Below are 57671 nucleotides of genomic sequence, written 5' to 3'. Positions count from 1 at the left end.
CATTGGCAAGGACTTGACCTTTGAACTTAACGGCAAAAAGTATTCTGCTGTGGGCTACGACATAAACGAAAAGGGCAATCTAATAGTTGACACAGGAGAAGAAAAAATAACTCTTTCTAGCGGAGAAGTTTCTGTAAAGGGAAACTTTTATAAGTAGGTCCTAACTTTTAAAGTCTTTAGACTTATAGTATAATTAAGAGAAGTTAGGAGACGAGATGAAGAGACCTTTAAGTAATAAGATAGATGAAGTAAAAAATAAAATATCCTTTGGGATGCCAGGTCACAAGGGAAAAGAATTTTTTGACTTGGATATAAAAAGAGACTTGACAGAAATTTATGGAACAGACAACTTGCTCAATCCATCGGGAGTCATTGAGGACCTCCACAAAGAAATTAGTAAGGTCTTTGGCTCAAAGGAATCTTTTATTACAAGTAATGGGTCAACGGGAGCTCTTCACATTGCAATGTCAATGGCAACTAGACCTGGGGATGAGGTTTTGATCCAAAGAAACACTCACAAGTCTATTTACAATGGTCTTCTACTTAATGACTTAGACCCAATTTATTTGAATACAATTTACGACAAAAATCGTGCCATGTATTTTGGCATTGACTTAGATGAACTTAGAGAAAAAATAGAGGCTAACAATATTGCCGCCTGCGTCTTGGTTTCTCCAAACTATTTTGGCGGAATTTTGAGACTAAGGGAGATAATTGAAATCTTGCACGAGAAGAATATTCCAGTAATTGTTGATGAGGCCCACGGTGCCCACCTTTATTTTTCAGACTTAAAAAAATTTTCTGCCCTTGATGCAGGTGCAGACCTTGTAATAAATTCAACCCACAAGATGATTCCATCTCTTACCCAAGCTGCCCTTATCCACAGGGGGACAGACAGGTTCACTCACCAGGACCTCTTGAAGTATGTAAATATTTATAACACTACTTCACCATCCTACTTGGTCATGCTTTCAATTGAAGCAGGACTAGACTATATGGATAGGGAAGGAAGAAGTGAATTAGTAAAGAGATGTAAAGAAATAGAAAATCTTAAAGAAGCAATAGGGTATGACCTAGACCTAAGTCATGAGTCTATTATTGCCAAGGACCCCATGAAGTTTTTATTTAGGATACCTGGTATGACAGGAGAAGAAGTTGTCGAGGACTTTATTTTAAATAAGGACATAAGGCTTGAGATGGGAGACCTTTACTATGCCCTTGGAATTATTTCTCCAATTAATACAAGTAAGGAATTAGAGAGCCTTAAAGAAGCAATTTTATCCTATGAAGCTGGGGCTTACAAAAAAATTATCCCACAAGATTTTCCTATCCCAGAGAAGAAGCTTTTACCAAGAGAGGCCTTCTTAAGCCCTGGAGAGAGAATTTCATATAAGGATGCAAAAGGCAGAATCTCCAAAGAAATTATTGGGGCCTACCCACCAGGAGTCCCCTTGGTGTCCTTTGGAGAAGTAATAAGTGAAGAAATAATTAATAAAATAGATAAATTTTTAGAAGAAGGAATAGAAGTCATTGGACTTTTAGAAGACGAGATTGAGGTAGTTAAATGAGCGCTTTTATAACATTTGAGGGTCCAGACGGATCTGGCAAGTCTACAATTTGCAACCTAGTGTATGATGAACTTATAAAAAATAATATAAAAACTATAAAGACTAGGGAGCCAGGTGGAACTAGGATTTCAGAAAAAATTAGGGACATAATCTTGGATAAGGACTTAAAGGAAATGGACATGAGGACAGAAGCCTTACTTTATTCTGCTTCAAGAGCCCAACATACTTATGAAAAAATTATTCCTGCCCTAGAGGAAGGGGTTACTGTCCTTTGCGAAAGATATGTCCTATCATCTCTTGCCTACCAAGGCCATGCAAGAGGACAAAAGTTAGAAGACATTAAGGCAATAAATGATTTTGCAACTGGTGGCAAAAAGCCAGACATTGTCTTTATATTTAGGACTAACAATTCTACTTTGACAAGGAAGGACCAAGCGTGCTACGACAGGTTAGAATGTGAGGGAGATGACTTCCACAAGAAGGTAAGGGACTACTACAATAGTTTAGAAAAAGAAGAAAATTATTATTTTATAGACGTAAATCAGACTATAGAAGAAGTCTTCGGTGACTGTATGAAGATTCTTAAAGAAAGGAAGATTTTGTGAAACTTGTAATCGCAATTGTCCAAGATGAGGACAGCGAAAATCTAATAAGAAGCCTCAATGAAAATAATTTTAAGGTTACTAAAATTAGTTCCACTGGTGGATTTTTAAAGGCTGGAAATGTCACTATCCTTTCAGGTATAGAAGATGAAGAGCTTGACAAGTTTATGGGCATCCTTGAAGAAAACTCTAAGACAAGAGAAGTAAAGAGGACTATCCAACCAGTAAACATTCCTGGTCAAGCAATGATCCCAGTACCAATCACAGTTAAGGTTGGGGGAGCAACAATTTTTGTAACTGATGTAGTGGATTTCAAAAGGTTTTAGGTGATAATATGAAAATGATGATTGCAATAGTGCAAGAAAAATATACTGATGCACTTATAGATAGATTTTTAGATGAAGATATTTATGTAACAAGACTTTCTTCAACTGGGGGATTTTTTAAAGCTGGCAACACAACCCTTCTATTAGGTTGCAAGGAAAGTGAAATCGACAAGATTTATGAAATCTTTAAAGAAGAAACAGAAGCTGAAGATGTCCACATGGAAGAAGGGGACTTCAAGGTTTCTGGTGCTACAATTTTTGTAGTTGATTTGGAAGAATCAAAGAGAATTTAATGTTTTTAGAAAATAAATCCGTAATAAATAGCCTAGAGGGAGACCTCATCAACAAGTCCTATAGCCATGCCTATCTCTTTTCTGGCAGCAAGGGCATAGGTAAATTTTCTCATGCCAAAAATTTTTCCAGGGCAATACTAAGGGATGCCCCTGAAGGGATAAGATTTTTTAGTGGGATTGATGACTTTGAAGATGCAGACCTCTTTGTGGTGCAAAAAAAAGATGCAATAAAAAAACAAGATATAGAAGAAATAATCGAAAACTCATTTTCAAAACCCTTTTCTGGAAGCCACAAGATTGTCATTATTGATGACTTTGATAAGGTTACAGCTGAGGGACAGAATGCCCTTTTAAAAACTTTGGAAGAGCCCATGGACTACTTGATTTTAATTTTAATATCAAGCAATATGAGAAATATTCTTCCAACAATTATTTCAAGATGTAGGATTTTAAAATTTAAAGACCTGACCCAAGATAGGCTCGAAGAATTTTTGCTTTCAAGGGGGCTTTCTCCTAAGAATGCCAAACTCTTCTCTAGGCTTTCCAAGGGAGACGTGAGTCTTGCCATAAAATATTCTGAAAATCCTGAACTCCTCTCAAAGAGAGAAGATATAATAAATATGACTGACAGGATAATTAGAAAGACAGAATTTGTCTTTGATGAAATGAAGTTTTTTAAGGACAAGAAAGATGACTTCAATGACATTTTAAACTTTATGATAATTTGGTATCTGGACTTAGTTTATATGAAAACTGGCAGAGAAGACTTAGTAGTAAACCTAGACAAGTTAGACCTCTTGAAGCTCCAAGACCTTTCAATTGATAGGGCAATCCATTCTTATGATGCACTTATAAATGCCTTGGGACGCAAGGAAAAAAATGTGAATTTTGATTTAAATATAGAGAAGCTTTTAATAGATTTAGGGGGAGTTAGATGATAGAAATAGCTGGAGTAAGGTTCAAGAGAACCGGAAAAATCTATTACTTCGATCCCATTGATATAGATTTAAAAATTGGAGATTATGTAATTGTTGAAACTGTGAGGGGCCTTGAGTTTGGAGCAGTTGAACTTTTAAAAGAAGTGGAAGAGGAAAGCATAAAGGGAGAGCTTAAACCTGTACTTCGCCTTGCAAGTGATGAAGACAAGAATATCAATGTGGAAAATAGAAATAAGGCTAAGGAAGCGATAATAATATGCGACCAAAAGGTGGAAGAGCATGGACTTGATATGAAATTAATTTCTTGCGAATACACCTTTGACAGGTCAAAATTATTGTTTTACTTCACAGCTGATGGGAGGGTTGACTTTAGGGACCTTGTAAGGGACCTTGCGGCAATCTTTAAGACTAGAATAGAGCTTAGACAAATTGGAGTCCGTGATGAAGCTAAATTTGTTGGAGGGCTTGGATGTTGTGGCAGACCAACTTGCTGTTCAACTTTTTTAAGTGAGTTCTCGCCAGTTTCAATTAAGATGGCAAAGGACCAAAACTTAAGTCTCAACCCAACAAAAATTTCTGGAATTTGTGGCAGGCTTATGTGCTGCTTAAAATATGAACAAGATGGCTACGAGTGTATTAACAAGAGGATGCCAAGACTTGGAGAAATTGTAAAGACGGAAAGAGGAAAGGGTACAGTTGTATCAACTTACACAATACAAGAACTTGTAAAGGTTATGTTTGAAGTTGATGAAGAGAAGGAAACTGTCTATATGGAACTTTCCGAAGTCAAGAGGACACGTGAGTTTAATAAGTCCTTTATAGATGGATCAAAATCACTTAATGTTGAAGAGTACGACGAAAGAGAATTAGTAGAATTAGAGAGGGATTAGGGATAGGATAAGGTCTTATCCCCTTTGATATGAAAATAAATAATTTTTTAGTTAAATTATCCAATAAAATAAATAGTTTTTTTAAGAGACATTTTGGCAGGGCCAATGGCTTTGCCCTTATAATGGTGGCAATAATATCTTTGTTTTCAGCCACCTTTTTTTATTACTATATATCCGATTTTAATATTCCAAAGAGCTTGGCATTCTTAGGTCTATCAGTCCTATTTTATTTTGCCTATTTTGTTGTTTGGAAACTTTTAAAGATTGGCTTCTTACTTATAAAGAGGGTGAGGGCAAAGAACCTTGCCATCTACACCATACTCCTTTGGGGCTTGAAGTATTTTTATGACGAGTGTCTTTACTATGTGGACATAGATTATTTTGAAATAATTTTTATTGTCCTAGCCTTTATTGTTCTTGTGACTTTCTCAAAGTCCTTAATTTCCTTTACAAGGAACAAGAAAAAGTTGGCACTTTTATTTTTACTACCAAGTGGAATAATTTTGGGCGCTGCAATTTATTTTATGGTCTTTCCAGGTTTTGATTCTGGAGAAATTTATAAGTTTGATGGAGAAAAAAATAAAATTGCAGGCAAAAGTGAAAGGTATAAGGTTGAAGTCATTGATTATGAGGCCCAGCCAGTAGACCTAAGGGACTTTGTATCCTATTCGGGTAATACAAAAAAGATTAGGGACAAGTTCTTTGGAAAGGGGCTTAACAAGACAGAAGTCAAGGGAAGAATCTATGCACCCAAGGACTTAAAGAAGGCTCCAGTTTTATTTGTTGTACATGGCAACCACAGACTCACAACAAAAAACTATCTTGGCTATGACTACCTAGGTCATTACCTAGCCAAGAGGGGGATAGCCATGGTCTCTGTGGACATGAATATGCTAAATGGATTTATGAGCTTTGGACTCGGGAATGAAAATGATGCAAGGGCAGTCCTCCTACTTGAAAATATGGAAAATATTTTTAAGAGGAATAGGGTCAAGGACAGCGTCCTTTACAATAGGTTTGACAAGGACAATATTGCCCTAATGGGTCACTCAAGAGGTGGCGAGGCAGCAGCAATTGCTTACAACTTTAACGAACTCAAACTTCACCCAGACAATGGCAAGCTAACTCACAAGTATGACTTTGATATCAAGGGGATAATTACAGTTGCACCAACCTACAACCAATATCAACCAGGTGGAAAGGATTTAATTTTAAAAGATGTAGATTATTTTACCATTGGTGGAACAAATGATGCTGACGTAGATGGTTTCGAAGGTATGCTCCTCTATGACAATGTAGTTTTTTCTGGTGAAAAGGACAAGTTCAAGGCTGGACTTTATGTTGGCTATGCCAACCATGGCAACTTCAATAAACTTTGGGGAGACTTTGACTCTGACCCAGGCGAGGGATTTTTCTTAAACAGGAAGGAACTATTAGATGGTGAGAAACAAAGAGAAATTCTTTCAGCTTACACCTTAAACTTCTTGGAAAATGTCTTTGGCAAAACCTACAACAGAGAAATCTTTAAGGAAGGACCTTATAATTATAGGGACCTTCCAGAGACAAATTACTACACTCGATATATGGATTCGGATTTCATAAAGTTAGCAGACTTTGAAGAGGACTACGACATCACTACAACATCTTTCCCTGGTGGAATCATAAACTTTTCTAACTTGGCAAAAATTTATGAAGACAGTCACGAATATGGAGAAAAAAATTCAAAGACGACAGGGGTTTTTATTGATGCCAATAAAAATTCAAATTACGCTTTAAGGTTCACAGAAAAAATTCCAAGTGGCAGATTTTTACAATTTGATATGGAAAATTTAAACTTTGAAGATATTGGAGGAGATATTGACTTAGAAATCCAAGACACTTGGGGGAATACTTCGACCCTAAGCCTTAGTGATTATAAAAAGCTTATACCAATGACAAAATCTCACCTCTATAAAGCTGATTATCTTGAAGATGATTACTATAAGAGGTTTGTACCTCAAACCCTTATAATCCCACTAAGAGACTTTAAAAACAAAAACAACAATTTGAATTTAGATGAGATAAACAAGATTGAGTTTAAATTCAAGGATAATATAAAAGGTTCTATAGATAATCTAGGGATTTTAAAATAAATTGTTTAGAAATATATTTGTGGGGTAACATAAATTTAAAAGCAATAAGCTTATAAAGAAAATAAAAAACTGGGAGGTTTTTGATTATGGAAAGCAAATTAATAAAAGGACTAATTGACCAATACAATTTTGAAGTAGAATCAGGATATATTTATTATTCTATGGCAAACTATGTTAAAGATAAGGGCATGGACGGTTTCGCTCACTTCTTTGACAAACAAGCTGAAGAAGAACTTGAACACGCTGAAAAATTAAGACAATTTTTATTTGCAATTGATGTAAGACCTGATCTTGAAGGTATTAATAAACCAGAAACTGAATTTGGTACATTTACAGAAACATTCAAGACTGCATTAGAACACGAAAAAGAAGTTACAAAGAGAATTAACAATCTTTACGATCTTTCAGTAAAGGAAAATGACCACAGAGTTACTTCACTTCTACAATGGTATGTTGACGAACAAGTTGAAGAAGAAGATCACTTCAGAGGACTTATCGAAAGACTTGAAAGAATTAACGAAAGCTGGTCTGGACTTTATATCTTCGATGCAGAACTTGGAAGAAGATAATTTAAAATTTATTTTTGGAGATACCCTTAAGGGGTATCTTTTTTTATATTAAATTTTAAAAGCTCTTGACTTGGTCACAAGGGACAGGCTTATCCTATACTCGGAGGTGGACTATGAAAAGAAATGAAGTAGAAAAAATTACTGGGCTCACAAGAAAGGCGATTTTATATTACGAGGATAAGGGACTCATAAGACCCCACAAGGGAGAAAATAATTACAGGACTTACTCCCAAGATGATGCAGATAGGCTTTTGCAAATTTCCATTTACAGGAAGTTAGGTCTTAGTATTTCTGAAATAAAAAATATTTTATCTTCTAAGGAAAAAGAATTTGGAAGTATTTTAAGAGACCGTCAATATAAACTTGAACTTGAAGAGAGCAAGAAGGAATTGTTGGAAAAATTAATTAAATCTCAGGACTTTGAAGAAATTTCTAAAGAACTTGAAAATTTAGAAAAGGAAGAGAGCCTTTATGAAAGGCTGTCAAGAATTTTTCCTGGATACTTTGGTCACATCTTCTTTATGTCCTACAAGTCCTTCTTGGGTGACAAGCTAGGCAAAGATCAAGAACCTGCCTTCCACGAACTCGTAAAAATTTTGGACTCTCTAGAAGAAATTAACTTTACAGAAGATGAGAAGGCATATATTGAAAAGCTAACTAGTGACTTTGACTTAGAAACTTTAGAAGTAGTCAATCAAGAAAAAATCCAAGCTGTATATAATTATGATGACTGGATGGAGGCCAACAAAGAAAAGGTCCAAGCCTATGAAGCTTTTAAGGAGAGTGAGGACTACAAGTCTAGCCAAGTCAAAAAAATTGCTGACAAGCTCCGAGCTTATATGGTGGATAATAATTATTATGACTTGGTCATCCCTTTAATGAGGAAGATTTCCCCTTCCTATGATGATTATTATAATAAACTTTTGGAAGCCAACGAAAAATTTTTAAGTGAGAGAAATAAATAATTAAAGAAATGATGAATTGCAAATAATATTGCGACACCTAAATTAAACTAAGTTCATGTAAAAATAATTCAAATGGAGTTTGATAATTTAGACATTTCCTAGGTCTGCTGTTAAGCTCCATTAAATTTTTAATAAGATCTTCTTCAGATATCTCTGCTAAATCTGTCTTTTTAGGATAATATTCTCTCAATAGACCATTTGAATTTTCATTACTTCCTCTTTGCCATGCTGAATATGGGTCAGCAAAGTAAAAGTCTATCCCAAGCTTTTCAACTTCATCATAGCAAGCAAATTCTTTTCCTCTATCTGATGTAAAACTTTTTAAGGCTTCTTTTGGAAGTGATTTAACAAGTTTATTGATTGCTTCAAACATTGAATCTTTGTTTCTATCTTTCATTGGTAATGCTATATAAAACCTTGTTTTTCTTTCAACAAATGTTGCTAAGCACCCTTTGCTTTTTCCTCTAGAAGACACAACTGTATCAAGTTCCCAGTCTTGTGCCCCTTGGGTATGTCCGAAGGAAACCCTATACTTTATGTTTTTTGGTCTTTTTCTTATAGATGTACCTATGTTAAATTTTCCTCTTGTTTCTTTGCTTTTTCTAGACTTACCTTTTCTTCTTAATCTTGAAATATCAAAATCTATTACTCCAGAATAAATCCAGTTATATATTGTTTTAAAGCTTAATATTCCTTTATAAAGGCAACCTACAATTTGCTCAGGTGACCATTTAGAATTAAGCTTTTCTTTGATATTTTCTAATATTTCATAAGTTACTTTAGTTTTTCTTCCTTTTAATGATGATTTAGATTCTTTATCTCTTTCTGCTAGGTCAGCTTCGTATTCAGTATCACATCTTTTAAGCTCTCTAGCTATTGTGGAATGATGACATCCTAAAATTTTCGCTATTCTTCTAGAAGAATAGCCCTCTTTGTACGCTTTAGCATGAATAAACCACCAGCTATGCTGGTGGTAGGAAAATAAGCTTTAGCTTCAAGCAAAAAACCTCCCGTGATAAACTATTAATGTTACTGGCAGTAGCATAAATAGAAAAGGGAGGTATCCTAAAATGGATAAAAATAGTTTATCACATACATCCTGGAATTGTAAGTATCATGTAGTATTTGCTCCAAAATACAGAAGGCAAGTAATATATGGAAGATTAAAACAAGATATAGGAAAAATATTAAGGGATTTATGTGATAGAAAAGGAATAAATATAATAGAAGCGGAATGTTGTCCAGACCACATTCATATGCTGTTGGAAATCCCACCAAAATACAGCATATCTCAAACAATGGGATATTTAAAAGGTAAAAGTAGTCTAATAATATTTGATAGGCATGCGAATTTAAAATACAAATATGGGAATAGACACTTTTGGTGTAGAGGATATTATGTAGACACAGCAGGAAAGAATGCGAAAAAGATACAATAATATATAAAAAATCAATTAAAAGAAGATTACATGGCAGATCAAATAAGCATTAAAGAATTTGTAGACCCGTTTACGGGTGAGCAAGTAAACAAAAGCAAAAAATAAGGTGCTTTAGCACCAGATGTGAAAATTGGTGCACGAGAAAGAAAGTTCAAAGCATGGAATGCTGCCGGTAACAGCCCCTTATAGGGGCAAAACAAACCACCGGCTTAGCCGGTGGTTATGATTGTTTAATACCTCTATCTTATTTCTTTCGTTTATTGTAAGATGTTTATAGCTCATATTAACCTCCGTGTGTGTTTTTGTCGTTATTAACATTTTACACGAAGTTAGTATGAGTTTTTATTTTTTATTTGTGTCGCATTTAATTTTACAACTTATTAAATAAAAAATTTTATTAATTAAGAATTTGAAATCCTGTTTCATAAAAATGAAATGGGATTTTTTTATAAAAATTTAAATTAATAGCAAATAAAATTTTTAGCTTTTTACTTGAATTCTAGAGCAAAGGAGGGAATATAAGGCCACAAAGATAAGGTTAACTATAAAAAATATATAGTTGACAAATAAAAAGTAAAATGTTAACTTATTTAAAGTAATTTATTTACTAATAAAATTTTTGGAGGTTAATGTGAAAAATTTAAAAGCGAGAGACCTAGTGATGTGTTCACTTTTTGTTGCACTTATTATTGTGGGAACTTTTATTAAGGTGCCCATACCAGTTTTGCCCTTTACCCTACAACTTTTATTTACCATGTTGGCAGGGCTTTTGTTGGGACCAGAACTTGGTGCTACAGCAGTTGTTGTTTACATAGTCTTAGGCCTTATGGGTCTACCAGTATTTACTGAGGGCGGCGGCCTTGCCTATATATTTAAGCCAAGCTTTGGTTACATAATAGGCTTTGCAGTTGGTGCTTATGTCACAGGAAAGATTGCAAACAAGGATAAGAAACCTGATATGAAGAGACTTCTTAAGGCAAATTTTGCTGGTCTTGCCATAGTTTATAGCTTTGGCATGATTTATTACTATTTAATCAGCAATTTTTATCTTGCATCACCAATTGGAGTTAAGGCAATTATAATTTATTGCTTCTTACTTGCAATCCCAGGAGACATTGTTTTGTGCTTCTTAGGAGCCTTCCTTGGCAAGAGATTAATTCCAATTATAAATAAGTCTTATAATTAAAGGAGAAGAAATGAGTAAGAATATTTTTGTAACAGGAACGGGAACTGAAATAGGAAAGACCTATGTGGCAGGACTTCTTGTTAAGAAGCTTCACGAGGCAGGAGAAAAATCTGCCTACTATAAGGCTGCTATGAGTGGCAACGAAAGAGACCAAGAGGGCAAGCTCATACCAGGCGATGCAAAGTTTGTAAAAGACTTTGGATCTATTGACCAGCCTCTTGAAGAAATGTGTCCCTATGTTTATGAGAAGGCCTACTCTCCTCACTTGGCAGCACAAATCGAGGGCAATCCAGTAGACCTTGACAAGGTAGTGGAAAAATTTAGGGGCTTAGAGAAAAAGTACGACTACATTACTCTTGAAGGGTCTGGCGGGATTCTTTGCCCATTAAGGTTTGATGATGAAGAAATTTATTTAGAGGACTTTGTAAAGAAGGCAAAGCTTTCTTCTATTATTGTTGCCGATGCAGGTCTTGGAACTATAAACAATCTTGTCTTGACAGCCTTTTATATGAAGGAAAAGGGAATGAAGGTCAAGGGAATAATTTTTAACAACTTTATCCCTGGAGATGTGCTGCAAGAGGACAACATAAAAATGTGCGAGCACATGTCAGGCCTCAAAGTTCTAGCCTGTGTAAAGAAGGGCGACAAGGACTTGGATATAGATATTGATAAACTAAGAGAGATTTATGAATAGGAGCTACTATATAAAATGATTTGGTATCCATACGAACAGTTAAAGACTATGAAGCCACCCTATAAGATTGTAGATGCTAAGGGGGTTTACCTTTATACTGAGGACAAGAAAATGATTGACTCAGTTTCATCTTGGTGGTCTACAATCTATGGCTACAAAAATGAAAAGATAAATGAAGCCCTTATAGGGCAAGTGAAGAAGTTTTCTCATGTAATGTTGGGAGGATTAACACACGAGCCAGTAGAAAGACTCTCCAACCAATTAAAGGACTTCTTGCCAGGGGACTTGGACTATCCCTTCTTCTCTGATTCAGGATCTGTGGCAGTGGAAGTTGCCCTAAAGATGGCTCTTCAATACTATATGAACAAGGGAGAAAGTGGCAGGACCATGATACTTGCCTTGACTCATGCCTACCATGGAGATACCTTCAAGACTATGGAAGTTGGCGACGATGAAGACTACCATTTTGTCCTAGAAGCCTATGGCAAGAGCAAGTATGTGGTAAATATTCCAACAGAAATTGATGCCCTTGAAGATGCCTTTGAAAAATATGGGGACAAGTTAAACTCCTTTATAGTTGAACCACTTTTACAAGGGGCTGGCGGAATGAGGATGTATGACCTTTCTTTCTTAGAAAGAGCAAGGGAACTTTGCGATAAGCATAATGTCCTACTTATCTTTGACGAAGTCGCAACAGGCTTTGGAAGGACTGGCAACAGGTTTGTGGCAGACTTAGTCCTACCAGACATAATATGCTTGGGAAAGGCCCTTACAGGTGGTTACCTGGGCCATGCAGCTACAGTTGCAAGCAAGAAGGTCTTCGATGCCTTTTACGATGATGACCCAAGACATGCCCTTATGCATGGACCAACCTTCATGGGAAATCCCCTAGCCTGCACAGTGGCATCAAAGTGTCTTGAAATCTTCCAAGAAGAGGACTTTATGAGCAAGGTAAAGAGGATTGAAGAAGTTGAAAGAGAAGAGATGGAAGGCTTCACTCATGACAAGATTGAAGAAGTTAGGATCATGGGAGCTTGCGTCTGCATTGAAGTAAAGGATGGCAAGGACATAGAAGGCTTCCAAGAGTTCGCCTATGAAAGAGGAGTCTTTGCAAGGCCCTTTGTGAAATACATTTACTCAATGGTTCCCTATGTAATTAAGGAAGAGGAACTAAGAAAAGTAATGAGAACTATGAAAGAATGGTTTGAAAATAAATAAAATTTTGCCCTGAGCTTCAGGGCTTTTTCTTTTGGAGAAATTTAAGCTATAATTTACTTATAACAATTGGAAAGGAATAAAGATGATAAGGGCAATATTATTTGACAAGGATGGAACCCTCCTCCAGTTTACTGAAGGCTGGGTTGATTCCATTGTAGGATTTTTAGAAAATAAAATTTTAGATGACAAGAAGAAGAGAAAACTTTTCAAAGAAATTGGCATAAGGGAAGATGGCGGAGTAGAAGAAAATTCAATTTTATCTTCAGAAACTGCTATGGACCTGGCGATAATTTTTTCAAAGTATCTTGATGAAGACTTAGATGAAATCTATAAAGATCTAGACAACCACCTCTTGAATTATCTAAAGGCAAATAATAAATTCATAAGGGAAACCTGCGACTTAAGGAGTCTTTTTGAATCCTTAAGAGAGAGGGGGATCATCATAGGGATTTTTACATCAGATAATTATAGGCAGGTCAAGTATTCTATGGAATACTTGGGTCTTGATGTCTTTATAGATTTCTATGCAGCTGCAGATATTTATAAGAAGAAGCCCAACAAGGAGAGTCTTGAAGTTTTTAAAAAGAAGTATTCGCTAGAAGACAAGGAAATAATAATTGTTGGGGACTCAAGGGTTGATATGGTATTTGGTGAAGGCACCCTAAAGGTTGGGGTCCTTTGTGGTACTGGGTCAAGGGAAATGCTTGCCAAGTACACAGACAATATAATAGATGAGCCAAGCCAAGTCTTGAAATTTTTATAAGCTATAAGATATTTCTGCTATTGAAAACTTAAACAAAAAAGCCCGATGAATTTGGGCAAAAAAATAAGGGCTCCACGAGCCCTTTTATAATATTTAAATTTATTAAATAATTATTATTCTTCTTTTCCTTCAGTTTCAGAAACAGTAGGAACTTCTGCAGAAGCTTCTTCTGCGCCTTCAGCTGGTTCTTTTTCTTCTGTTGGTTCAACAAGAGTAGCAACAGCTTCATCAGCTTCAAGGTGTTCAATCTTGATGTTTTCGTTACCGAAAATGTCAAGGTCAGCAATAGTTTTAGTTTCACCAATTTGCATTTCAACAACATTTACAATAGCTTCTGATGGAAGATACTTTGGAAGACAAGTAACAGTAACTTCGTTTAGTACTTGAATTAATGAAGATGGTTGAACCTTAACTTCATCTCTACCTTCAAGAACGATAGGTACTTCAACAGAAATTTCTGTGTTCATGTCGATTTCATATAGGTCAAAGTGAACCATAGCATTTTTAATGTGGTGCATTTGAACTTCTTTGAAAAGAACAGAAGTATTTTCGCCATCAATTTCGACATCAAAAATGTTTGAATAACCTTCTTGTTCATAAGCCTTTAAAAGATCTTTTTCAAGGCCACTTACCATTCTTGCTTCCTTACCCTTTGAGTAAAGAACTCCTGGGACTTCACCATTAGCTCTTAGTTTATCAACCTTGTTTTTACCCTTAGCATCTCTTTTGTTTAAAACTAATTTCATATATACCTCCAAAAATTATTTTATAATACCTGAACCAAGACAAACATCGCCTTGATAAAAAACACACACTTGACCAGGTGTGACACCCTTAAGTGGTTTTTTCAGTTTAACAACATATTTATCATTTTGTTTTTCCAATGTGGCAGCCTGATCACTGGCCCTGTATCTTATTTTAACAGATAAATCCACTGGAAGAGAAGGATTTTCTGTAATCCAGAAAATATCTTCAACTTCAAACTCATCCCTATAAAGAACGGGGTTGTTAATCCCTTGAGCCACAATTAAAAGATTGTTTTTTAAATCCTTATCAGCAACAAAGAAGGGTTCTCCACTTCCAATGCCACCAATACCAATCCCACGCCTTTGACCAATGGTGTAGTGCATAAGACCGGAATGCTCTCCCAATACCTTGCCCTTTTCGTCCACAATTTTACCAGGCTTAGTAAATAGGAATTGATCTAAAAACTCATTGAAATCTCTTTCACCAATGAAACAGATTCCAGTAGAATCCTTCTTAGAAGCAGTTGAGAGTTCATATTTTTCTGCGATGCGCCTTACTTCATCCTTAGTTAAATCACCAACAGGGAAGAGAGTTTTTTCAAGTGCTTCCGACTTAACTCTTGATAAAAAGTAGGACTGGTCCTTATTATTATCTAAACCCTTTAAGAGGTAAGTCTTGCCATCGACTTTTTTAGTCCTAGCATAGTGACCCATAGCAATATAATCAGCATCAAAATCCATTGCGTAGTCAAGGAAGGCCTTGAATTTAATTTCAGTATTGCACATAACATCTGGATTTGGAGTTCTGCCTTTTTTATATTCACTTAGAAAATAAGAAAAAACCCTATCTCTATATTCTTTTTCAAAGTTGACAGTAAAATATTTAATGCCAAGTTGAGAGCATACAGAGACAACATCTATATAATCTTCTCGAGCAGTGCACATGCCATCATCTTCTGCCCAGTTCCTCATAAAGACAGCTGTAACATCATAGCCAGCCTCTTTTAAGAGAATTGCAGAAACAGATGAATCCACACCGCCACTCATTCCAAGAATGACTTTTTTCTTTTCTTGCATCAATACCTCCAATCCACTCAATAACAATACATAATTATACAATAGTTGCTTGGAAAAATCCACCTTTATTTAAGAAAATACAAGTTTGTAAGACATTTGAAGAGAAAATAAAAAATTTTTATTTCGAAAATTAGTCCATAAAAATTCTTGTCCTTTTTTAAAAATTTTATAAAAAATATTTTGAAGAAAAATTAAAAATAATAGAGAAATTTTATTGACAAAATTTTTTCTATGGAGTAAAATTATAGATTTATTTGACAGACATAGCTTTTTAATGTATAATTAATTAATATTAAAGCTCTGGAAGGAATGGGTGTCGAATGAATCAAATGCAAATTATCAAGAGAGAACTTGAGAACCACATAGGAAAGAAAGTTATTGTGAGAGCCAACAAGGGCAGAAAAAAAATCGTAACAAGGAAGGGAATCCTAAAGGCAACTTACCCAAGTCTTTTTGTACTTGAGGTTTTTAATGGAGAAGAATTAGTAACTGCAAGCTACACTTATTCAGACGTATTGACATCGACAGTTCAAGTTACAGTTTTAGATGAAGAAGTTGCTTATAAAGATGCAAAAATGATATCATAAAATCTTTTATATATTTAGATTTGTGGCAGGTGTTAAGGCACCTGTTTTTAGTACCATAAATAGTGTAAGAAAGGAAGTAATTCCTATCTTGCACTATTTTTGTATAATGAAGAAGTAGTATGACGAGGCTGTTTTAGGGTTTAAACATCCGCCATAAAAACTGTCAACTACCTTTTCATTATTCATATTCGGTTAAGCAGGTTGGGCAAAGCGCCCGTGTCACAAGCTAAAATGAGTGTAATGGTGCAGGTAGAAACTACAAAATAAAAAGAAAGAAGGAAAAAATATGATATCTGTAGGAATAGACATATCAAAAGAGAAAATAACAGTTTGTGCATTAGAACAAGGAAGCAAAATAATTTGGAAACCCTTCGATGTTTCTCTAAACAAAACAGAAATAGAAAAATTAATAGAGAAACTAGAAAAATTAAAAGAAGAAATAAAAATAACAATGGAAGCAACAGGAAAATATCATCTACCAATACTTTATGAATTAAAAGATAGAGGCTACTTTGTAACAGTAATAAATCCATTAAAAATGAAACAATTCTGTAGAGCATTAAACTTTAGGAAAGCAAAAAATGACAAGATAGATGCAAAACAAATAGCAGAATATGGACTAATGTATTGGAAAGAATTAGAAGAATACAAAATAGATAAAGAGAACTACAGAGTCCTAAAAGAATTAAACAGAAACTACCAACATTATATGAATCTAAGAATCAATCAAATGAACTACATAGATCAAACAATACATCAAACATTTCCAGGAATAAAAAAACTAATACCACATAATTCAGGAGACTTTTCAAAAGACAAACTATTAGACTTTCTAGAAAAATGGTGGCATAAAGACCTAATAATAGAAAACACAGAAGAAGAATTTGTAGAAGAATACAAAACTTGGGCAAAAGAAAAGAGATACCATCCAAATGTAAACAAAGCAAAAGCCATTTACAAAATAGCAGAAGATAGTATCTCAACACAACCTTCCCATAACTCAAAAATAGAAACGAATATCAGAGAAGGAATAAACCTGATAAAACAAATAAATCAGATTCTAAAAAATATTTTATCACAAATGATAGAAATATCCGAGCCCCTAGAAGAATATCAAGAAGCAAAAAAATTTTCAGGCATATCAGAAAAATTAGCAGTACAAATAGTAGCAGAACTTGGAGACCTAAGAAAATTTAAAAATAAAAAAAGCCTAATATCCTTCATAGGAATAGACGCACCACCATACGAATCAGGAAACTTTAAAGCAGATCAAAGAAAAATAAGCAAAAGAGGAAATGCAATACTAAGAAAAGTAGGCTATCAAGCCATGAAATGTATGATGAGTTCGAAAAATCCAGAAAACGAAATATATAATTACATGATAAAAAAAGAAAAAGAAGGAAAAGCCAAAAAAGTTTGTAAATTTGCAGGATTAAACAAATTCTTAAGAATCTACTATGCAAGAGTTATGGAATCAAAAGCCCAGAAACAAGAATTAAAAGTAGCATAAGATTTAGAATAACACTAAAAAGCAAGCCGATTGATTACACTCGGTTTGTTTGCCATGCGCTAATTTAATTACTCAAACAATCAAATAACCTGAAATTAATTTCAGGTTAAGCTTGACTTTTGTTAGCAGGTTTTTATTACAGAAATTTATTTTATCCTAGCTAATCCTTACGAAGCTTATAATTTATTTTTATTAACTCATAAGACCCTATGAAGTCATAAATTTTAATGAGTTTATATTTTTTTATTAAGTTATAAAAACTTGTGAGCCCATAAGTTTTTATAAGTTAGTGAGCTTTTATTAACTTGTATAAAATTAGAAAATTAAAAAAAGAAATGACAGAGTAGATTTTTGAAGTTTTTATTTGGATTGAGAGTATAAAAATTTGCTTTAATGAAATAAGATGCAAGTAGAAGTTGCCAAAGTAAACTAAAGATTTTTTATTATATAGAAGTGTGTAAGAAGTGAATTAAAAATTAAAAAATTGTAATAAAAAAGCCACCCCTAAGGGTGGCAAAAATTTTATAAATTATTCACTTGCATAGTTATCGAAGTAACCTTGGATAAAGATGACTGGAGTACCCTTGTCACCTGATCCACTTGTAAGGTCACAAAGACTTCCAAGTAAGTCAGTGATTCTTCTAGGAGTAGTTCCAAGTGTTTCGTCTTTTCCAACAAGGTCTTTTTGCTTGTGAGAAATTTTTTCTTTCATTGCAGCAGTTGCGTGTTCAGTGTCCATATCCTTTAAGTCAGTGTCTGCAATGTATTTGATTTTAAGTTCGCTTGGTTGACCAGCAAGTCCATCAGTGTGGGCAGGTGATACAACTGGGTCTGCAAGTTCCCAAATTTTTCCAACTGGATCCTTGAAGGCACCGTCGCCATAAATCATAACTTCTACTTGCTTATTGTATTTTTCAATTAGTTTCTTTTGAACTTCTTTTACAAAAGTTTCTCCATTTCTTGGGAATAGCTTTAATCTAGTGTCAGATGCAAAGTTTGATCCAAGTAGACCAAATTCTTGATTGTAGCCACTTCCATTAATGGATTCATTTAATATATCGTCAAGACCAAGAACAACTTTTGCTCCTTCGTCTTTTAAAAGTCTCTTTATTGAAAATCTTGTGTGAGTTGATCCAATAAGAACTTCATCTGTGTAATTTAGAATAGTCTTAGGATCATTTGAGAAGTGAATGTCGCAGTTGCCACCACAAATTTCCTTATAAAGAGTTACATAATCAATACCTGTAAATTCGTGTTTAACTTCTTCACCAAAGATTCTTCTGTAATCTTTTTCTTCTAAGACATCTGTGAATGGGTTGATCTTCGCTTCATAAAGAAGGCTTGGATCCATTAGTGAATTTCCAACTTCATCAGATGGGTAGGAGAAAAGAAAATGTATTTTCTTTCCTGACTTTGCAATACCCCTTAGGATTGTTGAAAATCTGTTACGGCTAAGAATTGGGAATACTATTCCAATTTCCTTGTCGAACTTTTTGTTAATGTCTTCTGCTATGTCATCAATAGTAACATAGTTGTTTTGTGCTCTTGCAACTAAAGATTCTGTTACTGCAACAATATCCTTGTCTCTCACAGAAATATTTTCTGATTCAAGAGCCTTTCCTAGGGAATCAACGACAATATCGACTAGATTGTCTCCACTTTTTACAATAGGTGTACGGATTCCACGTACTACTGTACCAATGTATCTTTGCATAATTCCTCCTACATTTAAATAAACTACTTTTTTACTTCAAAATTATACACGATGGATAATAAAATGTAAAATATTTTTTTAAAAAATTTCAAAAAAATTTTTAAAGACTTTAAAAATATTATTATTTCAAGGCTTTGTTGGGGAAATTAATAAATTCACTGTACATCTGTAACCACTTTGTAATATAATTGATTAAGATTATAGAAAGGTGTTTTTATGATAAAATTTGAAAATATTTATAAGGAATACAACAATGGTGTCGCTGCACTATCAAATGTAAATATTGAAGTGCCACGTGGCGATTTTGTTTTCTTAGTTGGGCCATCAGGTGCAGGGAAGTCTACTATGATAAAACTTCTTATAAGAGAAGAAAAAGCTAATCGTGGAAAAATTTTTATTGGCGATGATGAAATAACTAAAATTTCAAAATATATGATTCCTAAACTTAGGAGAAATATTTCTGTTGTCTTCCAAGACTTTAGACTTTTAGAAAAGAAAACTGTTTTTGAGAATGTGGCCTTTGCCCTAGAAATTCTTGGAGAGTCAAAAAAAGAAATAAATAAAAAAGTTGAGTACGCTCTTGACCTTGTTAACTTAAGCGACAAGGTAAAGAATTATCCTTCTGAGCTATCTGGTGGAGAGTCACAAAGGGTTGCCATTGCAAGAGCAATTGTAAATGATGCTCGCTATTTAGTTTGTGATGAGCCAACAGGTAATCTTGATGAGTCAACTGCTTGGGATATTATGACTGCCTTAAAAAATATTAATGATGCAGGGAAAACTATTATAATGGCTACTCACGCAGTTAATATTGTAGACAAGTTTAATAAAAGGGTAGTGACCCTAGACCATGGTGCTATTGTTTCTGATATAAGGGAAGGAGGTTACTATGAAGGTAATAAGACAGTTCTCTAATCTTGTTAGAGAAGCCTTCTCAAGTTTGTGGAGAAATAAGACTATGTCCTTTACTTCTGTAATTTCCATTACAGCAATGCTTACACTTTTTGGTGTAGTTATGCTTATGATTTTGAATTTAAATGGACTGGTATTTCAAACTGGAGAAAAGTTAGACAAGGTTGTATTCTTCTTAAAGGACGATGCAAAGCCTAAGGATGTAAATGCTTTTATTGACAAGCTCGATGAAAATAAAAAGGTAAAAAAGGTTGCCTATGTTTCTAAGGAAGAAGCCCTAGAGGAATTCAAAGAAGGTTTTGGAGAAGACTCTTCAATCCTAGATAATATTCCTGGTGGGAACCCTCTACCAGCTTCTATAACTGTTGAGATGAAGGAGCTTTCCTATGGAAAGGAAATTGAAGACAAGTATAAGGACCTTCCAATTGTTGAAGACCACAACTATTACTATGACTTTGTAACTCAAATGATGAAAATCCAAAATGGAGTTAAGTATGTGGGAGCAGCAATTGTTCTAATCCTAGTTTTGATTTCTGTTTTAATTATTCACAACACAATTAAGATTGCTATTTCAAACAAGGAAAAGGAAATAAACATAATGAAGTATGTTGGGGCAACTAATACTTATATAAGGGGACCCTTCTTAATAAATGGAATTATTTTTGGAATTCTCGGTTCAGCCATATCAGGTTTCTTGACACTGAGACTTTATGGAATAATTTTTGAGAGGTTAAACCCACAACTCCATGATATTACAGGTGTAGATATGATAAGAGCTGCATCTGTTAGGATGGACTTATATATTGTATTTTTATGCATAGGTGTTGGAATTGGATTTTTTGGATCCTTATTCTCTACTAAAAAGTATTTAGATGTGTAGGTGAAAGAATGTATAGTAAGAAAAAGATTCTTGCAATTTGCCTGGCTGCTATAATGGCTACACCAAGTGCAAGTTTTGCCAAGAGCTCTAAGACTCTAACTATTGAAAAAAATAAAAAAATTGAACAAAAAAGAAAAATCAATTCAAAAATGAAGGAGCAAAAGACTAATATTTCTAACACAGAAACAGAAAAGGACTCCATTTCTGATGAGATTGAAACTTTAGATGCCAAGATTCTGGAGAAGTCTAACAAGATTCAATCACTTGAAAAAGAAATTAATAAACTCAACCAAGATATAGCTGAAAATCAAAAAAAAATGCAAGAGGCTCAGGCAAATCTTGAAGCAAATACGAAATCCCTAAGATCAAGATTAAGGGAAATGTATAAGAGAGGCAATATCACTTATATTGAAGTTTTGTTAAACTCTAAAGACATCGAAGAGTTACTTAGGAATAACGAAATTATTTCTTCTATAGCAAGAGCTGACAGAGAACTTATTGAGTTTATAAAGACTCAAATCGACACTATAAAAAACACTGAAGAAAGATTAAAAGTAGATAGAGAAAAACTTTCTGTTAGCAAGGCTGCTGTTGAATCTGAAAGACAAGGATATCAAGATGCAGTTAATGCAAAGAATGAGTATATGAAGGTTCTTGAAAAAAATATTGATGCCTATAAGCTAGAATATGAAAAGGCTCAATCAGATTGGCAAAATCTAGATCTAGAAATTTTAAAACTTCAAAAGGAAATTGAAGTTCAAAAGAAAAGGGAAAATGAGGCAAAGGCAAGAGCTCAAAGGGCTTCATCTAATAGGACAAATAGGGTTAACAGCAACATAAGTGTTGCATCAAGACCAAGAGATGGACAAGCATACACTTGGCCGGTGCCAGGTCATTACTCAATATCTTCACCTTTTGGTTACAGAAAGCATCCAATTCTCGGCTATTCTAAATTCCACTCAGGTATAGACATACCGGCACCAAGTGGAACGCCAATAGTTGCAGCTAAGTCAGGTACAGTAATTTTATCAAGACTTATGAGTGGCTATGGAAATGTAATAATGATAGACCATGGTGACACAGTAACAGTTTACGCTCACTGTTCTGCACTTAACAAGTCAGTAGGAGATTCTGTATCAGCAGGAGATGTTGTGGCCTTTATTGGTACAACAGGTTTATCAACAGGACCACATCTTCACTTTGAGGTTAGGGTTAATGGAACACCAGTAAATCCATTGGGATATGTATAATGAAAAAAAATAAATTTTTAAAAGTGGCAGCAGTTGTTATCTTAATTTTGACAACTGCTGTTGTTACTAGAATATACACAGTAAAAAGTATTTTAGCTACAAATGAAAATTTTGGAAAGGTAGTTTTACTTGAAAAGTATTTAAAGGAAAACTACCTCTACAATAAGGACATAAAAGAAGAAAATCTTGAGGCTGGAATTTTAAAGGGGCTAGTCGCAGGACTTGAAGATCCTTATTCACAATATCTCACAAAAGATGAGATGAAAAAATTGTCAGAGCAAACCACAGGCAAGTTCCAAGGCATTGGAGTTATAATTTCTCCTGCAGAAGATGGAACTGTAACAGTAGTTTCTCCTATAAAGGGTTCACCAGCTGATAGGGCTGGCATAGAGTCCGGCGACAAGATTTTAAAAATCAATGGCAAGGACTTCTCTGCAGACAAAATTGATCAGGCATCAAAGGAGATGCGTGGTGAGGTAGGTACAAGTGTCAAGATTTTAATTTTAAAGAAGAAAAATCTAAAGACAGAAGAAGTTGAGATCAAAAGAGAAGAGATAAAAATCGACTCTGTATTAAAAAATAAAATTGGAGACTATGGCTACATTGGTATAACAATGTTTGACGAAGAGACAGGTAAGGACTTCAAAAAAGTTTTAAGAGAACTCACTGATGAAGGCGTCAAGGGAATAGTCCTAGACATGAGGGGAAACCCTGGTGGAGTTGTGGACTCAGCCTATGAAATTGGAGATGCAATTCTTCCAAAGACAAACTTCGTAACCTTGAAGAACAACAAGGGAGAAGTCATAGAAGACTACAAAACTGACGACAAGTACAACGACATCAAGATGGTAGTCCTTGTTAACGAAGGGTCAGCTTCGGCATCAGAAATTTTGGCAGGAGCAATAAGCGACCTTCATAGGGCAAAAATTGTTGGTAAGAAAACCTATGGCAAGGGAGTAGTACAAAATGTAATAGCCTTGCCAGAAGGAGATGGATTAAAACTTACAACCTCAGAATACTTCACACCAAGTGGCGACTCAATAAATAAATTAGGAATAAAACCAGACGTAGAAGTAAACCTTCCAGAAAATGTTAAGGGAATTGGAGTAGACTATCTCAAAACAGATACACAACTTCAAAAGGCCCTAGAGATATTGAAGGAAAAATAAAATTTAAGAAGGATTAAAGCAGCCAGAGAAAGGCTGCTTTTTTCGTGAAAATTATTTTAAAAAGGGTTTTATAATTTTTATTTTCTGATAAAGTTTTTATTTTTAAATTAGTTTTTGTAAAGCAGAGCTTTACGAATCAATATTGGAGGGGCTTAGGGGCATCGTGAGGCCCCTTGCCCCTCCAAACCACCCCCTTCACCCCACGTACGTTGAGTCCAAAAAAATCGGTCATGCTAAATTTTCAAAACTCATTCGCTTCGCGAATTCAAACAGTTGAAAATTTTTAACGCATAACCGATTTTTTTGCTCATTAGATGCACTTGATTAGCTCGCGGCTTATGGGATAAGTTGTAATTCTTTATGAAGTGATTACATCTTATAACCTTGTAACTAATTATGAAGTTGTTGTTTCTTATGAAGTCATAGAAAATGATAACTTCACAAATAAATGTAAACTCATAAAAAGTTAAAGCTTAATAATTTTTGATTAGGCTTTATTTTTTTGTAACTTTATATGCAGTTGTGAGCTTGGCAATAGTGCCCAACTTGTTGAAGGCTTATGAGTTTGTAAAGTTTGCCAATAAATCGCAAGCTAATAAGGCAGTAAGCAAAAATTTCGGAGACGTTAAAAAATTTCAATGTTTGAGCGATGCGAGTTGACATGACCTAACCCAATTTGCGTAGCAAATTGATGGTAGGTCAGTTCGCAAATTGGAGCTTGCGACAATTTGTGTTCTACTGCAAAAAAAAGATGTCTGCCGCTCGGGGTTGGTGACAAAGGCCCCTGCCAGGTCGTTGAAGGTGTTGGGGGGGGGGTGGCCCGGAGGGGGATGCCACACAGGCACAGGCAAGGGCGAACGAATAAGCCACTCGTGCCCGAATGGGTATAAGTCCCCTCCAAGAGAAGAATTAAAACTTTAGGTTTTAGAAAAAATTAGTTAAAGATAAAATTTTTTAAAGAAATGTAAAAGCTTTAGCTTTTAAAGACATTTTTAAAACTTTTTCTTTTCCCCTCTTTCAATGTTATAATTGACTTAGTATTTAATTGAGGTGTTCTATGTTATTTGATATAAATGAAAATTTGGGAGATTTTTTCTACTATGAGCCTATGAAGAACCACACTTCTTTTTGTGTTGGCGGTCCTGCTAAGCTTCTCATTAAGCCTAATGATGAAGTGGCTCTTGTGGAAATTTTAAAATCTATTAAAAAAAATAATTACAAATATTATATTCTTGGCAACTGCACTAACATCATTGTAAGGGACAAGGGTTTTGACGGTATTATCATCAAGCTTAAAAACAAGTTAAATGATGTTAAAAAAGTTTCTGATAAGGAAATTTATGCAGGAACTGGTGCAAGTATGAAAAAAATCAGCGAGTTTGCCATGGAAAATTCCCTTACAGGTCTTGAGTTTGCTCACGGTATTCCAGGCTCTCTTGGTGGTGCCATTGTTATGAATGCTGGTGCCTATGACGGAGAGATTAAAAATGTTGTAAAGAGCGTGAGACTTCTTGATGAAGATTTAAAGGTTATTGAAGTTCCTGGTGATGAGATGAACTTTTCTTACAGGCATTCTCTTGTCCAAGAGAGGGACTTAATTGTCCTTGGTGCGACCTTCTCTCTTGAAGATGGAGATAAGAATGAAATAAGAGAAAAGTATGAGGACTTTGACCAAAGAAGGGCTGACAAGCAACCTCTTGATATGCCTTCTGCTGGTTCGACTTTTAAGAGACCTACAGGTTATTTTGCTGGGAAATTAATTGATGATTCTGGCCTAAGAGGCTTTACCCACAAGGGGGCTGGCATTAGCGAAAAGCACTGTGGCTTCGTTGTAAATAAGAATAAGGCTACAGCCCAAGATGTACTTGAAACTATTGAAATAGTTCAAAAAGTTGTTCATGATAAGTTTGGCGTGACTTTGGAGAGAGAAGTTAAAATTATTGGTGACTAAGTGTCTTTAAGTTGGTGATTAAATGGAAATTATAATTATTACTGGAATGAGTGGATCGGGCAAGTCCTATGCTCTTGATGTCTTTGAGGACCTTGGCTACTATGCCATGGATAATCTTGCACCAGCCCTTTTGCCAAAGTTTTGCAACATTGCCCTTGATGCAAAGAGCAAGAATTTTGAAAAGGTAGCTGCTGTTGTAGATATGAGGAGTGGTGAACTCTTCAACGATTTTTATTCTGCCTACGAAGAGTTAAAGGGAATGAATTTAAAAATCAGGCTCTTGTTTCTCTATGCTGATATGGAAACTATTATTGCAAGATACAAGGAACTTAGAAGACCCCACCCTATGAATAGGTCCATTGTTGATGGTTATAATTTTGAAGAAGCAACTCTTTCGAAGATCAAGGAGAGTGCTGACTTTGTAATTGACACTTCAGGACTTTCTACAAAAAATTTGAGGAAGCAACTTATGGCCTTTGTTTCTTATGACGAGAAGGACAATTTTGCCATTGAGGTCACAAGTTTTGGTTTTAAATCTGGCATTTTAAAGGACGCTGACCTTGTCTTTGACGTGAGGTTTTTGCCAAATCCTTTTTATATAAAAGAGCTTAAAGATTTAAATGGAAATACTGAAGAAGTTAAGGACTTTGTTATGAAGTGGGATGTCACAAGAGAATTTATAGATAAGACCATAGACCTCTTGAAGTTTTTGATTCCCAACTATATGGCAGAGCAAAAGAGGGTTCTTACAATTGGGATAGGTTGCACTGGAGGCTTTCACAGGTCTGTTGCCATAGCTGAAGAGATAGGCAGGATCCTCAAGGAAGAGTACAAGTCCACCTATGTAACCCACAGGGATATGGAGAAAAATTTATGGAAAAAAAGATAGCAGTCCTAGGTGGAGGTACAGGCATCTCCACTATTTTGCGTGGACTAAAAGATTTTACTACAAATATTTCTGCTGTTGTCTCTATGTCTGATGATGGTGGGGGAAGTGGAATCTTAAGAGAGGAACTAAATATCCTTCCACCAGGAGATGTGAGAAGGTGCCTCATTGCTCTTTCCAACACTGACAAGACCATGAGGGACTTGTTGAGCTACAGGTTTAAGTCAGGATCCTTAAAAGACCAAAATGTGGGCAATATTTTAATTGCAGCACTCACTGATATTTTTGGGTCCTTTGACAAGGCTCTTCTTGAAATGTCTAGTGTATTTAACGTAACAGGCAAGGTGATACCGGTGACTCTTGATGAAACTCATCTTGTTGCAGAGTTCGAGTCCAAGGATAAGGTTGTGGGAGAGTCCTACATTCCCAAAATGTGCTACAGGCTAAACACAAAAATCAAAAAGATGTCTATGATTCCCCGCTATCCAAGTGCGAATGAAGATGCTCTTGAAGCAATTTTATCATCTGATATCGTTATAATTGGACCGGGATCACTTTACACTTCTATTATCCCGAATTTTTTAGTTGGAGGAATCAATGAAGCTCTAAGAGATACAAATGCCAGGGTTATTTATATTGCCAATGCCATGACCCAAAAGGGAGAAACAAAAAATTATTCCTTGAAGGACCACTTCGAGGCAATTTTAAAACACTCTAGCTACGAATTTATTGATGAAGTCATAGCCAATGACCTTAGGGCAACAGATGAAATTTATCAATACTACTACAACAAGGACGAATCAAGTCCAATCTTTGCCACAGAAGAAGATAAAAAATATTTTAAGGAAAAAAATGTCAAGCTCACAGAGGGCGAGTTCATAGAAATTAAGGACGGCTTTATAAGGCATGACGGCGACAAGATAGGGACCAGCATTTTTAGAAGTCCTTTCTTGTAAAAAAAATTTAAAGATGTTATTATTTATTTGTTATAAAGGAGGATACAATGAGGAAATATAGAAAGACAGAACATATAGAAAATTTTCTTCGCTCAACTTATGTTGGCGACCCACTTTTTTCTGATATCTTTTTGTACAATGACTCTCTCCCAGAGATAAATTATGATGAAATTGATACAAGTCTTAATTTTTTAGATAAGAAAGTAAAATTTCCATTGATGATAAATGCCATGACTGGTGGCTCAAGTCTTTCAGAGGAAATAAATAGATCTCTTGCAAATGTGGCAGTGGAGTACGACCTTCCTATGGCTGTGGGATCACAAACTATTGCCCTAGAAGACGAAGACTCAAGAAAGTCCTTTGAAATTGTAAGGGAAATAATAAAAGATGGAATTGTAATCTCAAACCTATCTGGATTTGCTAGTACTGAAGATGCAAAGTTAGCGGTTGAACTCTTAAGGGCAGATGCAATTCAAATCCACTTAAACCCAGCCCAAGAACTTGTACAAGTCGAAGGGGAGAGAAACTTTCGTGGAATTTTAAATAACATAGAAAAAATTGTAAAGACTTCTGAAGTCCCTGTAATCGTAAAAGAAGTTGGCTTTGGAATGTCACAAAAAACTGTAAAGAAGCTTCACGATGTTGGAGTTAAGTATGTAGATATATCTGGTTACGGTGGCTCAAACTTTTTCGAAATTGAAAACCTAAGAGAACCCAATGCAGATATCTCAGATTTATTTTCTTGGGGAATTCCAACAGCCTTAAGTTTAATTGAAGCAAAGAAACTTGCCTACGATGATATGTTTTTAATAGCATCAGGTGGAATAAAAACTTCTGTGGATCTAATAAAGAGCCTTTGCCTTGGAGCAGATATGACAGCAATTAGTGGCGAAATTCTTTCATACATTATTCGTGGTGGATACGAATACACCTTAAGATACATTGACGGACTAATGGAAAAGACAAAGGCACTTATGATGTTAAATGGAGTAAGAAATATTTCTGAACTTCAAAAAGTTGACTACAAGGTGACTGGAAAGCTAAGAGAATTGTTGGAGGACTAAATGAAATTTATAAAAAAAGAAGAATTTAAAGATTCAAATTGGTCTGCAGGTGTTACAACAGAAGTTTTCATCTATCCAGAAGGAGCAAGTGTTGGCGAAAAGAACTTTGACTTTAGAATTTCAACAGCAACTTGCAAGGACAAGGAATCAGTTTACACACCTTACACAGGTTTTTACAGATACATCACACCAATTGACAATGTAATGGATATTGAAAGTGATGGAAATAAATTTAAATTAAATCCCTTTGAAGTTTTATTTTTTGACGGAGACCACTCCACAAAATCATCAGGCGATGTTAGAGACTTCAACCTAATTTATAAGAAGGGACAAGAAGCCAAGATGTTCTCCTTAAATATAAATAATTTTGACTTTAAGGCAGACAAGAGGGCAGTGATTTTTAATTACGATTCAGAATTAAGGGTCCAAGGCAAAGTCTTTGAAAAATTCTCAGCCATCTACCTAGAAGAAGAGAAAATAAAAATAGAAGGTCAAGGGAAAATAATAATTTGTGAATTTTAAAATTTTATAAAAAAAGAAACTGTGAGCCAATCACAGTTTTTTAGTACCATAAATAGTGTAAGAAAGGAAGTAATTCCTATCTTGCACTATTTTTGTATAATGAAGAAGTAGTATGACGAGGCTGTTTTAGGGTTTAAACATCCGCCATAAAAACTGTCAACTACCTTTTCATTATTCATATTCGGTTAAGCAGGTTGGGCAAAGCGCCCGTGTCACAAGCTAAAATGAGTGTAATGGTGCAGGTAGAAACTACAAAATAAAAAGAAAGAAGGAAAAAATATGATATCTGTAGGAATAGACATATCAAAAGAGAAAATAACAGTTTGTGCATTAGAACAAGGAAGCAAAATAATTTGGAAACCCTTCGATGTTTCTCTAAACAAAACAGAAATAGAAAAATTAATAGAGAAACTAGAAAAATTAAAAGAAGAAATAAAAATAACAATGGAAGCAACAGGAAAATATCATCTACCAATACTTTATGAATTAAAAGATAGAGGCTACTTTGTAACAGTAATAAATCCATTAAAAATGAAACAATTCTGTAGAGCATTAAACTTTAGGAAAGCAAAAAATGACAAGATAGATGCAAAACAAATAGCAGAATATGGACTAATGTATTGGAAAGAATTAGAAGAATACAAAATAGATAAAGAGAACTACAGAGTCCTAAAAGAATTAAACAGAAACTACCAACATTATATGAATCTAAGAATCAATCAAATGAACTACATAGATCAAACAATACATCAAACATTTCCAGGAATAAAAAAACTAATACCACATAATTCAGGAGACTTTTCAAAAGACAAACTATTAGACTTTCTAGAAAAATGGTGGCATAAAGACCTAATAATAGAAAACACAGAAGAAGAATTTGTAGAAGAATACAAAACTTGGGCAAAAGAAAAGAGATACCATCCAAATGTAAACAAAGCAAAAGCCATTTACAAAATAGCAGAAGATAGTATCTCAACACAACCTTCCCATAACTCAAAAATAGAAACGAATATCAGAGAAGGAATAAACCTGATAAAACAAATAAATCAGATTCTAAAAAATATTTTATCACAAATGATAGAAATATCCGAGCCCCTAGAAGAATATCAAGAAGCAAAAAAATTTTCAGGCATATCAGAAAAATTAGCAGTACAAATAGTAGCAGAACTTGGAGACCTAAGAAAATTTAAAAATAAAAAAAGCCTAATATCCTTCATAGGAATAGACGCACCACCATACGAATCAGGAAACTTTAAAGCAGATCAAAGAAAAATAAGCAAAAGAGGAAATGCAATACTAAGAAAAGTAGGCTATCAAGCCATGAAATGTATGATGAGTTCGAAAAATCCAGAAAACGAAATATATAATTACATGATAAAAAAAGAAAAAGAAGGAAAAGCCAAAAAAGTTTGTAAATTTGCAGGATTAAACAAATTCTTAAGAATCTACTATGCAAGAGTTATGGAATCAAAAGCCCAGAAACAAGAATTAAAAGTAGCATAAGATTTAGAATAACACTAAAAAGCAAGCCGATTGATTACACTCGGTTTGTTTGCCATGCGCTAATTTAATTACTCAAACAATCAAATAACCTGAAATTAATTTCAGGTTAAGCTTGACTTTTGTTAGCAGGTTTTAATGCAAATTTTTATTTAGTTTCTCACTAGTAAGTGGTCGCCTACGAGGGCAGTCTTAAAGGTCTTATAAAAGTCTTCATCGAGATAGGTTTCGTATGCCTTGTCATGGAGCTTTTGGCAAATATCTTTCGTAATTTCATATTTTAGTCCAAAGCCAAGAGCTGCTAGAAAGTCCTCTTCATTTAATCCTCTTCCAGCCTTTAACCCTTCTTCAAGATTTTCTAATTCTCTAAACTTTTTGTTGCCTAGATCTGTCATCTTGGAGAAGGATTTGATTAGGTAGACGTAAAAGAAAAGTGAGAGGACTATGCTTGCGATTCCAAAAAATCTTTCGTTGTAAACTGTCACAATCCCTACAAAAAATAAAATTGAATAAACTACAAAGGCTATAAAAATCTTAAATGTATTTTTTTCTCTTGTGTAGAGTTTCTTCTTCATCATTTCATCTTCTAGGAAGTAGATAAAGTCGTTGAACTTCTTGTTGTAGTTATCTGCTTCAGTCCTTCTCAACTTATCCATTTGTCTTGTGGAAATTGAAGATCCACCCTCAAGGGAAAAGAGAGTTTCAAAAAGTTTTTTCTCTCCAAGGCTAAGTCCTGACTCTTTTAAGTTCTTTAATATATATTCAACTTTTTCTTCTCCTCGCTTGTTCTTATAAATATTTTTTTCAATCTCAATATTCCCATGAGCCTTGGCTCTTAGGATCATAGCGATGATGGGGTTGTAGATAAAGTTTGGGCCCTTGTAGAGGTAGGCCTTTTCATAATAATTTAAATCCACATCTTTATCGGTCTCATATGTTTTTTTCTTATTGAGAAGGTAAAACATAAAGAAGGATAGGATAATAATCAAGACATTTATAATAAAAAAGTATGTAGTTGAAAAGTTCATTTTTAATTCCATTTAATCACCTATCTCTATTATATACAAAAATATATTTTTGGGTATAATAAGAATTGGAGGGATAGAATGTACGATATTATAATAATTGGTGGAGGTCCAGCAGGTTTAACTGCAGGTCTTTATGCAGCAAGAAGTAAAAAGAAAACTTTAATCATAGAAAAGGGCATTGAAGGCGGTCAAATCGCCGAAACAACTCAAGTGGAAAACTATCCAGGCATTGATTCCATAGATGGTGTTGAACTTGGCAAGAGAATGGCAAACCAAGCTAAGAAGTTTGGTGCAGAAATCATCATGGACCAAGTTGAAGATATGGAACTTGATGGAGAAGTGAAAAAAATCAAGGGCTATGTTGACTCTTATGAAGCTAAGGCAGTTATCATTGCAACTGGTGCATCTCCAAGAGAGATTGGTGCACCTGGAGAAAAGGAATACAAGGGACGTGGCGTAAGCTATTGTTCAACTTGTGACGCAGCTTTCTATGAAGATGAAGTTGTCTATGTAGTTGGTGGCGGCGACTCTGCTGTTCAAGAAGCACTTTTCATCACAAACTTTGCAAAGAAGGTTTACATCATCCACAGAAGAGATGAGCTTAGGGCTTCAAAGGTTCTTCAAGAGCAAGCCTTTAACAACGACAAAATTGATTTTATCTGGAACACAACTGTTAAGGAAATAAAGGGCGATAAGATTGTAAATGAAATGATTCTTAAAGATACAAAAACAGGTGAAGAGAGATCAATTAAGTCTGACGAACCTTTTGGAATTTTTGTCTTCATTGGTTATATCCCAAGTACAGAAATGTTCAAGGGCAAGGTAGAATTAACAGATGATGGCTACATTAAGACTGATGATGAAATGAGGACTAATGTACCAGGGGTTTTTGCAGCTGGAGACATTAGGAAGAAGACTGTTCGTCAAGTTGTAAACGCAGCAGGCGATGGTGCAGTTGCAGCTATGAATGCTCAAAAATATATTGACGAAGCTGAAGGAAATCTTTACGAAGGTTTTAAAGAAAATTAAAAATTGTTATGCAATAAAAAAGCATTGGTTGAGTTCAGAGTTCAATCAATGCTTTTATTTTTATGAAATTTTATTTTCTTGAATCCAGTCAACCTTTATTGTGTAGCCAATAATTAATATGACCCCAATAAGCCAGGAGATTGGGTAAAGTCTGTAGACATTTTCTATAGTGTGATAATGTGGGATGACAAACTTCGCTGCCATTATCCTAAATAAACAAAGTGACAACAAAAGAATTATCATTGGTGGAATAGTTTTTCCAGTTCCCCTCACTGTACCTGCAAGTGAGTGCAAGATGGCAAGCAAGAAGTAGAAGGGACATAAGAATCTACTTGCAAGGACTCCGGCCTCGATTACTCTTGCATCCTTGGTGAAGAGACCAATTAGTTTTGGCGAAAAATGGAAAAGGAGACTGCCACTTATGAGAGTATAAAGGACCGTCATTATGAGAGTGGTCCACATGCCCTTCTTGATCCTTTCCATTTGTCCTGCCCCATAATTTTGACCGACAAAAGTTGTAATTGCCATGCTAAGACTTAATACAGGCAAGATGTTAAAGCCGTCGATTTTTATAAAGGCACCAAAACCTGCCATGGGTAGGGCACCAAAGACATTGACAGAGGACTGCATAATCACGTTGGAAAGAGAAATAACTGTGTTTTGAATAGCAGTTGGGATTCCAACTTTTAAAATCCTAAGAGCCATGTCCTTGTGAATTTTTAATTTTGAAAGACGGACCTTGTAAATTTCTGGCACCCTAATTAAAAATATGAGGGCAAGTAGGGCTGAAAGGGCCTGACTAATATTTGTTGCAATAGCGGCCCCTTCAACTCCAAGTCCGAAGCTTTTAATAAATAAAAAGTCCAAGATAACATTAGTAGCAGAAGCAATGCCAAGATACAAGAGGGACCTCTTTGAATTTCCCACAGCATTTAAGATGCCTGCTTCCATATTGTAAATAATATTAAAGACAAGACCAAAGGAAAAAATTCTAAGATAAGTAATGGACTCTTCCATAACTTCTGCTGGTGTATCCATTTGCTTCAAGAGCCAAGGAGCGAATGCATATCCCATAAGAGAAATTAAAAGTCCAAGAAGAAGAGCTATGGAAAGAGAAGTGTGGACGGCAAGTTTCATTTCCTTTTGATTGGCTCCACCCATAGATTGAGAAACTAAAATTCCACAACCCACAGCAATCCCTTGACTAAAAGAAATCAAGAGATTAATAAGAGGAGTGCTTGACCCAACTGCTGCCAAGGCATACCTTCCGAGGTAATTGCCAACGATCATAGAGTCGATGGTGTTGTAGGTTTGTTGGAGAATATTTCCAAGAATTAAGGGAAGGGAGAAGAACAAGATTGTCTTCCAAATAGATCCCGAAGTCATTAAATTTTTTTCAACATTTGATATTGATTTGTTTTTCAATTTTATATCATCCCAAATAAATTTCTTTGTAGTTATAAGTTTATTAATAAGTAATATTGTACTTTAAATAGAGAGAAATTACAAAATTGGATTAAAGGGAATAAAAGAATTATACTTTTATAAGTAATATTTATAATCAAAATATAAAATATTTGCTTATGAAGAAAAATAAAATTTTTATCAATTGTGTCAAAATTTTTACACTTGATATATTAACTGTAAGTATTATAATAGATTGTGAACTTTTTAACTAAGATGGGATTGTATGAACAGAACTTTAAATTTATGTGAACAATTTTATAAGTCAAAGGAGATTTCTTTTGAAGATTTTTCTTACCTAATGAGGCTAAGGGGTGAGGAGGCTGAGGTCCTTCATGTCTTTGCAAGAAATTTGGCGGTAAAAAATTTTGGAAATGAAATTTACATAAGGGGACTAATAGAAATTTCCACCTACTGCAAAAATAATTGCTACTATTGTGGGCTTAGGTTGGCAAATAAAAATGCCAAGAGGGTTAGGCTTAGCAAAGAAGAAATTTTAGAGCTTGCAGGTCACTCTGTGGACTTGGGAATAAAGACTATTGTCATGCAGGGTGGCGAAGATGACTTTTATAGTCTTGAATACTTGAAGGAAATTATTGGCGAAATTAAAGAAAAATTTCCTGATGTTGCCATTACACTTTCTCTTGGTGAAAGAGATTTTAAGGATTTTGAAGTTCTTAAAAATATGGGGGCTGACAGGTATCTCTTGCGTCATGAAACTTATTCAAAGTCCCACTATGAAAGGCTTCACCCAAACTCTATGAAGTTTCAACACAGGATAGATTCAATCTTCAAATTAAAGGCTCTGGGTTTTCAAACTGGCTGTGGCATGATGGTGGGCTCTCCCTATCAAAAGCTTGAAAATTTATATGAAGATTTAAAATTTATCGTAAAGTTAAAGCCTGAGATGGTGGGGATTGGGCCCTTCATACCCCAGCATGACACACCCTTTAGGGACTTTCCTAGAGGCAAGTTAGATGATGTCCTTAATATTTTATCTATTGTAAGGATTGCAGATGAGAAACTTCTCTTGCCATCGACAACTGCCCTTGGCAGCATTGATGACTTTGGACGAGAGAAGGGTATCTTAGCGGGGGCCAATGTTTTGATGCCCAATGTTGGAGCAGAAAAACTGAGGAAAAATTATAAGCTTTACGATAATAAAATTGGTACAGAAGTTAAAAATTCTGATGACTTTATGGGCCTAGAAGAAAAGCTAAGGAAGATTGGATATAAGATCTCCAGATCAAGAGGAGATTATAAGTAAGGATAAAGGAAGAAGGAAGACAGTGTATAAGGTAGATTCAAAAATTGCAGAAGAATTTATAAACCATCAAGAGATTCTCGATACTCTTGACTATGCAGAAAAAAATAAAAATAACAAGGACTTGTTAGATGAGGTTCTTGAAAAGGCGAAGAAGGAAAAGGGACTAAGCCACAGGGAGGCTGCCCTAATTTTATTAGCTGAAGACAAGCACTACCAAGATGAAATTTATAAGCTTGCTAAGAAGATAAAGGAAGACCACTACGGTAATAGGATTGTTTTATTTGCACCTCTTTATCTTTCAAACTACTGCATAAATGGTTGCGTTTATTGCCCTTACCATGCAAAGAACAAATCCATAAGAAGGAAAAAATTAACTCAAGAAGAAATTAGGAATGAAGTAATTGCCCTTCAAGATATGGGTCACAAGAGACTTGCTCTTGAACTTGGAGAAGACCCTGTAATCAATACAATGGAGTATATCTTAGAATCCATAAAGACAATTTATTCTATTAAGCATAAAAATGGACAAATAAGAAGGGTCAACATTAATATTGCTGCAACAACAGTTGAAAATTATAAAAAATTAAAGGATGCAGAAATTGGAACCTACATCCTCTTCCAAGAAACCTACAACAAGAAGTCTTATGAAGAACTTCACCCAACAGGACCAAAGCACAATTATGCCTACCACACTGAAGCTATGGATAGGGCAATGGAAGCAGGCATCGATGACGTTGGTGTTGGAGTTTTGTTTGGACTTGAAACTTATAAGTACGAGTTAGTTGGTCTTTTAATGCACGCAGAACACCTAGAGGCAAGATTTGGGGTTGGACCTCACACTATTTCTGTTCCTAGGATCCAACCTGCTGATGACATTGACCCAGGCGACTTTAAAAACGAACTTGCTGATGACATTTTTGAAAAACTTATTGCCCTAATTAGGGTTTCTGTGCCTTACACTGGCATGATTATTTCAACAAGAGAGTCACAAAGGGTTAGAGAACGTGCCCTTGAACTTGGGGTAAGTCAAATCTCTGGTGGATCAAGAACATCTGTAGGTGGTTACGTTGAAGAAGAAAAGAAAGAAGACAACTCTGCACAATTTGACGTTGCAGATCACAGGACCCTTGAAGAAGTTATAGACTGGCTAATAGAACTAGGATACATTCCAAGTTTTTGCACAGCATGTTATAGGGCGGGAAGGACTGGCGACAGGTTCATGCAACTTTGCAAGTCAGGACAAATTTTAAATTGTTGTCAACCAAATGCCCTTATGACTTTGAAGGAATATATGTTAGATTATGGAAACGAAAAGACGAGAGAACTTAGCGAAGACTTAATCGCAAAGGAACTTGAAAAAATTCCTAATGAAGTTGTGAAGAAGAAGGCTAAAGAATATATTTATGAAATGGAAAGAGTTGGAAAGAGAGATTTTAGATTTTAATGGAACTTAACAAAACAAATTCTGGGAACAGGATACACATTGGATTTTTTGGCAAGGTAAATTCGGGCAAGAGCTCAATAATAAATGAATTTTCAGGTCGAGATATCTCTATCGTTTCAAACCAAGAGGGTACAACAACAGATCCAGTTTACAAGTCCATGGAGATAAAAAGCTTGGGACCCTGTCTTCTAATGGATACGCCGGGCATAGGCGACGAAACAGCCCTTGGACAAAAGAGGATGAAGAGGACCGATGAAGTAATTTCAAAAACTGACATAGGAGTTCTAGTTGTATCAGATACCCAAACAGAAGCTGAAAGGGAAATGTTAAAAAAATTTAAGGACACTCCCATTCTTGTTTTAATAAATAAAATTGACATCTTGTCAGAAGATGAAATAAAAAAAATAAGAGAGGACTTCTCATCTTATAAGACAATAGAAGTTTCTGCTGTTAAAAAAATTGGTTTTGATAAACTCTTAGAAGAACTTTTGAAGTTCACGCCAAAGAAAGAAGAAAGACTTTTTGATGGAATGGTGAAAGAAAAAGACCTAATTTTATTAGTAATCCCACAGGATATTGCCGCACCAAAAAATAGGCTTATCCTTCCACAAGTTCAAGCAATTCGTGAACTCCTTGATAGGAATGCTCTAGTTTCTATGGTGAAGCTAGAAGAACTTACAGACATCCTAGGACTTTTAAATAAAAAACCAGACCTAATAGTTGCAGACTCATCTGTCTTCTTAGAAGTTTATGAAAAAATACCAAGAGATGTAAAGTTGACTTCCTTTTCAGTCCTATTTGCAAAACTAAAGGGAGATATTGACGAATATGTTAGGGGAGTGGAGGCCCTTAAAAAGATAAATGAAAACTCAAAAATTTTAATAGCAGAGTGTTGCACCCATGCCCCAGCAGAAGAAGACATTGGAAGGATAAAAATTCCAAATATGATAAGGAAAAAAGTTGGTCAAGGTCTGCAAGTTGACGTGACCTCAGGCTCAGTCTTCCCAGAAAATATTTCTGACTACGACCTCATAATCCAATGCGGCGGCTGCATGCTAAACGCAAAAAACATTAGAAGTAGAATCGAAAACGCAAAAGGAAAAAGAATCCCAATAACAAACTACGGAATAGTAATAGCATATTTCAAAGGGATACTTGATAAAATAAATTATTGAAAAATTGAATATGAATTATAAAAGAGCTGTGTCACCACAGCTTTTTTTATTTGATGTTATAAGATAAGCTATCGAAAAATATAATTTAATGAGTTATAATATAAATAGAGTCAACAGTCTATTTATGATTCTTTCTTAATAAGGGCTTAAAAATTTTAAGTACCGTCTAAAACTTTTCTTGAATTTATAAATCCAAATCATTGAAATAGGGAATTAATGTGTTAAAATTTTATTAAAGACAATTATGTATTTTATCGATAGGAGTAAAATATGATAAATAAATTTTTGTGGGCGAAGAAAGAGAAGAAGAGGGGACTTTTTAAATGGCTATCCTTGAGACAGCACTTAGAGGATACAAAAAATGTAATGAATGGACTTTGGGAACACTTTTTAAGTGCAGGTCAAAAAAAATTTATCGTAGACTCCATGATTTTTGAAAATAATGGAAAGAGTGGAGAGGAAATCGCGAAAAACCTTTCTATTTTTTTGGCCATAACTCATGATATAGGAAAGTGTACTCCGGCTTTTCAAACTATGGAAGGTTACTCTAACCCTAGAGACCTTGATGATTATTTAGTCGAAAGATTGGAGTCAAGTGGATTTTATGATTTAAAAAACTTTGATAGGGTTACTGCGAATAAGAGTCACCATGCTTTAGCTGGTCAGTCTATCCTTTCCTGGTTTGGAGTAAAAGACGATGTAGGATCAATTATAGGCGGACATCACGGGAAACCAATTGATAGCAAAGGACTTATTGAGGTTCAAAAGAACTCCTACGGTGCAAATTACTTTCAAGTTGAAAATCAAGATAATAGTGCACATAAAAAATGGAAAGAAGAGCAGAAAAAAATTTTTGATTGGGCAATGGAAGAGGCTGAGTTTTTTTCTATTGAAGAGATTCCAAAAATCTCTCAAGAGGGGGCATTTATATTATCTGGACTATTGATAATGGCAGATTGGATTGCAAGTAATGAAGAATATTTTCCATTAATAGGTATTGAGGCTTTAGAAATAGAAGACCAGATATGTAGATTCAAAGAAGCTTGGTTTAAGTGGTACAAAAACGATTGCATAGAAATAAATAATCTCGGTGGAATAAATGATGTTTTTAATAATAGGTTTGGATTTGACTCCCCTAATGAGATTCAAAAAGGTCTTGTAGAAGCTGTGGAGGAAGCTCAAGAACCTGGGATTATTATATTAGAAGCTCCAATGGGAATTGGAAAAACTGAAGCAGCTTTGGTAGCAACAGAAGAATTAATTTATAAAACCAATAGGAGTGGTTTATTCTTCGGACTACCAACACAAGCAACTTCTAATGGAATGTTTTCTAGGGTAGAGAACTGGTTAGAAAATTTATCAAGAGAATTATCGACAAGCACTAGTATTAGATTAGTTCACAGCAAAGCTGCCTTGAATGAAGATTTTACAAGTTTGGCAAAAAATATTGACCTAGATAACAATGAGGGTAGCGTAATTACTAATGAATGGTTTTCTGGTAGAAAGCAAACTGTACTAGATGATTTTATTGTTGGAACAGTTGATCAATTTTTACTCACAACCTTAAAGCAAAAACATTTGGCCTTGAGACATCTTGGGTTTACAAAAAAAGTTGTAGTTATAGATGAAGTACACGCTTATGACATTTATATGATGCAATATTTAAATCAGGCTTTGAGATGGATGGGAGCCTATAAAGTACCAGTTATAATTTTATCGGCAACACTTCCTATAAATAGGAGAATGGAATTAATTGAAAATTATATGAGAGGAAGAGGATTAAAATGGAAAAAATTAAAAAAACCAGATGAAGTTATCTCTGCAGTATATCCTCTTATTTCTTATACAGATGGGGATGAAATAAAATTTAAAAATGATTTTATTTTAAGTGCAGATAAGGAAGTAAAAGTTATAAGAGAAGATAAGAAAAATTTAATAGATTTAATTTCTAAACTTTATGAAAATGAGGGAATAATAGGAATTATTTTAAACACTGTAAGGGATTCTCAAGACTTAGCAAAAGAGTGTCAAGAGAAATTTGGTGCAGATGCAATAGAACTTCTCCATTCAAATTTTATTGCAACAGATAGGGTTCAAAGAGAAAATCTGCTACTGAGCTTAGTATCAAAAAATACAGATAGACCAAAAAGGAAAATTATTATAGGGACGCAAGTTATAGAACAAAGCTTGGACTTAGATTTTGATGTGATGATTAGTGAGCTTTGTCCTATTGATCTTTTAATTCAAAGGATTGGTAGGCTCCAAAGACATGAAATTGATAGGGCCGATTGTTATGAGATTCCGACCATTTATGTAGTTGGGACAAATGATGAATTTAAGTATGAAGAAAAGGCTAAAGCAATTTATGATGAATATATACTTATGAGGAGTCAATATTTTCTACCAGATCGAATAAAGATACCTGAAGACATTCCGACTTTAGTTAACAAAGTTTATGAAGATAAAGATATAGAAATTAACTTAAACGATGAATTGCTAAGTCTTATGAAAGAAAGTTGTAAAAAGAGAAAGGCGGAATTAAGTAATAAAGAGCAAAGAGCAAAAACCTTTAGACTAGATAAACCTGATACAACTTTTAAAAAGACTCTAATTGGTTTGCTTGATACACCAGTTCCTATAGATACAGAAGAAATTGGTTATGCGAGAGTAAGGGATATTGAGGATACTATCGAAGTTATAGCGTTAAAAAAACTTCCGGAAGGATATGGAAGTTTTGCAGATTGTATTGATTTATCAAAGGATATAGATAATCCAAGTACAGCAAAAATTATTGCTAGAGAAACTCTTAGGCTCCCTCTAGTTTTAAGTAGGTATCCAAAAGCTTTTGAACAAACTATAAAAGAACTTGAAGATTACAATAAGAAATATTTACTAAATTGGCAAAGACAAACCTGGCTAAGGGGTTCCTTGGGAATTATTTTTGATGAAGATAATACATTTGTATTAAATGGTTACAAGTTAATTTATGATAATAAATTTGGTTTGCTTTATGAAAGGATGTGAAATTTTGGGAAAATATAATTTACTTAATGAAACGTGGATACCTGTTATTGAAGGTCATACTATGGAAAATAAAAAGATTTCCCTAATTGAAATTTTTGAAAATGCAGAAAAATTTAAGGATTTAGCTGGAGATACTAAGACACAAGATTTTGCCATAACTAGACTTTTGCTGGCAGTCCTTCAAACAGTCTTTTCAAGATTTGACTATGAAGGGAATCCTCATCCAGGGATTGACCTAGATGAAAAATTTAGACAGGTTGAAGATATTGATGAAGATGATGTAGAAGAATACACAGAGAGTCTAGAGAGGACATGGAAGAATCTCTGGGAAAGTAAAAAGTTTCCCGCAATTGTTAGAGAGTATTTGAGAATTTGGGAGGATCGTTTTTATTTTCTTGATGACAAGTATCCATTTTATCAAGTTAGAAAAGAAGATATTGAAGAGGAAAATATTAATAAGGAAAATCCAAGTTCAGTAAGTGGCAAAAATATTAATAGGATGATTTCCGAAAGTGGAAATAAGGTAGCTCTCTTCTCTCCAAAGTATGACAAAGTAAAAAATAAGGAGATATTAAAAGAAGACGAAGCTCTGAGATGGCTTTTAACTTTCCAATCTTACTCGGGTTTATCAGATAAGGTAATCTTTGGAAAAGAAAAATATAAAATACCAAATTCAAAAGGTTGGCTTTTTGATATTGGAGGGATTTACTTATCAGGTAACAATCTGTATGACACCTTATTACTAAACTTGATTTTACCAAATCCAAATGAAGAATATATTGGAAAAGTCGAAAGACCTTGCTGGGAGTTTTATAGTTCCGAAATAATATCAAATTACTTATCATACAGAAATCCTGATAACCTTTCAGAACTTTACACCAACTGGTCCAGAGCAATATTTATTGATAGTGAAAGAGATTTTAATGATGCTTTTAATTTTGAAATTGTAAAAATACCTGAAATTAATCACTTAGATGCATTTTTAGAACCTATGACTTTGTGGAGAATAGATTCGAATGGTCCGAAAAAAGATAAGTTTAAGCCAAGAAAACATAATTCAGGTGAAGCTCTGTGGAGATCATTTGGAATAATTACAAATATTAGTGAAGATAATAAGGAAGTTAAGGGTCCGGGAATAATTGAATTTAACTATAAGCTAAAAAAAGAAGTTGGAGATTATAATCTAAATATTAAATCTGTAAGTATGAAAGATGACGGAAATGCAACTTCTTGGGTTCCAGTTGATGAAATCTACGATTCATTAGCTATTAATGAAGAGGTTTTAACAGATGATAATAAAGAAGGCTGGATTCCAATAATAGATTCTGAAGTTAATCTCGCAAAGAAAGTTGTTGGGGGAATTTATGGATACTTCATTTCTGATTTAATGACTATTAGGAATGACAAGAGTAAGGTTTTTAAAAATCAAAAAGTTGAAGAACTTTACTATAAGTTGAACGAGCCTTTTAAAGATTGGATTGCAAGTATAAAAAAAGAAGACGAGAAAAATAATAAAGTTAGAGAATGGAGAATAACTTTTAAGTCTCTCGCACAAAGAGAAGCAAGAGAAGTTCTATCTCAAGCAAACACAAGAGATTATAGAGGAATCGAAAAGGATGGCAAAATCATGAATATTGCCACAATATATAATAAGTATATTAATATTTTAAATAAAACTTTGTAATAGGAGGAGAAAATGGCAAAAGAAAACAGTAGGATTTTCAGTGTCGAGTCAGTTACAAGAAATATTATAAATGAAATTGACTCAGACAATAACTCTACAAAAGGAAGAGCAATTATGGCTAGTATTAGAAATTCGGTAAACAGACCCCTTACAGAATCCACTGATCTATTAGCCCTTCTTTTTAGATATATGCCCGAAGACTTTTTAAGTAATGATGGAAAAATATCTGATGAAGAAGAAGCAATAGTAACAACAATTCAGCTTTATGCAATTCATCAACAGTCTAAAATGGAAAGTGTACTTCTAAAAGAAGATAGCGAAAAGTGGAAAAATCTTGGATATTCGCTTAGTTTTTTAAGAAAAGATGGAGATTCCACAGCTTCAGGTAGAAGATTTAACACCATGATAACTTCAGCAACCTTCCAAGAACTTTCTCATCATTTGAGACAAATGATAAAACTATTAAAGTCAAAAACTGATGCAAAGGTAGATTATCCAAGACTCTCTAGAGATTTGTATAGGTATTTAAGAGGTTACGGGGAAGAAGTTAAATTTTCTTGGGCAAGCAGATATTATTTTTTGAAAAATGAAAATGAAGGAGAAAAGTAAAATGAAAAATATAATTTATTTAGATGTAAACGCAATACAAACTTTACCGCCATCAAATATTAATAGAGATGATACAGGAAGTCCAAAAACAGCTCAATATGGAGGTGTAAGGAGAGCAAGAGTAAGCTCTCAAAGCTGGAAAAGGGCAATAAGATCATACTTTTTAGAAATGTCTGAAAGTAGTAATGTCGGTATTCGAAGTTACAAAATTCCAGAGTATATTGCTTTAAAAATTAGAAAAATAGATGGAAATATTCCTAAAGAAGATGCTATAAAAATGGCTGATGACCTTCTAAATACAGGAGGAATTAAAACAAAAGACAATAAAACTACAGCTCTATTCTTTATGGGTAATAATCAAGCAGAAAAATTAGCTAGGGCTGCTATAGATGGTGTAAAGGATAAGAGCCTTATAAAAGAAATACTTAAAGATGATCCAGCTGTTGATATTGCTCTTTTTGGAAGAATGGTTGCAGATGATCCGTCATTAAATGAAGATGCATCATGTCAAGTTGCTCATGCAATCTCTACCCATTCAGTTGAAACTGAATTTGACTTTTTCACTGCTGTAGATGACTTGCAAGAAGAAGATAATGCTGGTGCAGGAATGCTTGGTACGATTGAGTATAATTCATCAACTTTATATAGATATGCTAATATAGCTGTTCATGAATTTTACAAACAACTATCAGATAAAGAAGAAACAATTAATGCAATAAAATTATTTGTAGAAGCCTTTTCAAAGTCATTGCCAACAGGAAAGGTTAACACATTCGCAAACACAACTATTCCATCTTTTATTATGGTTAGTTTAAGAAAAGACCGACCAGTTAACCTAGTAAGTGCCTTTGAAAATCCTGTAAAAGCATATAAAAATCAAGGTTTTATTGACGAATCTGTAAATAAGCTTCTATTAGAATATAAAAAAGCAGAAAAATTTGTAGAAGAACCTATAGCCACATTTTGCTTATCTCTAAATGATTTTGAATTTTTAGATGGAATGAAAAAGGAAGAAAATCTCAAAGAACTATTAAAGGATATAGGAGATAAACTTGGAGAAATAATACCTGACGAATTGGGTGAGTAAATTGAAAAGTATCTTATTAAAATTTCATGGACCTCTGCAATCATGGGGGACAAATTCCCATTTTGAAACGAGGCATACAGACGACTACCCATCAAAAAGTGGAGTTCTTGGTATGTTAGCAGCTTCTCTCGGCTACAAACGTCATGAAATTAAAGAATTAAATAAATTAAGAGAAATAAATTTTGCGACTAGGGTTGATCAAGTAGGTGTTCTATTAAGAGACTACCAAATAGCAAAAAAATACAAGAAAAATGGTCAACTTGAAAGAAATTATGTGACAAATAGATATTATTTAGCAGATGCTATTTTTTTAGTTGTCTTAAGTCACAAAGATAATGAATTTATTGATGAAATTTATCAAGCATTAAAGAGACCTTATTTCCAAAATTTTCTTGGAAGAAGATCTTGTCCTGTAAATTACGATTTTATTATGGGCTGTTTTGATGACGATCCCATTGAACTTTTAAAAAAGACAGAATGGCAAGCGAATAAATTTTACAGACAGAATAAGAGTAATAGGTTGAAAATTTATGGAGACTCAAAAATTATAAAAGGGGGAAATGAAAAACTCAGAAAAGATGATGCGGTTTCATTTTCTCAAAAGGAGAGAAAGTTCAATTATAGGGGTGAATCCATTATTTATGTGGAAATTGACAGAAATATTGGAGAAACTAATCATGATGCCTTTGGAGCGGTGGGAGGTTAATATGTATATATCACAAGTTGAAATTGACCTTAACAATAGAAAAAAGACTAGAGACCTAACCCATTTAGGAGCATATCATAATTGGGTAGAAATGAGTTTTCCTGATGAAATAAATAAAGATAAGAGAAGTAGAAAACTCTGGAGAGTTGATAAAATTAATGGTAAAAGTTTTTTATTACTTGTATCAGAGAGCAAACCAAATTTGAAATTATTTGAAAAATATGGTGTAGAAGACTCTGCAAAAACCAAGTATTATGATTTATTTTTAGAAAAATTGAAAGAGGGACAAGTTTTAAGATTTAGAGCAACGTTAAATCCAATAATTTCAAAAAAAGAGGAAGAAAATAAAAGAGGCAAGATTTACCCTTGTTATAATGCCGAAGATCAAATGAAGTTTCTTATTGATAGGTCAGAAAAAAATGGATTTATACTTGAAGAGAGTGACTTCGAAATTGTAGAGAAATCTCGTTCTATTCTTAGAAGAAAAGGAACGAAACATGTAAAATTAAATAAAGTAGTCTATGAAGGTAGACTAAAAATAATTGATAAAGAAAAATTCTTAAAAATTCTTAAATATGGAATGGGTAGAGAGAAAGCTTATGGTTTTGGAATGTTTACAGTCATTCCGGTGAAATAAAATGACAGAAATGACTGGACCAAAGAAACCTGAACTCACTGAACTTCCACGTATTGAAGATAGAGTAAGTTTTATTTATTTGGAACATGCAAAAATTAACAGACAGGACGGTGCCTTAACTGTAATAGATTCAAGAGGCATTATAAGAATACCTGTTGCTATAATTGGAACACTTTTACTTGGACCAGGTACAGAAATAAGTCATAGGGCAGTAGAGCTGCTGGGGGATACAGGAACATCAATTATTTGGGTTGGTGAAAGAGGGGTAAGATTCTATGCTAATGGAAGACCCCTCGCTCATTCAACTAAATATCTTGAAAGGCAAGCACTCTTATGCTCGAATAGGAACACAAGGCTCATGGTAGCAAGAAAAATGTATCAAATAAGATTTCCTGGTGAAGATGTAATGAAACTAACAATGCAGCAATTAAGAGGAAGAGAAGGGGCGAGGATAAGGAATCTGTATAGACAAGAAGCAAAAAGATATGATGTTGATTGGACAAAAAGAGATTATGATCCAAATAATTTTGAAGGTGGGACCCCAGTCAACAAAGCACTTTCGGCTGCTAATGTAGCCTTATATGGAATTTGCCATAGTGTAATAGTGGCGCTTGGAATGGCACCAGGATTAGGATTCGTTCATACTGGACATGACAAAGCCTTCGTTTATGATGTTGCAGATCTATATAAAGCAGAATATACAATACCACTTGCTTTTCAATTAGCAAGTGAAGTAACAGAAGATGAAGACATAGGAAGAATTGCCAGACTCGAACTAAGGAATAGATGTGTAGATGGGAAGTTAATGAAAAAAATTGTAGAGGACTTACAATACCTAATGGAAATAAATCCAGAAGAAGTTATTAAAACAGAGACGATAAATCTCTGGGATGATAAGGGCAAATTGGTAAAATATGGAGTTAATTACACAGAAGGTGATTTATAATGCCATTCACAGTTATAACACTTTCAAAAGTACCAAATTCACTTAAGGGAGATTTAACTAAATGGCTTCAAGAAGTTGCAGGCGGAGTATATATTGGCAATCTAAATACCAAAGTAAGAGAAAAGCTTTGGGATAGAGTAAAAGACAACCTTAAAGATGGTGAAGCAACAATATCTTATTATTACAGAAATGAAATTGGATATAACTTTGAGACAATCAATGGAAATAGAGAGTCCTTGGATTCAGAAGGTCTCCCATTAGTTTTAATAAAAAAAGAAATAAGAGAAAAAGATAGGTCTTTACAGGAAGGATTTTCAAAAGCAGTACAATTTAGAAAAATAAAAAACATAGAGCACAGTAAACTAAAAAAATCAAATAACAAAGAAAAAATAAAAAAATATATAGTTCTAGATTTAGAAACAGACGGTTTAGATCCAACCAAGGATAACATAATAGAAATAGGGGCAATAAAAGTTGGAGAAAAAACAGAAAACTTTCAGAGGTTTGTAAAGATAGATAGAAAACTATCTGAAGAAATAGAGACTTTAACAAAAATTAATAATAAAATTCTAGAAGAAGAAGGAATTTCAGTAGACTTGGCATTAAAAGAACTTATTGAATTTATTGGTGACACAATAATATTAGGATATAACATAGGATTTGATATAAAGTTTTTAAATAAATCTTTAGAAAAAGAAGGAATGCCTAAAATAAACAACAAAGTATATGACATTATGCAATTTATAAAAAGAGATAATCTATTCTTAAAAAATTATAAACTAGAAACAGTTTTAAAATCCTATGGGATTGAAGAAAAAGTACCTCATAGAGCACTTGAAGATGCAATATTAGAAGAGAAATTAATTCACAAAGTGAAAAAATTGTGGGATATATTATAATAAGAATGGTGCAATTGTAGGATCTTTTAAGTGTAGTCCCCGCGTAGGCGGGGGTGATCCTCGGATGATATAACGGGAAATCTGTTTCTTGAAGTAGTCCCCGCGTAGGCGGGGGTGATCCTCCCTATGATACTGATGCATTAAATATTTATGAGTAGTCCCCGCGTAGGCGGGGGTGATCCTAATTTACAATTACTAGATTAGATAAAAACAAAGTAGTCCCCGCGTAGGCGGGGGTGATCCCTCACTACCAAACACTATATATTCATAGTCTTCGTAGTCCCCGCGTAGGCGGGGGTGATCCTCACGCTTGCAAGTTGTTTTTTATGAAGTTTTAGTAGTCCCCGCGTAGGCGGGGGTGATCCTAATAGTCGATACCAGGTTTCTGCCACCAGAGGGTAGTCCCCGCGTAGGCGGGGGTGTTGTTTTATAGAAAAATTAGACGGGAAGGATAAATAATAATTTAAGAAGACGATATGAATTTTATGGGTGATAGGGAACAAATTAATACCTGGAGAATATATGTATTTAGTAATGGAAGTGTTAAGATAAAGTTAAACCTTAGTTCTTTGCAGTTTGCTAATTAAAGATTTTTATTTTTGTAAAAAGTTTATTTAGTTTATTTTTTAGTAAGAGAGCGTGATAATTAATATGAACATAATTGATAACTTTTTTAATGAAATAGAGAAGGTGTTATTTGTAGAAGCCTCCAAGAATGATTGGGAATTATTTAATGATTTGGAAGACTATTTCATTGATAACAACGAGACGATTTTCAAAAAAAAAAAAAAAAAAGAAAGGATATCTGACTTGGGTTATGAAATGCAAGATGTGATTGCAGAAATGAGCTACATGGATGACTTTACTGAATGCAGAAGGAAGATAAATAAACTTTATAATGAAATGAAAAAAGAACCCCAGGCATTGTGAACTGACCCCCAAAAGTTGGACTTAAAAACCAACTTAAGGAGGTCAGTTTTTTAAGCCTGGGGTTTTCTCGTACTATTTTGTGATTTAATTTTTTTCTTTCAACTTGTCTTTTTCAAAATCCCACTCACCTCTTAGGTCTGCGTACCTAATAAAGATGGAGGCTATGGCAAAGAGGGCGAGGATTCCTTGATACCACAAGAAGGGTATTAGTTCCATTGGCGAAACTGCATTGGCGCCAAGTTCTTTGGTGAGTCCTGCTGCAATTAGGATTTGTGCACCGTAAGGTATTATCCCTTGCATGAAACAGGAGAAGGTATCTAAGAGGGCAGCAGATCTTCTTGGATCAATTTTGAAGTCGTTAGATATTTCTTTTGCAACTGGTCCATCTATTATTATTGCCACTGTGTTGTTGGCAGTTGCGGCATCAGTCAATAGGGTTAAGAGGGCGATAGAAACTTCTGCAGATTTTTGTCCCCTTGCAAATCCTCTTATCTTTTGGACTAACCATTCTATTCCTCCGTTTTTGGAAATCATATAGGATAGTCCGCCAGTTAGCATTGACAATAAAAATATCTCAAACATGCCCGAAAAACCTGTGAAGATGTTTTGAGCAAAGGTCATGAGGTCAAGCCCTCCTGTTGCTATCCCAATTATTCCTGATAAAATTATTCCGCATGTTAAAACTAAAAACACATTCATACCTGCAATTGCTGAAATAAGTACAAAGAGGTAAGGAATAATTAAGACTGGGTTGTAGGGACGGTCTTCTAGTGTGGGAAGAACTTCTGGCTTTCCAACAAGTAACAAAATTACAAAAGTTATTAATGCTGCAGGTAGTGCCATCTTTATGTTGGCTTTAAACTTGTCCTTCATATCTACATTCTGAGTTCGTGTGGCAGCTATTGTTGTATCAGAAATAACTGAAAGGTTGTCGCCGAACATTGCACCACCCACGAGTGATCCCAAGACCAAGGCCATTGGGAGGTTCCCCTTTTGGGCAAGTCCAACTGCTATGGGGCCAACTGTTGAGATAGTTCCCACAGAAGTTCCTGTTGATATGGAAATGAAGCAACCTATTAAGAAAATTCCACCTGTTATAAATTCAAGGGGAATGATTGATAAGGCGAAATTTACAACTGAGTCAACTCCACCTGACTCCTTTGACACTGTTGCAAAGGCTCCAGCCAAGATATAGATGAGACACATGATAATAATATTTTCGTCACCACAGCCTCTTACAAAGTCTGTGAACTTGTTGTCGACGCTTCCCTTGAACATAATAAAGGCGAGTATAATTGCTGGTAAGATACAAACTGGTGCTGGCACTTGATAGAATGCCATTTCAATGCCCATTGAATTTAATATAATTCCTGTTGCCATGTAGACTATGACAAAGACAAGAAAGGGAAGAAGTGCAGTCCCAGATGGACTAGGCTTGTGATTTTGATTTTCCATTTTTCCTCCTAAGTTTTTATGTAAACTACATAATCCATATAAATTAAACAAGGCTATTATATTATTAATAAATTCTTTTGTGAAGTCCTAAGGAGCTTTTAAAATTCTTTAGAAATTGAAAACTAAAAGCTACTTCATAAACTTTTTTTAATTTATAGAATCCTATATAATAGAAAATATTGAAAATCTTATAATTAATTTGTGAGTAAAGGAGAGGAGAGAAGAATTGAAGAAAAATAAAAACTTAAAGGTCATTGTTGCTCTTGTCCTTATCATAGTTGGAGTTTTATTTGGACACGAAAGTCTTCAAGAACCTAACAACAATAACCAGGCTTCGTCCCTAGATAAAATAGAAAGCTTAATACCAAGCTTTTACAATCCCTATGAGATAAAAGCATCAAGCATCTATTATAAAATAGATAAAAACCCACCTCAATTTACTGAAGAGGATTTAAAGATGGGACCAGACTTCGCCCACTATTCAAACTTAGATTACTTAAACAGAGTTGGACCAGCCAACGCACTTTTAAGTCCCGACTCAATGCCCAAGAAGCCAAGAGGAGATATATCAAAAGTTCATCCTTCAGGTTGGCATCAAAAGTTTTATGACTTTGTTGAAGGTGGTGCAGTTTACAATAGGTGCCACCTTATCGCCTATCAGTTGACTGGAGAGAATGACAACTGGAAAAATCTTATGACAGGGACTAGGTCCTTTAATACCAAGGGTATGTTGCCCTTTGAAGAGGCTGTTGCTTCTTACATAAAGGACACAGGCAAGAAGGTTAGGTATAGGGTGACGCCAGTTTTTAAAGACGATGAACTTGTGGCAAGAGGAGTTATTATTGAAGCCTACAGCATAGAAGATGGTGGGAAAAATATTAACTTTAGAGTATTTGCCAAGAACATCGAAAAAGGAGTAGATATAGATTACAAAACTGGAAGGACCAGACTTGCAAAGAAGAAGTGAGATAATAAAATTTAATAAAGAGCAAGTAGATAAATTTTAAAAGCCAAACCTAATGGGGATGGCTTTTTCTTTTGCAAAAAATTAAATTTATTAAAATAAAATATAAATCTTGTTGACACTAAGTTAGCTTGTGTTATAATTCCATAGAACAAAAAGGAGAATGAAAATGAGACTTAGAAAAAAACATTTTGCAATACCTGAAATGGCAGAGAACCCTTATGTTTTTTTTAATGGCCAAGAAAACAAGGGCAAGTGGAAAGAAGTCTTTGGCAACGACAATCCAATTTACTTAGAAATTGGTGCTGGTAAGGGAACCTTTACCATAGAGTCAGCCAAAAGAAATAAAAATATAAATTATATAATGGTAGACATAGAAACTAACGCACTAATATATGCAACGAGAAAAATAATTGATGAAGAGCTTACCAATGTAAGGGCCATGCCAATTAATGCAGAAAACATCTTAGACTACTTTGACAAGGATGAACTTGACAGGATCTATATCAACTTCTGCAATCCTTGGCCAAAGCTAAGACATAAGAAGAGAAGATTAACTTATCCAAGGTTCTTAGAAAAGTATAAAGTTATCTTAAAACCAAAGTCACAAATTTATTTCAAGACAGACGACCTTGAACTCTTTGAAGAAAGCTTAGATTATTTTAAAGATGAAGGCTTCTCCGCTCTTATCGAAGACTTCGATATGAAGCTTGAAGACTATCCCCAAAACATTGTTACAGAATACGAAAGCAAGTTTAGAGGACTGGGAGAAAAAATAAAATTTGGTGTCTTTGAACATTATGTTAACTAAAAAATAATTAACATTGACAATAAAACTCCTGAAATATATAATAATTTTCAGGAGTTGAAGAGATGGATATAAATAACTTAAAAGAAAAAATAAAAGATGGCTACGTCATAACGAGAGAAGAGGCAATAGAAGTTTACAAAAGTGACTATGAAAGTTTAACTGCAGCAGCAGACGAACTTAGAGAATACTTTTGCGGCAATGACTTCGATGTTTGCACTATTATAAATGCAAAAAGTGGTAAATGCTCAGAAAATTGTAAGTTCTGTGCCCAATCAGCCCACTATCACACAAATGTAAAAGAATATGACCTCTTAGATGAAGAGATAATAGTAAAAGATGCCTTAGAAAAATACAAAAGAGGTATCCCTAGATACTCAATGGTAGCAAGTGGAAAGGGACTTACACCTAAAGACATAGATAAGATCTGTAGCATCACAAAAAAAATATATGAAGAAGCACCAGATATAAAGGTGTGTATATCAGGTGGAATAATATCAGAAGAATCCTTTGAGAAATTAAAGGAAGCAGGTATAACAAGAATTCACAACAATCTTGAAACATCAAGAAACTTCTTTCCAGAAATTTGCACAACACATACTTATGATCAAAAAATCAATACAATAAAAGCAGCCCAAGATGCAGGAATGGAAATATGTTCAGGTGGACTAATAGGACTAGGAGAAGACTTCACAGATAGGATTGACATGGCACTAGAACTTAGAGAACTAGATGTTCACTCAGTACCAATCAACCTATTAAACCCTATAAAGAACACACCACTTGAAAACAACGAACCCCTATCAATGGAAGAAGTAAATAGGACTTGTGCAACCTTTAGGTTTATCATGCCAAAGGCCTTAATAAGACTAGCAGGAGGAAGAGCCCTCATGGAAGAGTTTGGCACATCAGCTTTCAAGTCAGGAGCCAATGCAGCAATATCAGGAGTGCTTCTTACAACAAAGGGCATAAGCATAGAAGATGACATGAAGAGAATAAAAGAATTAAACTACCAAGTAAAGGCAGTGTAAAATATTTAATTAACTTTTACAAAATACTTGACAAAGAAAAAGATAAATAGTAATATAAAACAGCTGTAAGAAATGCAGCTGTTTTCTTTATATAAAAAAATTGAAAAAAGAATAAAAAACAGTTGACAGATGATTTTCTAGATGCTAATATATAGAAGTTGCCACTTAAAGACAGCAAGAAAAAACTACTGAGAAGTTAAGTAAAAACAAAATAAAAACTTTGTAAAAATACTTGACAAAGAAAAAATACGGTAGTATAATAAATAAGCTACTTCAAAAAAGGTAGCGAAAGAAACATGATAATTAAATAGTGTGAAGATAAACAAATTCGTGATTTAATCACAGATTCTTGTCAAAGAATCAAAAGCAAACCAGATATTCGTTTAGTTTTGAGAAAACTAATGAGTCATACAAATTTTTAATTGAGAGTTTGATCCTGGCTCAGGACGAACGCTGGCGGCGTGCTTAACACATGCAAGTCGAGCGATGAAACCTTAACAGAACCCTTCGGGGCGAAGATAAGGTGGATTAGCGGCGGACGGGTGAGTAACACGTGAGTAACCTGCCTTAGACATAGGGATAGCCTCGGGAAACCGGGATTAATACCAAATGAAATCACATATGCACATGCATAAATGATCAAAGCTCCGGCGGTCTAAGATGGACTCGCGTCCCATTAGCTAGTTGGTGAGGTAACGGCCCACCAAGGCGACGATGGGTAGCCGGCCTGAGAGGGTGAACGGCCACATTGGAACTGAGAAACGGTCCAAACTCCTACGGGAGGCAGCAGTGGGGAATATTGCACAATGGAGGGAACTCTGATGCAGCGACGCCGCGTGAACGAAGAAGGCTTTCGAGTCGTAAAGTTCTTTTATATGGGAAGATAATGACGGTACCATAAGAAAAAGCCCCGGCTAACTACGTGCCAGCAGCCGCGGTAATACGTAGGGGGCTAGCGTTGTCCGGAATCACTGGGCGTAAAGGGTTCGCAGGCGGAAATGCAAGTCAGGTGTAAAAGGCAGTAGCTTAACTACTGTAAGCATTTGAAACTGCATATCTTGAGAAGAGTAGAGGTAAGTGGAATTTTTAGTGTAGCGGTGAAATGCGTAGATATTAAAAAGAATACCGGTGGCGAAGGCGACTTACTGGGCTCATTCTGACGCTGAGGAACGAAAGCGTGGGTAGCAAACAGGATTAGATACCCTGGTAGTCCACGCTGTAAACGATGAGTGCTAGGTATCGGAAGAATTCGGTGCCGCAGTTAACACATTAAGCACTCCGCCTGGGGAGTACGTGCGCAAGCATGAAACTCAAAGGAATTGACGGGGACCCGCACAAGCAGCGGAGCATGTGGTTTAATTCGAAGCAACGCGAAGAACCTTACCAGGGCTTGACATACTGAGGACCGGTATAGAGATATACCCTCTTCTTCGGAAGCCTCAATACAGGTGGTGCATGGTTGTCGTCAGCTCGTGTCGTGAGATGTTCAGTTAAGTCTGGCAACGAGCGCAACCCCTATCTTTAGTTACCAGCATTTCGGATGGGGACTCTAAAGAGACTGCCGATGATAAATCGGAGGAAGGTGGGGATGACGTCAAATCATCATGCCCTATATGCCCTGGGCTACACACGTGCTACAATGGAAGATACAAAGGGAAGCGAGATAGTGATATTAAGCAAACCTCAAAAAGTCTTTCCCAGTTCGGATTGTACTCTGCAACTCGAGTACATGAAGATGGAGTTGCTAGTAATCGCAGATCAGAATGCTGCGGTGAATGCGTTCCCGGGTCTTGTACACACCGCCCGTCACACCATGGAAGCTTGTAATACCCGAAGCCTGCGAGCAAACCGCAAGGAAGCAGCAGTCGAAGGTAGGATAGGTGACTGGGGTGAAGTCGTAACAAGGTAGCCGTATCGGAAGGTGCGGCTGGATCACCTCCTTTCTAAGGAAAATAAATCTTCACACTATTTTAATTATATATGGGGGTATAGCTCAGTTGGGAGAGCGCCTGCCTTGCAAGCAGGAGGTCAGGAGTTCGAATCTCCTTATCTCCACCATGAATAGCATGCAAATGCTACTCAAAAACTTCTTTGAAAAAAGAAGAGAACCATAACAACTTAAAAACTAATCAAAATTTCTAAAACAAACAATTAAACTGGAAATAAACAGAAATGTTTATTAACAAAGGTCAAGTTAGAAAGAGCACTAGGTGAATGCCTAGGCACCAAGAGGCGATGAAGGACGTGACAAGCTGCGAAAAGCTACGGAGAGGAGCAAATATCCATTGACCCGTAGATATCCGAATGGGGAAACCCACCGCAAGGTATCCTATAGCCAATCCATAACTATAGGAAGCGAACCAGGTGAACTGAAACATCTAAGTAACCTGAGGAAAAGAAAGAAAACTCGATTCCCTAAGTAGCGGCGAGCGAACGGGGAAGAGCCCAAAGTGTAAAAAGAGACAATAGCCAGCCAAATAATCTGGGAAGATTAACCAAAGAAGGTAAGAGTCCTGTAGGCGAAAGCGAAGATATCCGACACAAAAGAGTACCACGGAACACGAGAAATTCCGTGGGAAGATAGGGGGACCACCCCCTAAGGCTAAATACTACTTGGTGACCGATAGCGAACAAGTACCGTGAGGGAAAGGTGAAAAGAACCCCGAGAGGGGAGTGAAATAGAATCTGAAACCTAGTGTTTACAAGCAGCGAAAGTGGCAATACGCCACAATCGTGTACTTTTTGTAGAACGGGCCAGCGAGTTACGATTACTAGCAAGGTTAAGCATTACAGATGCGGAGCCGAAGCGAAAGCGAGTCTAAATAGGGCGAAAGTTAGTAGTTGTAGACCCGAAACCGTGTGATCTATCCATGAGCAGAGTGAAGTTGAAGTAAAATTCAATGGAGGCTCGAACCGGGTAACGTTTAAAAGTTATCGGATGACTTGTGGATAGGGGTGAAAAGCCAAACGAACACGGAGATAGCTGGTTCTCCTCGAAATAGCTTTAGGGCTAGCCTCTAGTAAGACGTGAAAAGGGGGTAGAGCACTGATTGGTTGCGGGGCATGCATATGTTACCAAAACCTATCAAACTCCGAATACCATATCATGCACTAGGGAGTCAGACTATGTGGGATGAGCTTCATAGTCGAAAGGGAAAGAGCCCAGACCATCAGCTAAGGTCCCAAAATTATAGTTAAGTGGGAAAGGATGTGGAGTTACTGAGACAACTAGGATGTTGGCTTAGAAGCAGCCACTCATTTAAAGAGTGCGTAATAGCTCACTAGTCAAGTGACTCTGCGCCGAAGATAACCGGGGCTAAACTATATACCGAAGCTATGGAACGTCAAACGTTGGTAGAGGAGCAATGTATGAAGGGAGAAGCAGAAGCCGTAAGGCACTGTGGACAACATACAAGAGAGAATGCTGGCATGAGTAGCGAGAGGTGAGTGAGAATCTCACCCGTCGAAAACCTAAGGATTCCTGAGCAAGGCTCGTCCACTCAGGGTAAGTCGGGACCTAAGGCAAGGCTGAAAAGCGTAGTCGATGGACAACAGGTTGAAATTCCTGTACCGATACAATCGTTAAAAGGAAGTGGGGACGCAGAAGGATAATAAGAGCGCCCAGTTGGTGAGGCGTGCAAGCGCAAAGGAAGGGAAGTAGGCAAATCCGCTTTCCGAAAATTCTGAAGCGTGATGCGGATCGAAAACAAGTAGAGAAGCTTATGACTCCACACTGCCAAGAAAAGCCACTACAAGAGAAGTATCGCCCGTACCGCAAACCGACACAGGTAGGTGAGGAGAGAATCCTAAGACGAGCGGAAAAACCTTTGTTAAGGAACTCGGCAAAATGACCCCGTAACTTCGGGAGAAGGGGAGCCCCTGTAAAAGGGGGCCGCAGTGAAAAGGCCCAAGCGACTGTTTACCAAAAACACAAGTTTCTGCTAAGTCGAAAGACGAAGTATAGGAGCTGACACCTGCCCGGTGCTGGAAGGTTAAGGGAAAAAGTTAGCGCAAGCGAAGCTTAGAACTGAAGCCCCAGTAAACGGCGGCCGTAACTATAACGGTCCTAAGGTAGCGAAATTCCTTGTCGGGTAAGTTCCGACCCGCACGAAAGGTGTAACGATTTGGGCACTGTCTCAACAAAGGATCCGGTGAAATTGTAGTAGCGGTAAAGATGCCGCTTACCCACGACAGGACGGAAAGACCCCGTGGAGCTTTACTGTAGGCTGAGATTGAATTTTGGGATTAAATGTACAGAATAGGTGGGAGGCAAAGAAATAGGTACGCCAGTATCTATGGAGCCACCGTTGGGATACCACTCTTTTAATGCTAGAATTCTAACCTAACCCCATGAATCTGGGGAAGGGACACTCTCAGTTGGACAGTTTGACTGGGGCGGTCGCCTCCGAAAGAGTAACGGAGGCGCTCAAAGGTTCCCTCAGCACGGATGGAAATCGTGCGAAGAGTGCAAAGGCAGAAGGGAGCTTAACTGCGAGACCAACAAGTCGAGCAGATGCGAAAGCAGGACTTAGTGATCCGGTGGTACCGAGTGGAAGGGCCATCGCTCAACGGATAAAAGCTACCCCGGGGATAACAGGCTTATCTCCCCCAAGAGTCCACATCGACGGGGAGGTTTGGCACCTCGATGTCGGCTCGTCTCATCCTGGGGCTGAAGTAGGTCCCAAGGGTTGGGCTGTTCGCCCATTAAAGAGGCACGCGAGCTGGGTTCAGAACGTCGCGAGACAGTTCGGTCCCTATCCGTCGTGGGCGTAGGAAATTTGAGAGGAGCTGTCCTTAGTACGAGAGGACCGGGATGGACAAACCTCTGGTGCACCAGTTGTACTGCCAAGTGCATAGCTGGGAAGCTAAGTTTGGAAGGGATAAGAGCTGAAGGCATCTAAGCCCGAAGCCCCCCTCGAGATGAGATTTCCCTCGAAAGATAAGACCCCTAGAAGAAAATTAGGTAGATAGGCTCAAGGTGTAAGTGTAGCAATACATTCAGCTAGCGAGTACTAATAGGTCGAAGACTTGACCAAAAGAAAAAGGAAGAGATTAGTTTTTAAGTTAATCTGGTGAGAATAGGACAATGGACACACCTGTACCCATACCGAACACAGAAGTTAAGCATTAGTCCGCTGATGGTACTTGGTTGGCAACGACCTGGGAGAGTAAGTTAT

49 protein-coding genes, 1 tRNA gene, 3 rRNA genes and 1 pseudogene (1 of these 54 running past the window's edge) are annotated in these 57671 nt (G+C 35.5%); 47 read left to right on the top strand and 7 right to left on the bottom strand.

Annotated features, from left to right (window positions below):
• The 10 genes from CAN42_RS01010 to CAN42_RS00965 form a co-directional block, all read left to right on the top strand.
• On the top strand, positions 1–157 hold the 3' portion of the coding sequence (locus CAN42_RS01010; RefSeq protein WP_085875163.1) for a biotin--[acetyl-CoA-carboxylase] ligase. The gene continues 824 nt to the left of window position 1, outside the view; 157 of the gene's 981 nt are visible here — the last part of the coding sequence; the start codon falls outside the window, past its left edge; it ends in the stop codon at positions 155–157.
• Positions 158–215: 58 nt separating this feature from the next.
• On the top strand, positions 216–1568 hold the full coding sequence (locus tag CAN42_RS01005) for an aminotransferase class I/II-fold pyridoxal phosphate-dependent enzyme (RefSeq protein ID WP_085875162.1): 1353 nt from the start codon (positions 216–218) through the stop codon (positions 1566–1568).
• Entirely contained in the window at positions 1565–2173 is a 609-nt protein-coding gene (gene tmk, locus CAN42_RS01000; protein WP_085875161.1) for a dTMP kinase, read from the top strand. The genes CAN42_RS01005 and tmk overlap by 4 nt, the downstream gene beginning before the upstream one ends.
• On the top strand, positions 2170–2496 hold the full coding sequence (locus tag CAN42_RS00995) for a cyclic-di-AMP receptor (protein ID WP_062571767.1): 327 nt from the start codon (positions 2170–2172) through the stop codon (positions 2494–2496). The genes tmk and CAN42_RS00995 overlap by 4 nt, the downstream gene beginning before the upstream one ends.
• 8 nt (positions 2497–2504) lie before the next feature.
• Positions 2505–2789, top strand: a complete 285-nt coding sequence (locus CAN42_RS00990) for a cyclic-di-AMP receptor (RefSeq protein WP_062571766.1) — start codon at positions 2505–2507, stop codon at positions 2787–2789.
• A complete protein-coding gene (locus tag CAN42_RS00985; protein WP_085875160.1) occupies positions 2789–3727 on the top strand; it encodes a DNA polymerase III subunit in 939 nt (312 codons plus the stop codon). Before CAN42_RS00990 ends, CAN42_RS00985 begins: the two co-directional genes overlap by 1 nt.
• A complete protein-coding gene (locus tag CAN42_RS00980) occupies positions 3724–4617 on the top strand; it encodes a PSP1 domain-containing protein (protein ID WP_085875159.1) in 894 nt (297 codons plus the stop codon). Before CAN42_RS00985 ends, CAN42_RS00980 begins: the two co-directional genes overlap by 4 nt.
• A 140-nt stretch (positions 4618–4757) precedes the next feature.
• Positions 4758–6749 carry an alpha/beta hydrolase family protein gene (locus CAN42_RS00975; protein ID WP_245149822.1) on the top strand — a complete coding sequence of 664 codons (1992 nt, stop codon included), beginning with the start codon at positions 4758–4760 and terminating at the stop codon, positions 6747–6749.
• An 86-nt stretch (positions 6750–6835) separates the two neighbouring features.
• Positions 6836–7318, top strand: a complete 483-nt coding sequence (locus CAN42_RS00970) for a ferritin (protein WP_062571762.1) — start codon at positions 6836–6838, stop codon at positions 7316–7318.
• Between the two features lie 113 nt (positions 7319–7431).
• Complete coding sequence (locus tag CAN42_RS00965; RefSeq protein ID WP_085875157.1) at positions 7432–8283, top strand: MerR family transcriptional regulator; 852 nt, start codon at positions 7432–7434, stop codon at positions 8281–8283.
• Positions 8284–8320: 37 nt separating this feature from the next.
• On the opposite strand, the gene CAN42_RS00960 is transcribed toward CAN42_RS00965, so the two are convergent.
• Positions 8321–9235 (bottom strand): IS30 family transposase, encoded by a 915-nt coding sequence (locus CAN42_RS00960; RefSeq protein WP_085875156.1) that lies wholly within the window; start codon positions 9233–9235, stop codon positions 8321–8323.
• Between the two features lie 118 nt (positions 9236–9353).
• On the opposite strand from CAN42_RS00960, the pseudogene tnpA reads away from it, so the two are divergent.
• The 5 genes and pseudogenes from tnpA (at position 9354) to CAN42_RS00935 (ending at position 13583) form a co-directional block, all read left to right on the top strand.
• A pseudogene (gene tnpA / locus CAN42_RS00955) lies at positions 9354–9827 on the top strand (IS200/IS605 family transposase).
• 526 nt (positions 9828–10353) lie between these two features.
• The gene (locus CAN42_RS00950; protein WP_062571760.1) at positions 10354–10908 is read left to right on the top strand and encodes a biotin transporter BioY; all 555 of its coding nucleotides are present in this window, start codon (positions 10354–10356) and stop codon (positions 10906–10908) included.
• Positions 10909–10918: 10 nt separating this feature from the next.
• Positions 10919–11602, top strand: a complete 684-nt coding sequence (bioD, locus tag CAN42_RS00945; RefSeq protein WP_062571759.1) for a dethiobiotin synthase — start codon at positions 10919–10921, stop codon at positions 11600–11602.
• 15 nt (positions 11603–11617) lie between these two features.
• A complete protein-coding gene (gene bioA, locus CAN42_RS00940) occupies positions 11618–12820 on the top strand; it encodes an adenosylmethionine--8-amino-7-oxononanoate transaminase (protein ID WP_085875155.1) in 1203 nt (400 codons plus the stop codon).
• An 82-nt stretch (positions 12821–12902) separates the two neighbouring features.
• Positions 12903–13583: an HAD family hydrolase gene (locus CAN42_RS00935; RefSeq protein ID WP_085875154.1), complete on the top strand. Its 681-nt coding sequence runs from the start codon at positions 12903–12905 to the stop codon at positions 13581–13583.
• 113 nt (positions 13584–13696) lie between these two features.
• On the opposite strand, the gene CAN42_RS00930 is transcribed toward CAN42_RS00935, so the two are convergent.
• Complete coding sequence (locus CAN42_RS00930; RefSeq protein ID WP_085875153.1) at positions 13697–14329, bottom strand: 50S ribosomal protein L25; 633 nt, start codon at positions 14327–14329, stop codon at positions 13697–13699.
• A 15-nt stretch (positions 14330–14344) separates the two neighbouring features.
• Entirely contained in the window at positions 14345–15406 is a 1062-nt protein-coding gene (gene mnmA / locus CAN42_RS00925; RefSeq protein ID WP_062571755.1) for a tRNA 2-thiouridine(34) synthase MnmA, read from the bottom strand.
• 320 nt (positions 15407–15726) lie between these two features.
• Here mnmA and CAN42_RS00920 point away from each other — a divergent pair, with 320 nt between their 5' ends.
• Together CAN42_RS00920 and CAN42_RS00915 are read left to right on the top strand one after the other, a co-directional pair.
• A complete protein-coding gene (locus CAN42_RS00920; protein WP_062571754.1) occupies positions 15727–15993 on the top strand; it encodes a Veg family protein in 267 nt (88 codons plus the stop codon).
• 286 nt (positions 15994–16279) lie between these two features.
• Positions 16280–17503 carry an IS110 family RNA-guided transposase gene (locus tag CAN42_RS00915; protein ID WP_085875082.1) on the top strand — a complete coding sequence of 408 codons (1224 nt, stop codon included), beginning with the start codon at positions 16280–16282 and terminating at the stop codon, positions 17501–17503.
• 529 nt (positions 17504–18032) lie between these two features.
• Here the strand turns inward: CAN42_RS00915 and CAN42_RS00910 are convergent.
• On the bottom strand, positions 18033–19217 hold the full coding sequence (locus CAN42_RS00910) for a coenzyme F420-0:L-glutamate ligase (protein WP_085875152.1): 1185 nt from the start codon (positions 19215–19217) through the stop codon (positions 18033–18035).
• Between the two features lie 216 nt (positions 19218–19433).
• On the opposite strand from CAN42_RS00910, the gene ftsE reads away from it, so the two are divergent.
• The 10 genes from ftsE to CAN42_RS00860 all read left to right on the top strand — a co-directional run bounded on the left by ftsE (position 19434) and on the right by CAN42_RS00860 (position 30310).
• Entirely contained in the window at positions 19434–20132 is a 699-nt protein-coding gene (gene ftsE / locus CAN42_RS00905) for a cell division ATP-binding protein FtsE (RefSeq protein ID WP_062571752.1), read from the top strand.
• The gene (gene ftsX, locus CAN42_RS00900) at positions 20107–21009 is read left to right on the top strand and encodes a permease-like cell division protein FtsX (protein ID WP_085875151.1); all 903 of its coding nucleotides are present in this window, start codon (positions 20107–20109) and stop codon (positions 21007–21009) included. Before ftsE ends, ftsX begins: the two co-directional genes overlap by 26 nt.
• 8 nt (positions 21010–21017) lie before the next feature.
• On the top strand, positions 21018–22259 hold the full coding sequence (locus tag CAN42_RS00895; RefSeq protein WP_085875150.1) for a murein hydrolase activator EnvC family protein: 1242 nt from the start codon (positions 21018–21020) through the stop codon (positions 22257–22259).
• Positions 22259–23428 (top strand): S41 family peptidase, encoded by a 1170-nt coding sequence (locus CAN42_RS00890; protein ID WP_085875149.1) that lies wholly within the window; start codon positions 22259–22261, stop codon positions 23426–23428. The genes CAN42_RS00895 and CAN42_RS00890 overlap by 1 nt, the downstream gene beginning before the upstream one ends.
• Positions 23429–24485: 1057 nt before the next feature.
• Positions 24486–25379, top strand: a complete 894-nt coding sequence (gene murB / locus CAN42_RS00885; RefSeq protein WP_085875148.1) for a UDP-N-acetylmuramate dehydrogenase — start codon at positions 24486–24488, stop codon at positions 25377–25379.
• 22 nt (positions 25380–25401) lie between these two features.
• Positions 25402–26268 (top strand): RNase adapter RapZ, encoded by an 867-nt coding sequence (gene rapZ / locus CAN42_RS00880; protein ID WP_085875147.1) that lies wholly within the window; start codon positions 25402–25404, stop codon positions 26266–26268.
• Positions 26253–27221 carry a gluconeogenesis factor YvcK family protein gene (locus tag CAN42_RS00875; RefSeq protein ID WP_085875146.1) on the top strand — a complete coding sequence of 323 codons (969 nt, stop codon included), beginning with the start codon at positions 26253–26255 and terminating at the stop codon, positions 27219–27221. Before rapZ ends, CAN42_RS00875 begins: the two co-directional genes overlap by 16 nt.
• Positions 27222–27268: 47 nt before the next feature.
• Positions 27269–28285 carry a type 2 isopentenyl-diphosphate Delta-isomerase gene (fni, locus tag CAN42_RS00870; protein WP_085875145.1) on the top strand — a complete coding sequence of 339 codons (1017 nt, stop codon included), beginning with the start codon at positions 27269–27271 and terminating at the stop codon, positions 28283–28285.
• Positions 28286–28807: a HutD family protein gene (locus tag CAN42_RS00865; protein ID WP_062571632.1), complete on the top strand. Its 522-nt coding sequence runs from the start codon at positions 28286–28288 to the stop codon at positions 28805–28807.
• Positions 28808–29086: 279 nt separating this feature from the next.
• A complete protein-coding gene (locus tag CAN42_RS00860) occupies positions 29087–30310 on the top strand; it encodes an IS110 family RNA-guided transposase (protein ID WP_085875082.1) in 1224 nt (407 codons plus the stop codon).
• Between the two features lie 149 nt (positions 30311–30459).
• Here the strand turns inward: CAN42_RS00860 and CAN42_RS00855 are convergent, their stop codons facing one another.
• Positions 30460–31347, bottom strand: a complete 888-nt coding sequence (locus CAN42_RS00855) for a DUF2207 family protein (RefSeq protein ID WP_085875144.1) — start codon at positions 31345–31347, stop codon at positions 30460–30462.
• Positions 31348–31413: 66 nt separating this feature from the next.
• Between CAN42_RS00855 and trxB the strand changes: the two genes are divergently transcribed.
• Complete coding sequence (trxB, locus tag CAN42_RS00850; RefSeq protein ID WP_085875143.1) at positions 31414–32364, top strand: thioredoxin-disulfide reductase; 951 nt, start codon at positions 31414–31416, stop codon at positions 32362–32364.
• Between the two features lie 60 nt (positions 32365–32424).
• Here trxB and CAN42_RS00845 read toward each other — a convergent pair whose 3' ends face one another.
• Complete coding sequence (locus CAN42_RS00845; protein WP_085875142.1) at positions 32425–33789, bottom strand: MATE family efflux transporter; 1365 nt, start codon at positions 33787–33789, stop codon at positions 32425–32427.
• Positions 33790–34054: 265 nt separating this feature from the next.
• Here CAN42_RS00845 and hydE point away from each other — a divergent pair, with 265 nt between their 5' ends.
• From hydE to CAN42_RS00785, 12 genes are all read left to right on the top strand, one after another.
• Entirely contained in the window at positions 34055–35095 is a 1041-nt protein-coding gene (gene hydE / locus CAN42_RS00840; RefSeq protein ID WP_085875141.1) for a [FeFe] hydrogenase H-cluster radical SAM maturase HydE, read from the top strand.
• A 22-nt stretch (positions 35096–35117) separates the two neighbouring features.
• Positions 35118–36539: a [FeFe] hydrogenase H-cluster radical SAM maturase HydG gene (gene hydG, locus CAN42_RS00835; protein WP_085875232.1), complete on the top strand. Its 1422-nt coding sequence runs from the start codon at positions 35118–35120 to the stop codon at positions 36537–36539.
• Positions 36539–37714 carry a [FeFe] hydrogenase H-cluster maturation GTPase HydF gene (hydF, locus tag CAN42_RS00830; protein WP_085875140.1) on the top strand — a complete coding sequence of 392 codons (1176 nt, stop codon included), beginning with the start codon at positions 36539–36541 and terminating at the stop codon, positions 37712–37714. Before hydG ends, hydF begins: the two co-directional genes overlap by 1 nt.
• A gap of 270 nt (positions 37715–37984) precedes the next feature.
• Complete coding sequence (locus tag CAN42_RS00825; RefSeq protein WP_085875139.1) at positions 37985–40738, top strand: CRISPR-associated helicase/endonuclease Cas3; 2754 nt, start codon at positions 37985–37987, stop codon at positions 40736–40738.
• Positions 40739–40742: 4 nt separating this feature from the next.
• On the top strand, positions 40743–42422 hold the full coding sequence (locus tag CAN42_RS00820) for a type I-E CRISPR-associated protein Cse1/CasA (RefSeq protein ID WP_085875138.1): 1680 nt from the start codon (positions 40743–40745) through the stop codon (positions 42420–42422).
• Between the two features lie 12 nt (positions 42423–42434).
• Positions 42435–43031: a type I-E CRISPR-associated protein Cse2/CasB gene (casB, locus tag CAN42_RS00815; RefSeq protein WP_085875137.1), complete on the top strand. Its 597-nt coding sequence runs from the start codon at positions 42435–42437 to the stop codon at positions 43029–43031.
• Between the two features lies 1 nt (position 43032).
• Entirely contained in the window at positions 43033–44118 is a 1086-nt protein-coding gene (gene cas7e / locus CAN42_RS00810; protein ID WP_085875136.1) for a type I-E CRISPR-associated protein Cas7/Cse4/CasC, read from the top strand.
• Positions 44111–44824, top strand: coding sequence for a type I-E CRISPR-associated protein Cas5/CasD (gene cas5e / locus CAN42_RS00805; protein WP_245149821.1), 714 nt, complete (start codon positions 44111–44113; stop codon positions 44822–44824). Before cas7e ends, cas5e begins: the two co-directional genes overlap by 8 nt.
• A 1-nt stretch (position 44825) precedes the next feature.
• Positions 44826–45461, top strand: a complete 636-nt coding sequence (cas6e, locus tag CAN42_RS00800) for a type I-E CRISPR-associated protein Cas6/Cse3/CasE (protein WP_085875134.1) — start codon at positions 44826–44828, stop codon at positions 45459–45461.
• A gap of 1 nt (position 45462) precedes the next feature.
• Positions 45463–46407 carry a type I-E CRISPR-associated endonuclease Cas1e gene (gene cas1e, locus CAN42_RS00795; RefSeq protein WP_085875133.1) on the top strand — a complete coding sequence of 315 codons (945 nt, stop codon included), beginning with the start codon at positions 45463–45465 and terminating at the stop codon, positions 46405–46407.
• Positions 46407–47306: a type I-E CRISPR-associated endoribonuclease Cas2e gene (gene cas2e / locus CAN42_RS00790; protein WP_085875132.1), complete on the top strand. Its 900-nt coding sequence runs from the start codon at positions 46407–46409 to the stop codon at positions 47304–47306. Before cas1e ends, cas2e begins: the two co-directional genes overlap by 1 nt.
• A gap of 651 nt (positions 47307–47957) precedes the next feature.
• Positions 47958–48236, top strand: coding sequence for a hypothetical protein (locus CAN42_RS00785; protein ID WP_085875131.1), 279 nt, complete (start codon positions 47958–47960; stop codon positions 48234–48236).
• 84 nt (positions 48237–48320) lie between these two features.
• On the opposite strand, the gene CAN42_RS00780 is transcribed toward CAN42_RS00785, so the two are convergent.
• Complete coding sequence (locus CAN42_RS00780) at positions 48321–49691, bottom strand: Na+/H+ antiporter NhaC family protein (protein ID WP_085875130.1); 1371 nt, start codon at positions 49689–49691, stop codon at positions 48321–48323.
• A 226-nt stretch (positions 49692–49917) separates the two neighbouring features.
• On the opposite strand from CAN42_RS00780, the gene CAN42_RS00775 reads away from it, so the two are divergent.
• The 7 genes from CAN42_RS00775 to rrf all read left to right on the top strand — a co-directional run.
• Positions 49918–50658, top strand: a complete 741-nt coding sequence (locus CAN42_RS00775) for a DNA/RNA non-specific endonuclease (RefSeq protein ID WP_085875129.1) — start codon at positions 49918–49920, stop codon at positions 50656–50658.
• Positions 50659–50824: 166 nt separating this feature from the next.
• Complete coding sequence (gene trmB / locus CAN42_RS00770) at positions 50825–51466, top strand: tRNA (guanosine(46)-N7)-methyltransferase TrmB (protein WP_085875128.1); 642 nt, start codon at positions 50825–50827, stop codon at positions 51464–51466.
• A 62-nt stretch (positions 51467–51528) separates the two neighbouring features.
• Positions 51529–52494: a biotin synthase BioB gene (gene bioB / locus CAN42_RS00765; RefSeq protein ID WP_085875127.1), complete on the top strand. Its 966-nt coding sequence runs from the start codon at positions 51529–51531 to the stop codon at positions 52492–52494.
• Positions 52495–52912: 418 nt separating this feature from the next.
• Positions 52913–54437 (top strand): 16S ribosomal RNA (locus CAN42_RS00760).
• A 39-nt stretch (positions 54438–54476) separates the two neighbouring features.
• Positions 54477–54552: transfer RNA gene (locus tag CAN42_RS00755), tRNA-Ala, on the top strand.
• Between the two features lie 129 nt (positions 54553–54681).
• Positions 54682–57530 (top strand): 23S ribosomal RNA (locus CAN42_RS00750).
• Positions 57531–57562: 32 nt separating this feature from the next.
• Positions 57563–57671 (top strand): 5S ribosomal RNA (gene rrf / locus CAN42_RS00745); the annotation flags it as partial.

This window comes from Peptoniphilus vaginalis (assembly GCF_900176605.1).
Taxonomy (GTDB): domain Bacteria; phylum Bacillota; class Clostridia; order Tissierellales; family Peptoniphilaceae; genus Peptoniphilus_A; species Peptoniphilus_A vaginalis.
Note: the sequence above shows the minus strand (reverse complement) of the source record. Positions and strands in the feature narration are given on the sequence as shown.

Bases quoted from the DNA above. Each gene is read 5' to 3' on its own strand.
- CAN42_RS01005 (WP_085875162.1), top strand. From the start codon at position 216: ATGAAGAGACCTTTAAGTAATAAGATAGATGAAGTAAAAAATAAAATA.
- tmk (WP_085875161.1), top strand. From the start codon at position 1,565: ATGAGCGCTTTTATAACATTTGAGGGTCCAGACGGATCTGGCAAGTCT.
- CAN42_RS00990 (WP_062571766.1), top strand. From the start codon at position 2,505: ATGAAAATGATGATTGCAATAGTGCAAGAAAAATATACTGATGCACTT.
- CAN42_RS00985 (WP_085875160.1), top strand. From the start codon at position 2,789: ATGTTTTTAGAAAATAAATCCGTAATAAATAGCCTAGAGGGAGACCTC.
- CAN42_RS00980 (WP_085875159.1), top strand. From the start codon at position 3,724: ATGATAGAAATAGCTGGAGTAAGGTTCAAGAGAACCGGAAAAATCTAT.
- CAN42_RS00970 (WP_062571762.1), top strand. From the start codon at position 6,836: ATGGAAAGCAAATTAATAAAAGGACTAATTGACCAATACAATTTTGAA.
- CAN42_RS00965 (WP_085875157.1), top strand. From the start codon at position 7,432: ATGAAAAGAAATGAAGTAGAAAAAATTACTGGGCTCACAAGAAAGGCG.
- bioD (WP_062571759.1), top strand. From the start codon at position 10,919: ATGAGTAAGAATATTTTTGTAACAGGAACGGGAACTGAAATAGGAAAG.
- bioA (WP_085875155.1), top strand. From the start codon at position 11,618: ATGATTTGGTATCCATACGAACAGTTAAAGACTATGAAGCCACCCTAT.
- CAN42_RS00935 (WP_085875154.1), top strand. From the start codon at position 12,903: ATGATAAGGGCAATATTATTTGACAAGGATGGAACCCTCCTCCAGTTT.
- CAN42_RS00930 (WP_085875153.1), bottom strand. From the start codon at position 14,329: ATGAAATTAGTTTTAAACAAAAGAGATGCTAAGGGTAAAAACAAGGTT.
- mnmA (WP_062571755.1), bottom strand. From the start codon at position 15,406: ATGCAAGAAAAGAAAAAAGTCATTCTTGGAATGAGTGGCGGTGTGGAT.
- CAN42_RS00920 (WP_062571754.1), top strand. From the start codon at position 15,727: ATGAATCAAATGCAAATTATCAAGAGAGAACTTGAGAACCACATAGGA.
- CAN42_RS00915 (WP_085875082.1), top strand. From the start codon at position 16,280: ATGATATCTGTAGGAATAGACATATCAAAAGAGAAAATAACAGTTTGT.
- CAN42_RS00910 (WP_085875152.1), bottom strand. From the start codon at position 19,217: ATGCAAAGATACATTGGTACAGTAGTACGTGGAATCCGTACACCTATT.
- ftsE (WP_062571752.1), top strand. From the start codon at position 19,434: ATGATAAAATTTGAAAATATTTATAAGGAATACAACAATGGTGTCGCT.
- ftsX (WP_085875151.1), top strand. From the start codon at position 20,107: ATGAAGGTAATAAGACAGTTCTCTAATCTTGTTAGAGAAGCCTTCTCA.
- CAN42_RS00895 (WP_085875150.1), top strand. From the start codon at position 21,018: ATGTATAGTAAGAAAAAGATTCTTGCAATTTGCCTGGCTGCTATAATG.
- CAN42_RS00890 (WP_085875149.1), top strand. From the start codon at position 22,259: ATGAAAAAAAATAAATTTTTAAAAGTGGCAGCAGTTGTTATCTTAATT.
- murB (WP_085875148.1), top strand. From the start codon at position 24,486: ATGTTATTTGATATAAATGAAAATTTGGGAGATTTTTTCTACTATGAG.
- rapZ (WP_085875147.1), top strand. From the start codon at position 25,402: ATGGAAATTATAATTATTACTGGAATGAGTGGATCGGGCAAGTCCTAT.
- CAN42_RS00875 (WP_085875146.1), top strand. From the start codon at position 26,253: ATGGAAAAAAAGATAGCAGTCCTAGGTGGAGGTACAGGCATCTCCACT.
- fni (WP_085875145.1), top strand. From the start codon at position 27,269: ATGAGGAAATATAGAAAGACAGAACATATAGAAAATTTTCTTCGCTCA.
- CAN42_RS00865 (WP_062571632.1), top strand. From the start codon at position 28,286: ATGAAATTTATAAAAAAAGAAGAATTTAAAGATTCAAATTGGTCTGCA.
- CAN42_RS00860 (WP_085875082.1), top strand. From the start codon at position 29,087: ATGATATCTGTAGGAATAGACATATCAAAAGAGAAAATAACAGTTTGT.
- CAN42_RS00855 (WP_085875144.1), bottom strand. From the start codon at position 31,347: ATGGAATTAAAAATGAACTTTTCAACTACATACTTTTTTATTATAAAT.
- trxB (WP_085875143.1), top strand. From the start codon at position 31,414: ATGTACGATATTATAATAATTGGTGGAGGTCCAGCAGGTTTAACTGCA.
- hydE (WP_085875141.1), top strand. From the start codon at position 34,055: ATGAACAGAACTTTAAATTTATGTGAACAATTTTATAAGTCAAAGGAG.
- hydF (WP_085875140.1), top strand. From the start codon at position 36,539: ATGGAACTTAACAAAACAAATTCTGGGAACAGGATACACATTGGATTT.
- CAN42_RS00825 (WP_085875139.1), top strand. From the start codon at position 37,985: ATGATAAATAAATTTTTGTGGGCGAAGAAAGAGAAGAAGAGGGGACTT.
- casB (WP_085875137.1), top strand. From the start codon at position 42,435: ATGGCAAAAGAAAACAGTAGGATTTTCAGTGTCGAGTCAGTTACAAGA.
- cas7e (WP_085875136.1), top strand. From the start codon at position 43,033: ATGAAAAATATAATTTATTTAGATGTAAACGCAATACAAACTTTACCG.
- cas6e (WP_085875134.1), top strand. From the start codon at position 44,826: ATGTATATATCACAAGTTGAAATTGACCTTAACAATAGAAAAAAGACT.
- cas1e (WP_085875133.1), top strand. From the start codon at position 45,463: ATGACAGAAATGACTGGACCAAAGAAACCTGAACTCACTGAACTTCCA.
- cas2e (WP_085875132.1), top strand. From the start codon at position 46,407: ATGCCATTCACAGTTATAACACTTTCAAAAGTACCAAATTCACTTAAG.
- CAN42_RS00785 (WP_085875131.1), top strand. From the start codon at position 47,958: ATGAACATAATTGATAACTTTTTTAATGAAATAGAGAAGGTGTTATTT.
- CAN42_RS00780 (WP_085875130.1), bottom strand. From the start codon at position 49,691: ATGGAAAATCAAAATCACAAGCCTAGTCCATCTGGGACTGCACTTCTT.
- trmB (WP_085875128.1), top strand. From the start codon at position 50,825: ATGAGACTTAGAAAAAAACATTTTGCAATACCTGAAATGGCAGAGAAC.
- bioB (WP_085875127.1), top strand. From the start codon at position 51,529: ATGGATATAAATAACTTAAAAGAAAAAATAAAAGATGGCTACGTCATA.